General features: G+C 57.9%; 60 protein-coding genes and 5 pseudogenes (2 of these 65 only partly in view). 41 read left to right on the top strand and 24 right to left on the bottom strand.

Annotated elements, in window-relative coordinates:
- Positions 1-258, top strand: partial view of a hypothetical protein gene (locus ACYQ0Z_RS10010; RefSeq protein ID WP_459867478.1) — the 3' portion only. It extends 201 nt beyond the left edge of the window; the window shows 258 of its 459 coding nt (coding positions 202-459); its start codon lies beyond the left edge, outside the window; the stop codon is at positions 256-258.
- Positions 259-956: 698 nt separating this feature from the next.
- Entirely contained in the window at positions 957-1,595 is a 639-nt protein-coding gene (locus ACYQ0Z_RS10005; RefSeq protein ID WP_459867475.1) for a hypothetical protein, read from the top strand.
- On the opposite strand, the gene ACYQ0Z_RS10000 is transcribed toward ACYQ0Z_RS10005, so the two are convergent.
- Positions 1,592-3,043 carry an ISLre2 family transposase gene (locus ACYQ0Z_RS10000; protein ID WP_459867472.1) on the bottom strand — a complete coding sequence of 484 codons (1,452 nt, stop codon included), beginning with the start codon at positions 3,041-3,043 and terminating at the stop codon, positions 1,592-1,594. The two genes, ACYQ0Z_RS10005 and ACYQ0Z_RS10000, sit on opposite strands and share 4 nt — an antisense overlap.
- 141 nt (positions 3,044-3,184) lie before the next feature.
- On the opposite strand from ACYQ0Z_RS10000, the gene ACYQ0Z_RS09995 reads away from it, so the two are divergent.
- From ACYQ0Z_RS09995 to ACYQ0Z_RS09970, 6 genes and pseudogenes are all read left to right on the top strand, one after another.
- On the top strand, positions 3,185-3,775 hold the full coding sequence (locus ACYQ0Z_RS09995) for a hypothetical protein (protein WP_459867469.1): 591 nt from the start codon (positions 3,185-3,187) through the stop codon (positions 3,773-3,775).
- A gap of 265 nt (positions 3,776-4,040) precedes the next feature.
- A complete protein-coding gene (locus tag ACYQ0Z_RS09990; RefSeq protein ID WP_459867466.1) occupies positions 4,041-4,616 on the top strand; it encodes a hypothetical protein in 576 nt (191 codons plus the stop codon).
- 70 nt (positions 4,617-4,686) lie between these two features.
- Positions 4,687-5,040: pseudogene (locus ACYQ0Z_RS09985) on the top strand (tyrosine-type recombinase/integrase); the annotation flags it as partial.
- A 22-nt stretch (positions 5,041-5,062) separates the two neighbouring features.
- Entirely contained in the window at positions 5,063-5,317 is a 255-nt protein-coding gene (locus tag ACYQ0Z_RS09980; RefSeq protein ID WP_459868957.1) for a hypothetical protein, read from the top strand.
- Positions 5,318-5,391: 74 nt separating this feature from the next.
- Entirely contained in the window at positions 5,392-5,805 is a 414-nt protein-coding gene (locus ACYQ0Z_RS09975; RefSeq protein WP_459867463.1) for a helix-turn-helix domain-containing protein, read from the top strand.
- Positions 5,802-6,188: a gamma-glutamylcyclotransferase family protein gene (locus tag ACYQ0Z_RS09970; protein ID WP_459867460.1), complete on the top strand. Its 387-nt coding sequence runs from the start codon at positions 5,802-5,804 to the stop codon at positions 6,186-6,188. The genes ACYQ0Z_RS09975 and ACYQ0Z_RS09970 overlap by 4 nt, the downstream gene beginning before the upstream one ends.
- A 55-nt stretch (positions 6,189-6,243) precedes the next feature.
- On the opposite strand, the gene ACYQ0Z_RS09965 is transcribed toward ACYQ0Z_RS09970, so the two are convergent.
- Both ACYQ0Z_RS09965 and ACYQ0Z_RS09960 read right to left on the bottom strand, forming a co-directional pair.
- Positions 6,244-6,435 (bottom strand): type II toxin-antitoxin system HicA family toxin, encoded by a 192-nt coding sequence (locus tag ACYQ0Z_RS09965; protein ID WP_459868887.1) that lies wholly within the window; start codon positions 6,433-6,435, stop codon positions 6,244-6,246.
- 32 nt (positions 6,436-6,467) lie between these two features.
- Positions 6,468-6,689: a type II toxin-antitoxin system HicB family antitoxin gene (locus ACYQ0Z_RS09960; protein WP_459867457.1), complete on the bottom strand. Its 222-nt coding sequence runs from the start codon at positions 6,687-6,689 to the stop codon at positions 6,468-6,470.
- Between the two features lie 226 nt (positions 6,690-6,915).
- Here ACYQ0Z_RS09960 and ACYQ0Z_RS09955 point away from each other — a divergent pair, with 226 nt between their 5' ends.
- Positions 6,916-7,239, top strand: a complete 324-nt coding sequence (locus ACYQ0Z_RS09955; protein ID WP_459867454.1) for a hypothetical protein — start codon at positions 6,916-6,918, stop codon at positions 7,237-7,239.
- A gap of 13 nt (positions 7,240-7,252) precedes the next feature.
- Here the strand turns inward: ACYQ0Z_RS09955 and ACYQ0Z_RS09950 are convergent.
- The 3 genes and pseudogenes from ACYQ0Z_RS09950 to ACYQ0Z_RS09940 form a co-directional block, all read right to left on the bottom strand.
- Positions 7,253-8,847: pseudogene (locus ACYQ0Z_RS09950) on the bottom strand (IS1182 family transposase).
- A 186-nt stretch (positions 8,848-9,033) separates the two neighbouring features.
- Positions 9,034-9,180, bottom strand: coding sequence for a hypothetical protein (locus tag ACYQ0Z_RS09945; protein ID WP_459867451.1), 147 nt, complete (start codon positions 9,178-9,180; stop codon positions 9,034-9,036).
- Positions 9,177-9,392: a WYL domain-containing protein gene (locus ACYQ0Z_RS09940; protein WP_459867448.1), complete on the bottom strand. Its 216-nt coding sequence runs from the start codon at positions 9,390-9,392 to the stop codon at positions 9,177-9,179. Before ACYQ0Z_RS09940 ends, ACYQ0Z_RS09945 begins: the two co-directional genes overlap by 4 nt.
- A 346-nt stretch (positions 9,393-9,738) precedes the next feature.
- Between ACYQ0Z_RS09940 and ACYQ0Z_RS09935 the strand changes: the two genes are divergently transcribed.
- The 3 genes from ACYQ0Z_RS09935 to arsC are packed head-to-tail and all read left to right on the top strand — an operon-like array spanning position 9,739 to position 11,644.
- Positions 9,739-10,062, top strand: a complete 324-nt coding sequence (locus tag ACYQ0Z_RS09935; protein ID WP_459867445.1) for an ArsR/SmtB family transcription factor — start codon at positions 9,739-9,741, stop codon at positions 10,060-10,062.
- A 51-nt stretch (positions 10,063-10,113) separates the two neighbouring features.
- Complete coding sequence (arsB, locus tag ACYQ0Z_RS09930) at positions 10,114-11,166, top strand: ACR3 family arsenite efflux transporter (protein ID WP_459868884.1); 1,053 nt, start codon at positions 10,114-10,116, stop codon at positions 11,164-11,166.
- A gap of 43 nt (positions 11,167-11,209) precedes the next feature.
- Entirely contained in the window at positions 11,210-11,644 is a 435-nt protein-coding gene (gene arsC / locus ACYQ0Z_RS09925) for an arsenate reductase (thioredoxin) (RefSeq protein ID WP_459867442.1), read from the top strand.
- Positions 11,645-11,733: 89 nt separating this feature from the next.
- Here the strand turns inward: arsC and ACYQ0Z_RS09920 are convergent.
- From ACYQ0Z_RS09920 to ACYQ0Z_RS09910, 3 genes and pseudogenes are all read right to left on the bottom strand, one after another.
- Positions 11,734-11,889: pseudogene (locus ACYQ0Z_RS09920) on the bottom strand (N-acetyltransferase family protein); the annotation flags it as partial.
- A gap of 604 nt (positions 11,890-12,493) precedes the next feature.
- Positions 12,494-13,270 carry a replication-relaxation family protein gene (locus ACYQ0Z_RS09915; protein ID WP_459867439.1) on the bottom strand — a complete coding sequence of 259 codons (777 nt, stop codon included), beginning with the start codon at positions 13,268-13,270 and terminating at the stop codon, positions 12,494-12,496.
- 102 nt (positions 13,271-13,372) lie between these two features.
- Entirely contained in the window at positions 13,373-14,500 is a 1,128-nt protein-coding gene (locus ACYQ0Z_RS09910; RefSeq protein ID WP_459867436.1) for a type IV secretory system conjugative DNA transfer family protein, read from the bottom strand.
- Positions 14,501-15,532: 1,032 nt separating this feature from the next.
- Between ACYQ0Z_RS09910 and ACYQ0Z_RS09905 the strand changes: the two genes are divergently transcribed.
- Positions 15,533-17,038, top strand: a complete 1,506-nt coding sequence (locus tag ACYQ0Z_RS09905; protein WP_459867432.1) for an IS1182 family transposase — start codon at positions 15,533-15,535, stop codon at positions 17,036-17,038.
- Between the two features lie 493 nt (positions 17,039-17,531).
- A complete protein-coding gene (locus ACYQ0Z_RS09900; RefSeq protein ID WP_459864370.1) occupies positions 17,532-18,758 on the top strand; it encodes an IS256 family transposase in 1,227 nt (408 codons plus the stop codon).
- A 257-nt stretch (positions 18,759-19,015) separates the two neighbouring features.
- Here the strand turns inward: ACYQ0Z_RS09900 and ACYQ0Z_RS09895 are convergent, their stop codons facing one another.
- Entirely contained in the window at positions 19,016-20,227 is a 1,212-nt protein-coding gene (locus ACYQ0Z_RS09895; protein ID WP_459867429.1) for a F510_1955 family glycosylhydrolase, read from the bottom strand.
- Positions 20,228-20,549: 322 nt separating this feature from the next.
- Here ACYQ0Z_RS09895 and ACYQ0Z_RS09890 point away from each other — a divergent pair, with 322 nt between their 5' ends.
- From ACYQ0Z_RS09890 to lgt, 4 genes are all read left to right on the top strand, one after another.
- Positions 20,550-20,897: a four-helix bundle copper-binding protein gene (locus tag ACYQ0Z_RS09890; RefSeq protein WP_459867426.1), complete on the top strand. Its 348-nt coding sequence runs from the start codon at positions 20,550-20,552 to the stop codon at positions 20,895-20,897.
- Positions 20,898-21,064: 167 nt separating this feature from the next.
- Entirely contained in the window at positions 21,065-21,271 is a 207-nt protein-coding gene (gene copZ, locus ACYQ0Z_RS09885) for a copper chaperone CopZ (RefSeq protein WP_459867423.1), read from the top strand.
- Between the two features lie 23 nt (positions 21,272-21,294).
- Positions 21,295-23,721, top strand: a complete 2,427-nt coding sequence (locus ACYQ0Z_RS09880; RefSeq protein WP_459867420.1) for a heavy metal translocating P-type ATPase — start codon at positions 21,295-21,297, stop codon at positions 23,719-23,721.
- Between the two features lie 188 nt (positions 23,722-23,909).
- Positions 23,910-24,692, top strand: a complete 783-nt coding sequence (gene lgt / locus ACYQ0Z_RS09875; RefSeq protein ID WP_459867417.1) for a prolipoprotein diacylglyceryl transferase — start codon at positions 23,910-23,912, stop codon at positions 24,690-24,692.
- 373 nt (positions 24,693-25,065) lie between these two features.
- Here the strand turns inward: lgt and ACYQ0Z_RS09870 are convergent, their stop codons facing one another.
- A complete protein-coding gene (locus ACYQ0Z_RS09870) occupies positions 25,066-25,260 on the bottom strand; it encodes a hypothetical protein (RefSeq protein ID WP_459867414.1) in 195 nt (64 codons plus the stop codon).
- Between the two features lie 756 nt (positions 25,261-26,016).
- Positions 26,017-26,898, bottom strand: a complete 882-nt coding sequence (locus tag ACYQ0Z_RS09865; protein WP_459867411.1) for a plastocyanin/azurin family copper-binding protein — start codon at positions 26,896-26,898, stop codon at positions 26,017-26,019.
- A 236-nt stretch (positions 26,899-27,134) separates the two neighbouring features.
- On the opposite strand from ACYQ0Z_RS09865, the gene ACYQ0Z_RS09860 reads away from it, so the two are divergent.
- The 8 genes from ACYQ0Z_RS09860 to ACYQ0Z_RS09825 all read left to right on the top strand — a co-directional run bounded on the left by ACYQ0Z_RS09860 (position 27,135) and on the right by ACYQ0Z_RS09825 (position 33,569).
- A complete protein-coding gene (locus tag ACYQ0Z_RS09860) occupies positions 27,135-28,787 on the top strand; it encodes a multicopper oxidase family protein (RefSeq protein WP_459867408.1) in 1,653 nt (550 codons plus the stop codon).
- A gap of 178 nt (positions 28,788-28,965) precedes the next feature.
- Complete coding sequence (locus ACYQ0Z_RS09855) at positions 28,966-29,163, top strand: DUF2933 domain-containing protein (RefSeq protein ID WP_459867405.1); 198 nt, start codon at positions 28,966-28,968, stop codon at positions 29,161-29,163.
- Positions 29,164-29,549: 386 nt separating this feature from the next.
- Complete coding sequence (locus ACYQ0Z_RS09850) at positions 29,550-29,831, top strand: hypothetical protein (RefSeq protein ID WP_459868954.1); 282 nt, start codon at positions 29,550-29,552, stop codon at positions 29,829-29,831.
- Complete coding sequence (locus ACYQ0Z_RS09845) at positions 29,788-29,943, top strand: rhodanese-like domain-containing protein (RefSeq protein ID WP_459868881.1); 156 nt, start codon at positions 29,788-29,790, stop codon at positions 29,941-29,943. The genes ACYQ0Z_RS09850 and ACYQ0Z_RS09845 overlap by 44 nt, the downstream gene beginning before the upstream one ends.
- Positions 29,944-30,006: 63 nt before the next feature.
- Positions 30,007-30,696: a response regulator transcription factor gene (locus ACYQ0Z_RS09840; protein ID WP_459867402.1), complete on the top strand. Its 690-nt coding sequence runs from the start codon at positions 30,007-30,009 to the stop codon at positions 30,694-30,696.
- A gap of 2 nt (positions 30,697-30,698) precedes the next feature.
- The gene (locus ACYQ0Z_RS09835) at positions 30,699-32,087 is read left to right on the top strand and encodes a HAMP domain-containing sensor histidine kinase (RefSeq protein WP_459867399.1); all 1,389 of its coding nucleotides are present in this window, start codon (positions 30,699-30,701) and stop codon (positions 32,085-32,087) included.
- A 97-nt stretch (positions 32,088-32,184) separates the two neighbouring features.
- Complete coding sequence (locus tag ACYQ0Z_RS09830; RefSeq protein WP_459867396.1) at positions 32,185-32,931, top strand: urease accessory protein UreH domain-containing protein; 747 nt, start codon at positions 32,185-32,187, stop codon at positions 32,929-32,931.
- Positions 32,932-33,095: 164 nt separating this feature from the next.
- Positions 33,096-33,569: a putative iron-sulfur cluster-binding metallochaperone gene (locus ACYQ0Z_RS09825; protein ID WP_459867393.1), complete on the top strand. Its 474-nt coding sequence runs from the start codon at positions 33,096-33,098 to the stop codon at positions 33,567-33,569.
- A gap of 454 nt (positions 33,570-34,023) precedes the next feature.
- Here the strand turns inward: ACYQ0Z_RS09825 and ACYQ0Z_RS09820 are convergent, their stop codons facing one another.
- The gene (locus ACYQ0Z_RS09820) at positions 34,024-34,788 is read right to left on the bottom strand and encodes an arylamine N-acetyltransferase family protein (RefSeq protein WP_459867390.1); all 765 of its coding nucleotides are present in this window, start codon (positions 34,786-34,788) and stop codon (positions 34,024-34,026) included.
- Positions 34,766-35,596: a threonine synthase gene (locus tag ACYQ0Z_RS09815; protein WP_459867387.1), complete on the bottom strand. Its 831-nt coding sequence runs from the start codon at positions 35,594-35,596 to the stop codon at positions 34,766-34,768. The genes ACYQ0Z_RS09820 and ACYQ0Z_RS09815 overlap by 23 nt, the downstream gene beginning before the upstream one ends.
- A gap of 98 nt (positions 35,597-35,694) precedes the next feature.
- Between ACYQ0Z_RS09815 and ACYQ0Z_RS09810 the strand changes: the two genes are divergently transcribed.
- On the top strand, positions 35,695-35,883 hold the full coding sequence (locus tag ACYQ0Z_RS09810) for a hypothetical protein (RefSeq protein ID WP_459867384.1): 189 nt from the start codon (positions 35,695-35,697) through the stop codon (positions 35,881-35,883).
- 58 nt (positions 35,884-35,941) lie between these two features.
- Here ACYQ0Z_RS09810 and ACYQ0Z_RS09805 read toward each other — a convergent pair.
- From ACYQ0Z_RS09805 to ACYQ0Z_RS09785, 5 genes and pseudogenes are all read right to left on the bottom strand, one after another.
- A pseudogene (locus ACYQ0Z_RS09805) lies at positions 35,942-36,142 on the bottom strand (manganese catalase family protein); the annotation flags it as partial.
- A gap of 45 nt (positions 36,143-36,187) precedes the next feature.
- A complete protein-coding gene (locus ACYQ0Z_RS09800) occupies positions 36,188-36,472 on the bottom strand; it encodes a spore coat protein CotJB (protein ID WP_459867381.1) in 285 nt (94 codons plus the stop codon).
- Positions 36,453-36,707: a spore coat associated protein CotJA gene (locus ACYQ0Z_RS09795; RefSeq protein WP_459868878.1), complete on the bottom strand. Its 255-nt coding sequence runs from the start codon at positions 36,705-36,707 to the stop codon at positions 36,453-36,455. Before ACYQ0Z_RS09795 ends, ACYQ0Z_RS09800 begins: the two co-directional genes overlap by 20 nt.
- Before the next feature lie 148 nt (positions 36,708-36,855).
- Positions 36,856-38,076 (bottom strand): DNA polymerase IV, encoded by a 1,221-nt coding sequence (gene dinB / locus ACYQ0Z_RS09790; protein ID WP_459867378.1) that lies wholly within the window; start codon positions 38,074-38,076, stop codon positions 36,856-36,858.
- A gap of 191 nt (positions 38,077-38,267) precedes the next feature.
- Positions 38,268-38,942 carry a type 1 glutamine amidotransferase domain-containing protein gene (locus tag ACYQ0Z_RS09785; RefSeq protein ID WP_459867375.1) on the bottom strand — a complete coding sequence of 225 codons (675 nt, stop codon included), beginning with the start codon at positions 38,940-38,942 and terminating at the stop codon, positions 38,268-38,270.
- 222 nt (positions 38,943-39,164) lie between these two features.
- Here ACYQ0Z_RS09785 and ACYQ0Z_RS09780 point away from each other — a divergent pair, with 222 nt between their 5' ends.
- Positions 39,165-39,584, top strand: a complete 420-nt coding sequence (locus ACYQ0Z_RS09780; RefSeq protein WP_459867372.1) for an ArsR/SmtB family transcription factor — start codon at positions 39,165-39,167, stop codon at positions 39,582-39,584.
- Positions 39,541-41,676 (top strand): heavy metal translocating P-type ATPase, encoded by a 2,136-nt coding sequence (locus ACYQ0Z_RS09775; RefSeq protein WP_459867368.1) that lies wholly within the window; start codon positions 39,541-39,543, stop codon positions 41,674-41,676. Before ACYQ0Z_RS09780 ends, ACYQ0Z_RS09775 begins: the two co-directional genes overlap by 44 nt.
- Positions 41,677-41,807: 131 nt before the next feature.
- Here the strand turns inward: ACYQ0Z_RS09775 and trxA are convergent, their stop codons facing one another.
- Positions 41,808-42,131: a thioredoxin gene (trxA, locus tag ACYQ0Z_RS09770; protein WP_459867365.1), complete on the bottom strand. Its 324-nt coding sequence runs from the start codon at positions 42,129-42,131 to the stop codon at positions 41,808-41,810.
- Between the two features lie 227 nt (positions 42,132-42,358).
- On the opposite strand from trxA, the gene ACYQ0Z_RS09765 reads away from it, so the two are divergent.
- Both ACYQ0Z_RS09765 and ACYQ0Z_RS09760 read left to right on the top strand, forming a co-directional pair.
- Complete coding sequence (locus ACYQ0Z_RS09765; RefSeq protein ID WP_459867362.1) at positions 42,359-43,135, top strand: sulfite exporter TauE/SafE family protein; 777 nt, start codon at positions 42,359-42,361, stop codon at positions 43,133-43,135.
- A 24-nt stretch (positions 43,136-43,159) separates the two neighbouring features.
- Positions 43,160-43,768, top strand: a complete 609-nt coding sequence (locus ACYQ0Z_RS09760) for a class I SAM-dependent methyltransferase (protein WP_459867359.1) — start codon at positions 43,160-43,162, stop codon at positions 43,766-43,768.
- Between the two features lie 74 nt (positions 43,769-43,842).
- On the opposite strand, the gene ACYQ0Z_RS09755 is transcribed toward ACYQ0Z_RS09760, so the two are convergent.
- Both ACYQ0Z_RS09755 and ACYQ0Z_RS09750 read right to left on the bottom strand, forming a co-directional pair.
- Positions 43,843-44,457, bottom strand: a complete 615-nt coding sequence (locus ACYQ0Z_RS09755) for a glycosyl hydrolase family 18 protein (protein WP_459868875.1) — start codon at positions 44,455-44,457, stop codon at positions 43,843-43,845.
- Positions 44,458-44,492: 35 nt separating this feature from the next.
- A complete protein-coding gene (locus ACYQ0Z_RS09750) occupies positions 44,493-45,086 on the bottom strand; it encodes a LysM peptidoglycan-binding domain-containing protein (RefSeq protein WP_459867356.1) in 594 nt (197 codons plus the stop codon).
- 202 nt (positions 45,087-45,288) lie between these two features.
- Here ACYQ0Z_RS09750 and ACYQ0Z_RS09745 point away from each other — a divergent pair, with 202 nt between their 5' ends.
- From ACYQ0Z_RS09745 to ACYQ0Z_RS09710, 8 genes and pseudogenes are all read left to right on the top strand, one after another.
- Entirely contained in the window at positions 45,289-45,609 is a 321-nt protein-coding gene (locus tag ACYQ0Z_RS09745; RefSeq protein WP_459867353.1) for a rhodanese-like domain-containing protein, read from the top strand.
- 33 nt (positions 45,610-45,642) lie between these two features.
- Positions 45,643-46,215, top strand: coding sequence for a sulfurtransferase TusA family protein (locus ACYQ0Z_RS09740; RefSeq protein ID WP_459867350.1), 573 nt, complete (start codon positions 45,643-45,645; stop codon positions 46,213-46,215).
- A gap of 63 nt (positions 46,216-46,278) precedes the next feature.
- Entirely contained in the window at positions 46,279-46,683 is a 405-nt protein-coding gene (locus tag ACYQ0Z_RS09735; protein WP_459867347.1) for a DsrE/DsrF/DrsH-like family protein, read from the top strand.
- 30 nt (positions 46,684-46,713) lie between these two features.
- On the top strand, positions 46,714-47,865 hold the full coding sequence (locus ACYQ0Z_RS09730) for an MBL fold metallo-hydrolase (RefSeq protein WP_459867344.1): 1,152 nt from the start codon (positions 46,714-46,716) through the stop codon (positions 47,863-47,865).
- 57 nt (positions 47,866-47,922) lie between these two features.
- Complete coding sequence (locus ACYQ0Z_RS09725) at positions 47,923-48,147, top strand: sulfurtransferase TusA family protein (RefSeq protein ID WP_459867341.1); 225 nt, start codon at positions 47,923-47,925, stop codon at positions 48,145-48,147.
- Positions 48,148-48,350: 203 nt separating this feature from the next.
- On the top strand, positions 48,351-48,824 hold the full coding sequence (locus ACYQ0Z_RS09720) for a DsrE/DsrF/DrsH-like family protein (protein ID WP_459867338.1): 474 nt from the start codon (positions 48,351-48,353) through the stop codon (positions 48,822-48,824).
- Positions 48,825-48,940: 116 nt separating this feature from the next.
- Positions 48,941-49,177 (top strand): metal-sensitive transcriptional regulator, encoded by a 237-nt coding sequence (locus tag ACYQ0Z_RS09715; protein WP_459868872.1) that lies wholly within the window; start codon positions 48,941-48,943, stop codon positions 49,175-49,177.
- 120 nt (positions 49,178-49,297) lie between these two features.
- A pseudogene (locus ACYQ0Z_RS09710) lies at positions 49,298-50,638 on the top strand (IS1182 family transposase); the annotation flags it as partial.
- Between the two features lie 165 nt (positions 50,639-50,803).
- Here ACYQ0Z_RS09710 and ACYQ0Z_RS09705 read toward each other — a convergent pair.
- The gene (locus ACYQ0Z_RS09705) at positions 50,804-51,283 is read right to left on the bottom strand and encodes a DUF1885 family protein (protein WP_459868869.1); all 480 of its coding nucleotides are present in this window, start codon (positions 51,281-51,283) and stop codon (positions 50,804-50,806) included.
- Positions 51,284-51,685: 402 nt separating this feature from the next.
- Between ACYQ0Z_RS09705 and ACYQ0Z_RS09700 the strand changes: the two genes are divergently transcribed.
- Both ACYQ0Z_RS09700 and ACYQ0Z_RS09695 read left to right on the top strand, forming a co-directional pair.
- On the top strand, positions 51,686-51,982 hold the full coding sequence (locus tag ACYQ0Z_RS09700; protein ID WP_459867335.1) for a DUF3055 domain-containing protein: 297 nt from the start codon (positions 51,686-51,688) through the stop codon (positions 51,980-51,982).
- A 139-nt stretch (positions 51,983-52,121) separates the two neighbouring features.
- Positions 52,122-52,250: a GapA-binding peptide SR1P gene (locus tag ACYQ0Z_RS09695; protein ID WP_459867332.1), complete on the top strand. Its 129-nt coding sequence runs from the start codon at positions 52,122-52,124 to the stop codon at positions 52,248-52,250.
- Between the two features lie 152 nt (positions 52,251-52,402).
- On the opposite strand, the gene ACYQ0Z_RS09690 is transcribed toward ACYQ0Z_RS09695, so the two are convergent.
- Positions 52,403-53,836, bottom strand: partial view of an aminotransferase class I/II-fold pyridoxal phosphate-dependent enzyme gene (locus ACYQ0Z_RS09690; protein WP_459867329.1) — the 3' portion only. Its footprint extends 39 nt past the window's final position; the window shows 1,434 of its 1,473 coding nt (coding positions 40-1,473); its start codon lies beyond the right edge, outside the window — the gene reads right to left on this strand; its stop codon occupies positions 52,403-52,405.

Raw genomic sequence — 53,836 nt, 5'->3', positions numbered from 1 at the left:
TTGTGGCGGGTGCGGGTGGCGCTCGTGGAAGACGGTCGGGTAGGCAGCCTCCCGGCGAAGGGGCGGGTGACGCAGCTGGAGCTGCGGGTGCCCGCCCATATTAAAGTGCGGAAGGGCGTGGTCACGGTACAGCACCGGGGTCGCCGACTGGCGCCGGGCTGGTACGAGATCGCGGAGGAGGGCAAGGTGGTGCCGAAGCGGTTGCCGCCTAAGATTGGGAGAGCGAGGGGCGGGAACCCGGGCCGTGGTGTCGTATAAATCCGGCGTAAAATCGGGATTTAATGTTATTCTGGCATAAGCCACGGCAACCAACCCCTTGTGTTGTTGTCTCTCGTCAACTAAAAAATGGAATCCTAACGAGCAAAAAATGCGTTGTTAAAATCTCAGAGTGACCAATCAAAGAGGTTAGAACATGGTGGACCCTGGTCTGTAACTAACTCTTGAGGTCGTGCTGAAGTATCCGGACACATCCATCAATGCCATGGTGAGCCCAGACGTATAAACCCTCAGGAGAAGCCCTGGGGGTAAAAAGTTACCGTTTAGACGGCCGGAACCCAGTGTTTCTTGCAGTAACGGTACTCCGATTTGGTTTTGTTGTAAACTGTCCACCGGATACGTAGTAGATTTTTTTTACCCTTCGAGTGATCGGATAACCTTTCGTTAACTTCCGTTTCCTATTAACATACGAGGTTTGCCCTGATTAGCCGATTGGTATACCCCTTTTGTCAAGATATGCTGTCGGATTTTGTCCGAAAATTTTTATTGATTTTTCCAGTCTATGAGCTGTACTATATAATCGCAGGGAGAAGATGTATTAGATTGTAGTTGGCCCCTAGGGCATGAAGGAAAAGGAGGTGTGAAGTAAAAAGAAAAAATATTCTAAATGACGTGGTGCATGTTGTCTCAGAATCCACTATGGTTGATCCATTTCTTCGTACATCGAAGGAGGTATCAACGTGAGTGCACGTAAGTTAATGATTCGGGCGATCTTGCCACTTTCTATTTTCCTGCTTGCTTCCACCAATGTGTTTGCAGCATACTCCTACAGTCCAGCCTCAAATGACAGCTCAACGTCAAAAGCTTACTCTCCATATTACATTAGCGGCATTTTCGGATACGACGACGTTCACCGAGAATTAATGGCTAAGGCATACAACATGAAATGGAACCAGACCAAGAAGAATAATCTGCTCTCCTATAAGAACAATGGTCAATACTACACCATTGATATAGCCGTCAACAATGATAATGACGTGACCATGAGCGCTTGGGAGTCAACATACTATACGAATCTGCCGGGACCTGTATTCGATGTAGAAGATGATCCATGGCCTTTTGGGAATGACTATAACGATGAGGCCGAGGTGACAATGACCCGTCCCGATTTACTTTACGTGGATCAGGCATACGAATTCATTACCCACTGGACAGTGTACAAAACCAGTGGCACGACTTTTGAGTGGAACAGCCAGCTAAGTGAGCGTAGCTTAACAGGGGAGTATAACACAGTCGATTACGAATTTCACTTCAGCAAAACTTTCCCGTGCGTGTCAACTTTCAGTAGGTGCCCCGACACAAAAATTAGGTCAATTTAAACCATTCTTGGAATCGTCCGCACAAGCTCACGAAGCACATACTTTACCCAAGGCGCACCGGATCCAGGCCCGTTAAGGGCCGGAATCCTTGCGCGCAGCCATCCCTCTATGTCTTCTCTCCAACTCTTTTCCCTTTCCTCCGCCGCTCCTTTGCCAAACACATGGCTCAATCTTTCCGGTTGGGCTGTCCACTTGGTTTTCACCACTTCAGCCAGTTCCCCATTTGCCCGCGACGCCAAAAGCCGCGCCAACCGGCCGGCCCCCTCGACGCTCCAACGCGCTCCATGACGCTTCATCCGCCGTGCAATGTGATGAAACACTTGTCCCTCAATCGCCCCTAATCGCACGGGCACTCCCAACTCCCGAATGCCTTCCCAGTTGGTCCGCAGATAGCGCCGCAACTGAACCACCCGCTGCCGCTGTGCCCCGCGGCTGCGATGTTCGGCTGCTTTCAGAGCCTGCTCAACCCCTTCCCAATCGGACGTTGCCAGCGCAGCACAAACCTCCCGATACGCCTTCTCGTCATGTCGAAGACTCTCCACCAGGTTCCGACGAAGGTGAAACGGATCGAGCCGGTATTGCGCTCCCGGAAAATACGCACACCCTTCTTTTACAAACGCCGCTCCATCACCCCCCACATACCATCGCTCCACTGCGCCGAAATCCCAATGTTCACCAAACTTCGCCACGCACTCTTCCCAAAAGGTCGTCCCTTCTGCTACACCGGCATGCACACAACGTTCTTGCAAACGACGCCGCTGGGCCGAAACGTCCCCTTTTCCCTCGTAGGCCACCGCCACCTTAACGGGAATCGTTGCCCGCTTCCCTTCCGAACGCCGGGCTGGTACCCAAACCTCATCCGCTTCCACATACACTGCCGAGCTCTTTCGTTGCCCTTTGGGGCTTACGCCCCGTTCAAACACATCCCGCCGCCGCTGTTCGATCTGTTGCCCCAATTCCCTACCGGCCTTTTGTACCTCCTGCCAGATGCTCATGGCCCGGATGTCCACATTCCCAAGCGTCACGTGCTTGAGCACTTCCGCTGCCCGGTGATACGGCATCTCCACCGCCAGGGCTACGGCCAACTGTCTTGCCCACGGCGAAAGCCGCTGGCGTGGTGCCAAGCCCAGCGCCTCATCCAGAAGGTACCGGCCCTGACCGCTTTCCCGGTCCACGTAGTACCGCCGCTCAATACGCACCTCACCAAAGGGCGTCAGTACCGTGCGCTCCTTGCGATGCACGATCTTTAAATGCTTCCGATCCCGGTTTTTCATAAACTGTTGATCCAACTCCGCACAGGCCGCCTGCAAAAGCCGGAGGGTTGCCTGCTGCACCAGCCGGTAGATGCCCTTCTCCAATGCCTCAAAATCCGGGCTTTGCTTCAGGAGGTCAGCCATTTCCTGCACAAGAAGGAGGATTTCTTGCACGGTTTCGCGAATCCATTCCATGAGACCTCACCGCCTCCTCGACTTCGTGTCGGGGCAAGTTGCCTGGCCAGACAACTTGCGGTGAGGTCTCTTTTCGTTTTTTCCTCACCGTGTTCCTACTGAAACTTTACACGCTCAACTTTCCCTTGGTGGTGATAGCACATGCTTAAGATTAACCGTTATGCAGGTATTACGCTGTCTTTGCTTCTCTTTGGTTCTTTTGGGATGATATCTCTCAGTACCTCAGCCGAGGTAACAAGACCGCTCCCTGCGTACCATCAGATGGTCGAAAATGATACGATACGAAATTCTTACATTGATACAGCTTGGTCTAACCTAAGCAGACTGGCAGCACAGAAGGCACAAGATGTACGGGTTACGGTGACACTGCGCCGCAGTCTTTCCTGGGATGCTGCCGACCAACTGACTCGTGAGCTCGGGCTTGAGCTTGTTGCCTGGGATGCCATGGTCGGTAAGGGAACAGTTCACCGGAAGTCTACAGGAAGCATTGCGAATGATATTGACGACGTTGTGCGACTCCTTAAGAAAGAAGTTGACGCCAATATAACGGCAGAAGATCTGAAGGTAGTAGCCCTGTATGGTAGGATCAATCCCGCCGATGCCATTAAAGTCCGTAGCAACCCCAATGTTCTTGCGATTGATCCTACCGGAGATAGCCGGGTTTCTGGAGCAGAGAAACACCGATTTGCTCCTCACCTGTTTTGGACCCTTCCTGACTATCGAAACAAGTAAAGAACATCATGTAAAGTAAGAGAAGGATGAACTTTTTCAGTCCATCCTTCCGAATTGTGCTCAACACTCCCATAAAGCATAGCTGTGAACTTATGAAGAGAAGGTTTTCTCCATTAGAGAAAGGAGGAACATACATGAAGCGTTTTCTTTTTTTCTTGGTGTTTTTTTGTTTGGTTTTATGTTGTTAGGCACTATCAATTTTTTAACTTTTATATCCGTTGATTTCGATTGGTTTAGACAAACATTCAGACCATTTATAAGGTTTATGTATGAGCCTGTCCATCCTATCTTTAACTTCTTTAACATTCAAGACGGAGATGATGCAAGGATCATCTACCCTATTGGCCTATCGGCTGTGGTTTGGGGAGTACTTGGTGGAGCGGCAGGTGTGACATCCGTTTTCTTTGCAATACGACAAAATGATAAATTACAACCGTTAAAGTTCATGGGCATCGGAACGTTCCTTTTCATTGCGGGTACCTTACTCATCGGCAATATCGCCCAGGAAAGCGTGATCTATCGGTATTGGATTTGGGATGCGACGGCTATCTTCATGTTCATGACTGTTGTTGCTGCTACCTCCTGGATCCCTGTTGTTCGTTCCCCATGGAAGTCCATCGGCTTATCTGTCTTGACCCCACTCATCAATTTTAGCGTGCTGTTGTTGTTTACCCGGTGGTTTCCTGAGGTTTATGGACCAAACATCACTGAATGGGATCGCTATCCTGCATCTGATGCTGTCTGGCCCGGTGGTATTTTGGCTATGGTGCTTTCACCGATTTTCACTGTTATGGCTCTAATGTGGAAGCGTTTCTGGAAAACATTAACCATCACAAATTGATGGAGATTGCAATGGGAAGAGCTTCGACCCAGACAAGGTGACGGCGCTGGATCTTCAGGAATACCGGGCCATGCTGGATGCTACGCTGAAACAGCAGCCGCAGACCATCAACAAAAAGATCGCGGTGCTGAAGGCTTTCAGGCGATTCGCGGTTGAACGGGGTTATGCCAGCATCAACCCTACGGACGGCCTCCGGCGCAAGCAAACGACCACGGAGAGGCTGGAACCGAAATGGCTGGACCGCAAGGCGCAGAGCTGGCTGCTGCATGAGGTCAAAAACGAGTCCAATGAGAAGAAACGGGCTCGCAATTATGCCATCGTCCAGCTGATGCTCAGCTGTGGGCTACGCGTGGACGAGGTGGTGAACCTGCACGTTAACGACTTAGATCCGAACCGGCGGACCATTACAGTCCACGCCGGAAAACCAGCCGACCGGATACGAGTGGGTGTCCGGGGTGTGCGAAAACACACCCTTTCCCGTGGACGTGGCGCTGCATGTGCGGGTAGAGCCGGCCCACAAGGCCCTGGAACACCTCAAGAAGAAAAAGAAGACGGCCGAGGCGCAGTACCGGGAGTGGATCGAGAACGACGAGGATGTGCCGCTGGAGCTGGAGGAGGACCTGGCGAGTGTGGCGTCGCTCGAACGAAAGCTTCGCTCGCGCCAGCCGCTCGTTGCGGAGACAGGAGGACGGGAAAAATAGGCAAGCTGATGATTTTCGTCGGCTTGCCTTTTGTTTTTTGATGGTATATTCTATAGAAAAAGAGGTGATTTTCCATGGACAAAACCGAGCGAAAAGGCATAAAGCTCAGCGGGGCATACCTCCGCGAGCTTAGACAGAAAAAGGGATTGACTCTCCAGCAGGCAGCGTCCTTGCTGGGGATTTCCACCGGTCACCTGAGCAACATCGAACGGGACATAAAGGGAATCGGTGGGGCCCTGCTGCTCAAAATGGCCGAAGTGTATGGCTTGCCCATACAGGACCTTGTTGGGGAAATTAAGCCGCCCGCCCGAACTGTCGATCTCATCGCCGAGTTATGGAAGACCGATTACGTGTTGTACGAGGGCCAGATGATTGATGTGCGGGACGAAGCGGTGGCGACGCGGATTGAGATGGGGATAAGGATGGGGATCGCCTGGGCGAAGGAGTGGATCGAGCAGAGAAGGAAAGAGGAGGGAAGCCGGTCATGATCAGTGTATTCGTGTACGGAACCCTGCTGGTTGGTGAGTGGAACCACCGGGTGGCGGCTCCCCACCTGCTCAGTGTACGGCCGGGGCGGGTGCGCGGTCGGCTGTACGATGTAGGGGCGTTTCCAGCATTGGTGTTAGATCCGGACGGGCCTGAGATTGAGGGGGGATGGTTCGATGTTACCCCCGAGGGGCTGCGGGCGATGGATCGGCTGGAAGGATATCGGGGGCCTGGCCAGAAGAATTTCTATGAGAGGGTATGGGTACAGGATGCCCGGGACGACCGGGAAGGATGGGTGTATGTGTGGCCGGATTCCCGCGGATGTCCGGAGATTCCGGTCGGCTCATGGCGGGAGTGGTGGGCCGGTGATAAGAGCGTGGGGTAATGAGGGCAACCATCTGATTTTTCTCTCGTACTTCTTGTTTAGACGAAAGGACAGTTCATTTGGACAGCAGTTTACGAAATTCCTCGACGGATATGCCGGCTTGTTTGAGCACTGACCGGAGAGTACCGGGTGCCAGCTCGTCGTGTAAAGGGATAATGGCCTGCCTACCGTCCTTGTGTCGCACCTTGACGTGGCTTCCCTTTTGGCTCACCTTCACGAAGCCGGCATGGCTTAGTGCCGCGATCACTTCTTTTCCGGATACGATTGGCAGATGCGGGCTCAAGCTTTTTGCACCTCGATGTCAACGGGAGCGATGATTGGGCCGGCGTCCGGTAAGATGACGGATGGCGTATCTTCGAAGTACAATTCTAGGGCTTCGCGAAGGTTGGTGATAGCTTCTTCCACCGTTTCGCCCTGACTGGTGACTTCGACTTCAAGACAACGGGCTACGTACCATTTGCCTTCTTTGGTAATGGCGGCTGTGAGGCGTCGGCGAGGCATTTGGTTGTTCCTCCTTTCGCGCTACTTCTTAACGTTATTCTAACGGGACGATGAAAATACGGCCAGATTGTGTTGATGAATGGTTGGCGATTCTTTCTCCCGCTCCCCTTATTGGGTGGAAGGGGGATGCGGTATGGAAGGGAATGCTCGACCAAAGCAAATCTCAAAAAGGAGAAGATGATGAAGTAACCACTCTTGACGCTATTTTAAGGGGGCTTGGGCTAAAATGAAGGCTCTACGGCCTCTTTTTCTTTTGATGTTGGTTGTATCTTTGATTTTGACGAACACTGCATTTGCAGCAGCTGTTCCATCCTGGGGTGATCCTTCAATTCCGTATGGCCAACGTTTCGATCGTCTTGTTGGCGACCTGTCGCGGTCGGGGTTGGCAGGAATCGACGAGCGTCCGGCCATCCTCGACAGCTGGGAAGCGTATTTTGTTGATGTTGTGGCGAACAAGACCCTGGACTATCTCGACAAGTATGATGTCTTTGATATTCAAGAAGTATACGAAGGGGATGAATTCACTGATCGACGGGGTTACGGCTGCTGAAATATCCATACGATTACTGTGTATCGGCCCGGATTAAACCGGTTCCGCCTCCGCCGGACTCTGAAGAGCTGGGGATGCTTGAGAATTCCGACCCGAGCAATGACGGGTTCCAGTTCGTTGACAAGATCTCCGGTTTGCGTTTGGTGCAGTAGTTTTCTTCCCCCAGACTGCAGACAAACTCCCTCGGTGCCAACGCAGCCGAGGGAGTTTTCTTGTCGTCTGTGAACAATAAAGAGAAGAAATTAAGGGCATGGCGCCCTGTTTTTCCTAACCTCCATAACCAATTCGCCAGCTTTTTTAAATTCATGCAAGCAAAAACAAGCATCGCCTGCATTGTCACTTTTTCCAACCCACGTAAAGTGGTCCAACGCAAGCCATGCTTCTCCTTGAGATCCGCAAATACACGCTCAATCGTTTCCTTTCGGCGTGCATATAGGCGTTTATTCACTTCTGTATGGCGCAAGTGCTCCACTTCTTCCATGTAATGGGCCCAGATATGGCGGCTCACACGCTTAACCGCGTCGTGGCTTTCTGTGCACTGGGAGCGGAATGAACAAGATCGACAGGTCGTGGCATCGGAACGGTAGATTCTGTAACCCTCACGGGTCGTGGTTTCGTAGGTAAGCACTTGTCCGGCAGGACAAAGATAGCAATCGTAGTACTCATCGTACACGTAATCTTGCTTTCGATACCTTCCGTCTTTTGTGTGGGGACGGGTATACGGCATGACCGGACGGACCTGTTGGTCCAAGAGGTACTTGCTGATATAGGGTGTTTTATACCCTGCATCCACCGCGACAGCGCTGGGTTTTCCGACATGCTTGACGGCTTGCTCGAACACATCCGAAAAGACCTGACTGTCATGAACGTTGGCGGCCGTGACGACGGCACTGACGACAAAGCCGTTTTGGTCGCTGGCCGCATGGAAGGAGTAAGCGAACGTCTGTTCCTTTTCGTTTTTGACAAACCAGCCGCTGTCCGGATCAGTGGTGCTTTGCTTCACCTCCTTCCAGACGGCTTTAGACTTTTTTGGCAACGGCTTTTTCCCATGCGCTACGCGGTCCTGGTTGATTTCCTCTTCCAGAAGTTCTTGATATTTTTTCCTTCTTCCTGAACGAGCCGCTTGATGAATTTTCTCTTGTTGGCGTTGGCTTTGACATGGGTGGAATCAATATACAGAACGGAAGGGTCCACAAGCCCGTGATGGCAGGCTTCTTCGAGAATGCGCGTAAAGATCTTTTCAAACAGGTCGGTACCCTTGAATCGGCGGACATAGTTTTTTCCAAACGTCGTGAAATGGGGAATGGGCTGGGTGAGATCGTATCCCAAAAACCACCGATAGGCGAGATTGGTTTCGATTTCCTTGATGGTTTGACGCATGGAACGGATGCCGAACAGATACTGGATGAGCACCATTTTGATGAGGACAACGGGATCGATGCTGGGTCTTCCGTTGTCTGGGCAATAACGATCTTCCACCAGGTCATAGATAAACGAGAAATCGATGGCGTTTTCGATTTTGCGGACCAGGTGATCCTGAGGAACCAATTCGTCCAACGAAACAACGGTAAGCTGGTAACGGCCTTCGGCCGACTGTTTTCTCAGCATGTGGCCACCTCTGCATGGATGAGATAAGAACTCTATTCGACAAAAAAGCGTGTAGACCTTGTACCTCCCGGTACTTTGTCTACACGCTGAACGCACCGGTGATAAACCGGTGCGTTGATGTCTTTTTTTGTAGGAGTGCCCTCAATCTTCGACGGCCCACCACGGCTTTCCCGCTGCCGGGTCGGGCTACTTGGGCTTCCCGCACCGCAGGCAGCGAAGCTCGCCGTCGATCCACCGCCACTTTCCGCGGGCGAGACACCGACACACGTCGGCCTGACTCCAGTAGGCCAGGCGTATCGGGTCGTACTGCGGCGCACGGTCGTCCTGTTTCACGCGGCGCCGCCCTCCTTCGCCGGCATGGCCGCGAGGATGTTGGCCAAGCTGAACGTGCGCACGGCGCGCCGCTCATAGCAGTAGGCCCGGACGTGGTGGGCATCGACGCGCAGCAGCCGGACGCGGCGCTGGCTGAGCCGGCCGGCACGGTCCATGTAGACGATGTCCACCACCTGTCGACGAACGAGGTAGCGCTGGAGATCGCGGAGCATCGCACCTCACCATACATGCGTTCTTAGAACATCTGTTCGTATTTTACCCGAAACAAAGGCAACAGAAAACCCCGGCCATTGAGCCGGGCTGTTCTAACACGTCAGACGTCAAACAACATTATCAGATCGTCGCGGTTCAGCCTTTTCGGACTCCGTGTATCCTTTTTTATACAGACTCCGCAACTCCAGCCTGCTGATGGAGCTGGAGGCACGCAAGGCTGCTGCCACTCAGTGGGATTCGACCCTTATTTACCCCCCCGACTTCCTACCTCTGCTGGTTTGGAAGTGTGTGACGTCTATTGACAATTATATAAGCATATGCTTAATTATCGATGGAGGTGAAAACATGGAATGGGACTTGCTAGCGGATTGCTTCAAAGCGCTTGGCGATAAAACGCGGCTACGCATTCTGGCCTTGTTAAAGGTAGAAGAACTATGCGTTTGCGAGCTGGTGGACATTTTGGGGATGACGCAGCCGGCCGTGTCCCAACACATGAGGCGGTTGAAACAGGCGAAATTAGTCAAGGAGCGACGTCAAGGCCAATGGGTTTTCTATTCGCTGGACGGCTCGATATACCCGTTTTTTGATGACGTTGTACGGATGCTTCCGGATTTGCGGGAAGAGGTAGAAAAACTCAAACAGAGAGGGCGAAGAGTTGTATGCCGGTAACAGTTGAATTTGCGTGAGAACGTAACCAAAGGGAGTGGTAGCGTGAACGGAGTGGCGAGAAGGCTGTCATTTTTAGATCGCTACTTGACGTTGTGGATCTTTTTGGCCATGATTGCCGGCATCGGCGTGGGGTATCTCTTTCCGGATGTGGTCAACCTTCTCACCCGTTTTCAGGTGGGAACCACCTCCATTCCCATCGCCGTCGGCCTGATCTTGATGATGTATCCGCCCTTGGCCAAGGTGCGCTATGAGGCGTTGGGCGAGGTGTTTCGCAACGTTCGCGTGTTGGGGTTGTCGCTTCTCCAAAACTGGGTCATCGGCCCCGTGTTGATGTTTGTCCTGGCGATCCTCTTTTTGCGGGACCAACCCGAATACATGGTCGGGCTCATCCTGATCGGCCTGGCCCGATGCATCGCCATGGTGATCGTATGGAATGACTTGGCTGACGGAAACCGTGAATATGCGGCGGGGCTGGTGGCGTTCAATTCCGTGTTCCAGGTCCTCTTCTATTCCGTTTACACCTATCTTTTCGTCACCGTTTTGCCTGCGTGGCTCGGGCTGGAAGGCGCAGTAGTGGCGATCACCATGGGCGAGATTGCCCAAAGCGTGTTGATTTATCTCGGCATTCCCTTTTTTGCGGGTATGATCACGCGTTTTGTGTTGATCCGGTGGAAAGGCCGTGAGTGGTTCGAGACCCGTTTCGTTCCCGTGATCAGCCCGCTCACGCTGGTCGCCTTGTTGTTCACAATCGTGGTCATGTTTTCGTTGAAGGGCGAGTTGGTGCTGCGGCTCCCGCTGGACGTCCTTCGCATTGCGATTCCCCTGGTCCTTTACTTTGTCGTCATGTTTCTTGTATCGTTCTACATGGGCAAAAAGGTGGGGGCCGACTATTCCCAGACGGTGTCGATTTCGTTTACGGCCGCCAGCAACAATTTTGAGCTGGCCATTGCCGTTGCCATCGGCGTCTTTGGCATCAACTCCGGTGCCGCCTTTGCGGCCGTAATCGGTCCGCTCGTTGAAGTGCCGGTTCTCATTGGGTTGGTCAACGTGGCCTTCTGGCTGCGACGAAAATATTTCGCGAGCGCCGCCATGAAAGGGAGTTAACATGCGGTTGTTTGAAGAGAAGCCGTGCGAAGGGGGTGCGATCATGCAAAAGAAAATCCTGTATTTCCTGTGCACAGGCAACTCCTGCCGCAGCCAAATGGCGGAGGGGTTTGCGAAAAAATACCTTGGCGATCGGTTTGAGGTCTATAGCGCGGGGATTGAAGCGCACGGCCTCAATCCGATGGCGGTGAAGGTCATGGCGGAAAAGGGGATCGACATTTCCGCCCAGACGTCTGACGTGATCGATCCGGAGCTACTGGCCAAAGCCGATTATGTCATCACGCTGTGCGGCGATGCCAACGATCGCTGTCCGGCAACGCCGCCCAACGTCACGCGCGAGCACTGGGGGTTCGACGATCCGGCCAAAGCGACGGGCACCGAAGAAGAACGCCTGGCGGTCTTCCGGCGCGTGCGCGACGAAATCGAAGCGCGCATTAAGCGCTTCGCCGAGGAACTCGAAGTGAGGGGCTTCGCGTGACGCCCGAACCGGTCGCAGGCAAATGAAAGCCCTTGGCTTGCCAACACGGCAATGCCAAGGGCTTTTTGAATGTGGTCGCGTGCGTGCTTTCATTCTTCGACCAGCAGCTTTTCCATGGCCATGACGTCGACGAAGCAGCCGTCGAGTCGGCCCTGTTTCTGAAACACGCCGACCTCCCGGAACCCACACTTACGGTACAGGCGCTGTCCCGCCTCATTAAACGGGAAGGTGAACAGAACAAGCTTGTTGACGACGGGCAAGGTAACGCTGGAGATCGCGGAGCATGGCACCTCACCAAACACATGTTCTTAGAACATCTGTTCGTATTTTACCCCAAACCAGGGCAACAGAAAAGCCCGGCCAGTGAGCCGGGCTTTCTCGCTCGTCAGTGGACTAAAAGGTTGCAAACCCTTTTGAAAAGAAAAATGCCCCCGGTACAACGCCGGGGGCATCGTCGTTTCATCGAGACTGCACCGTGTTCTTGACGCCGCAATGCTAAACAACCCAAGTGCAGGTACACGAGCACGCCTCGTAGCGGATCGACTGGCGCCACGTGCACGAAGCCGACCTCCACGCAGAGGGCAACCCAGCAAGCAGCGCCCAGCGCTGCAAGAGACCAACTAGAAACAAAAAAAAAAGAAGCAAGCAGAAGGGGAACTGGAAACGGTCAGATGGAGAAAGGCGGATGAATTTGAAAACGAAAAGGGTGCTATAGAGCACCAAGTCAGTTCAGCGATTCGAGTGAGGAACAGGGATTGTGACAGGTGTGGGGAGGGGCGAAAGGAGGTATGAAAGGAGGTATATGAGGAGGTACGAATGGAGGTATAAACGGATGTAAGTAAAAGCAGGTCATGCCTGCAAATTCGACAGGAAAAACTGTGTATCTTCACCAGGAATAAAAAAGTACATTTGGGGTACAAATTCATCTTTGTAGAATAAATTTACAAACGCTTCCCAATTGGCTTTTAGGTAGTCCCGTCTATTCTCGGTGAATGCCACCCAGACAACCGGACTGGTATCCTTAATCGGCATCAACGTTTTCACATAAGCGTGAAATTTGCGTTCGAGTTGCCGCGGGCCTTCCGTGTTGTTGTCGTACTCGATCCAGTACCGGTGCTTGTTGTCGAGGATGAGCCGCGCGTCCGGGCGAATCAAGTCCCGACGGTCCAGCTTCTGTTTTTGTTTTCGATCCCATTGGCGCAGCAGAACATCGGTCGCCTCAGTAGATGACAGCCAAACAATCCTGTCCCTCGACACTCCCTGTTCCAGCAACCGGACCAGTATGTCATTGATCCCAATGTAATGGGCAACCTGGGCTTGGGGGGCTTCCCTCACGCGATGGAGCTGTAAGGCCATCTCCTGGGCATACTCCAAACCCAGCCGGCCGAGCGAATAGGCCACATCACGGCTCTGGCCGGGAATGGGGTACGCCTTGAGCCAGAGGTCTTTTTCCTCCTTGGTCCTTCCTCTTTTGCGAATCTGCCGTAATCTGTCTTTCAAGGTAAGAGGATGCCACCCCGTAATGACCTGCAACTGCCGCTTAGAGGCCATCCCCAGGTCGTAGAGAATGGCGATGAGTTGCTCGTCCCGGTGAAACGACGGATGGTCCAGCCAATTGAAGATCATACGTGTCTCCCCTTTCGTAGCTCTCTATCCCATACAGGGGGCGGGAGAAAAAAGGGCTCTGGGAGCGGACAGATCCTGTCCCATCCCAGAGCCCCATTTTCTTCAATACTCGAAGAAAGCGGGTCCGTCGTCGCTGGGCTCGTCGTCACGCGCACGGCCCAGTGTGGCTTCCTGAAGTAACGTCCTGCCGGCAAGGTATTCCTCAATCTCCCGGTCCACCACCGCAGCCGGCGTCCCGTCCCGGGCTTGCAGCTCCCTCCCCTTTGCAAGCGCCCACCGGATGGCCTCCTGAACCTCGCGCTCATTCCGGTGATTCGCGATTTTGCCGTTCGGCAAGTACATGTACGGCGGATCCGACTTCACGATGAACGTCGTGATCTCGCTGTGACCGCTTTCGTTCTTGGTGCGCGTGTAGACGGCCACCTTTCGTTCCGGCAGCTTCTGAAGGAACTCCTTGTCAAAGGCACCGGCGGTCATGGCACTGATGGTCGGGGCCGATTTCGGGCCCTGCGTACAGGTTAGGATCGTCCCGACGTTCTCCGTGATCGCGTCCACCAGCCAGGGCTCGAACTGGCCGATGTACTGGGTGATCAGTCCGAGGCACAGCCCGAACTTCCGGTCTTCCGCGATGATCTTGGTCATGACCGGGATCTGCACCAGGTGGGCCTCATCGACGGCAAGAATGTGCACTTTGGCCCCGCTGCTGCGGGTTTTGGCCGCCTGGTGGTACTGGGTGATGATGTGCCCCACGGCCAGCTTCACGTTTTCCTTCGAGACGTTCAGGAGGTCCCACAGGAAGATGTGCCCCTCGTCCATGTACCGGCGCAGATCCAGGCTCCACTTTTTCTGACCGAACATGCGGCGCATGGTGCGGTTCGTCAGCAGCGGCGACAGGCGGTTCAGGATTGGGTCAATGGCATGGCCCTCGATCTCGTGCTCCCAGAACTGCCGGACGATGGGGTCGCGGACGTTTGGCAGGATGCGGTTCCGCCAGTCTTCGTCCGTCAGCACCGGGACAATGCCGAGGATCGTGTGGGGCCTCCGGTCTTCGAGGAGGGTCAGCAGGGCGTTTTCGACGAGCCGGTCCATCCGCGGTGTGTCCCCGGCATAGGCGAATTTGAGCAGGTGCAGGACTTCCTTGGCCACCGCGTCAATGTTTTCGCCCTGCTCGTGGTGGAGCAGGTTCAAGCCCAGCGGGTAGTCGGTCGGCCCGAGATACGCTCCAAGCAAAAAATAAAAAGCAGCTTCTACTGCCTCAATTGCGATGCTTTAATATTTTTGTCAAAATATGTTAGAACTGTCGTGGAGGCACCAAAGGGAAGGAGTCTCGCCTGCCCGGAGTCTTTGACGAAGGGAGGTGAGACTCATGAGCGATCGCGATATTCGATCCTCATCGTAATGATCTTCCAGACGGTACTGGAGATCATTGCGCTTCTCGTCCGCTTGTCCCTCTCTTCCTCTGACTCGCTAGGCCCCAACTAGCGAGTCAGAATTCCGGGGGAGGCGGGCCCCTTTGGTTGCCTCCACTTTAGTTTTACGTTAGCGTGGGATTAATGATACTCCACGCTGATACCCTTTAGCCGCCCACTAACATGCCGCTTGCTAGGTAAACGAAATCCTTTGCCTGCTCCCATTATTACATCTTATTACGCCGAGTTTGTCAAATTTTAAGAAACACGGGGGCCCGGGTTTTCCTCCGGGCCCGTTCCAGTTAATTCTCCTCTACGTATGGCAACGCCTTCGCAACCCACCGCACCGGTACCTGGACCTTCACATCTGGGACCTCTCCAAGCAAACGGTTCACAACAGTCTGTGATATTTGCATGCGCACGGTCTGGGTTACAGTGCATTGGATCCCTTTGTTATCCCAGGTGCGCTGGAACTGCGGTACAGTACCAAACCCTGCCCACTCGGTGAAATTGGAGACGTTCTTGCTCCACGTCTCCCAGGCAGCCTGCTCGGGGCTCAAATCGTCGTTTAGCTCATAGCGGTATCTGATGATGGCCCCGTACTCATCCACTTCGTCGATCACTTTATGGTTTTGCCAGGCCCCGGCCAGGCTGACCTAGCCATCATCAGGGCCGGTAGGGTGATTTCAAAAGTACAAAAGCACAACCCACACAGCTCTTCACCTCCCGCTGAAAAAATCCCCTCCCCTAAACAAGGGGAGGGGCAGCGTGTAGACAAAGTACCGGGAGGTACAAGGTCTACACGCTTTTTTGTCGAATAGAGTTCTTATCTCATCCATGCAGAGGTGGCCACATGCTGAGAAAACAGTCGGCCGAAGGCCGTTACCAGCTTACCGTTGTTTCGTTGGACGAATTGGTTCCTCAGGATCACCTGGTCCGCAAAATCGAAAACGCCATCGATTTCTCGTTTATCTATGACCTGGTGGAAGATCGTTATTGCCCAGACAACGGAAGACCCAGCATCGATCCCGTTGTCCTCATCAAAATGGTGCTCATCCAGTATCTGTTCGGCATCCGTTCCATGCGTCAAACCATCAAGGAAATCGAAACCAATCTCGCCTATCGGTGGTTTTTGGGATACGATCTCACCCAGCCCATTCCCCATTTCACGACGTTTGGAAAAAACTATGTCCGCCGATTCAAGGGTACCGACCTGTTTGAAAAGATCTTTACGCGCATTCTCGAAGAAGCCTGCCATCACGGGCTTGTGGACCCTTCCGTTCTGTATATTGATTCCACCCATGTCAAAGCCAACGCCAACAAGAGAAAATTCATCAAGCGGCTCGTTCAGGAAGAAGGAAAAAAATATCAAGAACTTCTGGAAGAGGAAATCAACCAGGACCGCGTAGCGCATGGGAAAAAGCCGTTGCCAAAAAAGTCTAAAGCCGTCTGGAAGGAGGTGAAGCAAAGCACCACTGATCCGGACAGCGGCTGGTTTGTCAAAAACGAAAAGGAACAGACGTTCGCTTACTCCTTCCATGCGGCCAGCGACCAAAACGGCTTTGTCGTCAGTGCCGTCGTCACGGCCGCCAACGTTCATGACAGTCAGGTCTTTTCGGATGTGTTCGAGCAAGCCGTCAAGCATGTCGGAAAACCCAGCGCTGTCGCGGTGGATGCAGGGTATAAAACACCCTATATCAGCAAGTACCTCTTGGACCAACAGGTCCGTCCGGTCATGCCGTATACCCGTCCCCACACAAAAGACGGAAGGTATCGAAAGCAGGATTACGTGTACGATGAGTACTACGATTGCTATCTTTGTCCTGCCGGACAAGTGCTTACCTACGAAACCACGACCCGTGAGGGTTACCGAATCTACCGTTCCGATGCCACGACCTGTCGATCTTGTTCATTCCGCTCCCAGTGCACAGAAAGCCACGACGCGGTTAAGCGTGTGAGCCGCCATATCTGGGCCCATTACATGGAAGAAGTGGAGCACTTGCGCCATACAGAAGTGAATAAACGCCTATATGCACGCCGAAAGGAAACGATTGAGCGTGTATTTGCGGATCTCAAGGAGAAGCATGGCTTGCGTTGGACCACTTTACGTGGGTTGGAAAAAGTGACAATGCAGGCGATGCTTGTTTTTGCTTGCATGAATTTAAAAAAGCTGGCGAATTGGTTATGGAGGTTAGGAAAAACAGGGCGCCATGCCCTTAATTTCTTCTCTTTATTGTTCACAGACGACAAGAAAACTCCCTCGGCTGCGTTGGCACCGAGGGAGTTTGTCTGCAGTCTGATCAACGCACCGGTTTATCACCGGTGCGTTGATGCCATCCGTCTTGCCCTCGGATGCTAATCCACCAGCACACTAGCCCCAACTAGCGTACCGACGGGGCAGGCGAAACACGCCCCATATCATGGTAACACGTGCCGGAACAACAAATCAACATTTGTTCGCAGTGATGAGGAGTCGGGAGAATTGACAACATGGAGAGACCAATGTAGGATTTAGTGCAAGCCAAGAAGAACGAGAGTACCAGGCGAACGGAGCGAGACCGGCCTGCCTCTCTACCGAGGCGGGCCGGTTGCTTTATGTCCTCATCAGTGCCTCAGCGTCGCCGAAGAATGACGGTGACTGTTCGGGCAAAGGGGACTAATGGTTACGTAAAGAGCCACGGTGATCATTGGCTTCAACAAAGGTACGCTTGGGACTAAGAGGAAATAACCAGTTGAGTCCATATTCTTGTGTAAAAAGGACTCTCTGAAAAAAGTCAGAGAGCCATTTCCAATCCCCCTCGGTTAGAATGGAGCTTGAACCCACAAAAACCAAAAAGGGAGAGGGGATCGAAATGGCTCACTATCAGATTACCGTAGATGCACAGCTTTTGCATCAACTTTTTCTCCGCGACACGAAAGACGATGCGCTCGCCAAGCTCCTGGAGTCCGTCTTGAATCAAATTTTGCAAGCTCAGGCCACGGAGCAGCTGCGTGCAGAGCCCTATGAACGGACGGAAGAACGCCAGGGATACCGCAATGGGACGTATCCGCATCAGCTCACGACCCGGGTGGGTACCCTCACGCTTCGGGTTCCGCGGTTTCGAAACGGGAAGTTTTCGACGGAGCTGTTTGCCCGTTATCAACGGAGCGAACAGGCGCTGGTGTTGGCCTTAATGGAAATGGTGGTGAACGGGGTATCGACGCGCAAAATTGAACAGATCACGCAGGAGCTGTGCGGTACGGAGTTCTCGAAATCCACCATCTCGGAGCTGTGCAAGCGGCTGGATCCGGTGGTCAAGGCATGGAACAACCGGTCGCTTGAAGAGAAGGCCTATCCCTTTGTCCTCGTCGACGCGCTGGTGCTGAAGGTACGCGAAGAGGGGCGCGTCCGGTCACGCGGCGCGCTTATCGGAATTGGCATCAACACCGAGGGATATCGTGAGGTGTTGGGCCTGATGCTTGGCGACAGCGAGTCGGAAGCCAGCTGGGGCGAGTTTTTCAGCTGGTTGAAAAGCCGCGGGCTGCATGGTGTTGATGTGGTGGTGTCGGATGACCATCGCGGGCTCGTACGCGCCATTCGGCGGCACTTTCAGGGCGTAACCTGGCAGCGGTGCCAGACGCACTTTGTGCGAAACATTCTCGATGCTACACCAAAACCGCTGCAGGAGGAGGTCCATGGCCGGGTACGGGCCATCCTGGAGGCACCGGATATGGAGACGGCACGGCAACTCCTGAAGCAAACGCTGAAGGCGTACGAGGAGAAGGCACCGAAAGCGATGGCGATCCTGGAAGCCGGTTTTGAAGACGCGACGGCGGTCTTGGCGTTGCCAGAAAAGTACCGGAGGCGGCTGCGCACCACCAACGCCGTTGAACGGCTGAATGAGGAGATTCGGCGCCGTGAACGAGTGATTCGGATCTTCCCCAACCGCGAGTCCGCCTTGCGGCTTTTGGGTGCTTTGCTGATGGAGATTGACGAGAAGTGGGCCAGCGGCAAAAAGTATTTGGGCATGACCGAATACCTGGAATGGCGTGCCGCTCAGGAGGCCGAAGCGTCTGCGAAAGTGGTGCGGGTCAGCTAGGGGCCATTCCCTTACCGACCGTATGTAATTTCTTGGGATAAGCCCGTTCGAGCCGAGGGGCAATTTTACACAGAAATTTGGACTTGATCAAATAACCAGGATGGTGTTTTGGCAGAAATGACGCGACATATTGCCGAACCCGATAACGGGAGGTGGGATTATGGGTCCTTGGCCTAGTGATTGACCGACTGAGAAACAACCCGACCCGCCATTCTGATTTGGGAACTGGGTACTGTCCTTAGCAATCTTGTGGGTGATCAAGCTGTAGCGGCCGCACAACGACTGGAAAGCCCAACATGGCCTTGGTATTTATTCGCCGCCCTGGCTGCAATTACAGTAGTGGGCTTGATGGTTTTGCGGCGGTGGTCGGCCATGCGCGCGGCTTTAACATAAAAAATAAGGTAACTCCTATCTGTAACCGAGGAAAACAAAGCTTTAGAAGGTGCTGCATGTGCCCCTTCTGAAGCTGCAGCATCGTGTTTGGTTATTGATGAGGAAGACTTGCTTGTTCCTTCCCCTTGATCGGCGATTTGGATCCAATTCACACCCTTGTCCCGCGTAAGGTACACGTCCCGATTGAATGTGGCCACCGCCAGATCGCCTTCGTGAACCGGATTGGGGGCCAGATAGACGATCGTGTCGTCGTCTGCCACCGGAATGCGGATTTTCCGGGGCTGTTTGTTGGCGAGGTCCATCTCGTAAAGGAACGGACCGTTCCTGTATCCGGCCACGAGAAGCGTTCCCTTTTTGGTGAACGCCAAGGCGCTGATGGGCATCTGGGGAAGAACGTGTTGGAAGCGATGGCCATGATCCGTGGAGAGATAAAGCCCGCTGTCCACGCCCACGGCGACCACCGCGATGTCCGTAGGGTGAACGGCCAAAGCCACCCACGCGTTGTGGGCGGTGAGGGCCTCTTTCGGCAGCCCGTTCATCGCGCTTTTGACCCACGTTTTTCCTTCATCGGCAGTGTAATAGAGTCCCGGGGAATCCATTTTGCTGTTCGGCGCGGTGTTAATCGCATACAAGACGCGCGAGTAGTACCCGGCGGCCATGACGTGAAAGTCGGCTTCGCCACTCAATCCCAAGGTCTTGAGAGTGGCCCCTTCGTCGGTGCTTTTGACCAGTCCCAGCGGATCCGGCAGGTTGCTTCCCGGCGCGGGATGGCCGCTGGCGTAAAAGCCGTCTTTCACCGGCGCAAATCCCATGTAATCGTGCGCCGGCGTGTCCGGTCGGGTCCATTTGCCATTCGCGTACACCCGCAGCCCGTCATGGGCGGGTAAGAGCAAGCGCTGACCGTCGGGGGAGTACCCCAGGCCGTGAAGGTGTTCGAATTGGACTGCTTTCCCTGTTCCCCACCTGCCGGGCCACAGAAACGCCGCGCCGAGGAGAAGGACTACCAAGACGCCGACAGTTCCCCACAGTAAAAAGGGATGGGTTTTGCGTTTGGTTGCTCGATTCGCTTTCGCCACCGATCACCGCTCCCTTGTCCGTTTCCCGAAAAACGTTGTGCCGTTTCGTTCTCATCATGCACATTCCGTGTGAGAGTACGGTGAGGAAAATGCGGCGAAATGGTGACAGCCGTTTGAATGTACGTGAGTGTGTTCCGCCGCGGAGATTCCCCAGTCCGCGTGTATGATGGCATGTAGGGAAAGGAACCGGCAAAAATGGGCGTGATCGTGTTGTTTGTTGTTCCGTGACCGTGAAGGACCCGCGCATAACCGCCCGTGGCACGAGGAACATTACCCCGTAGGGCAATCCGTCCCACTAATCCAATTTTGGGAGGTTTCCAACATGCCCACCGTTGTCCAAACCCATGTGGAACATTTCCAGACATGCATTGACGCGTGCAACGCGTGCATGCAGGCGTGCGAACAGTGCCTGACGTCCTGCCTAAACGAACCGGATGTCCAGGCGCGCGTGGCGTGCATCCAGTTGCTGCGCGACTGCGCGGAGATCTGCGCAATGGCCTCCCGCTACATGGCGCGGAACAGCGCGTATGCCAAACAGGTGTGCGCCTTGTGCGCGAACCTGTGCGAGGCGTGCGCGGCCGAATGCGCCAAGTTCCAGGATGCGCACTGCCAAGCGTGCGCCGAGGTGTGCCGCAAATGCGCTGCGGAATGCCGGAAGATGGCGGCGTAATGTGCTTTCGAAGGAAAGGGCGCCCGGAGGGGCGCCCTTCGTTTTTTCTCGTGAGAATGTCATTGACAGGAAGCGGGACGGAGCGATATAATACCCCATGGGGGTAAAATACCCCCATGGGGTATTTACAACCTTTGCTCTCAAGAAGTCGTGAGGAGGTGAAACCCATGACCACCAAAATCTTCAACGTGCAGGGGATGTCCTGCAACCATTGCGTACAAGCCATCGAGCGGGCCTTGAAGAGCCTTTCCGGCGTTTCCGCCGTTCAGGTCGATCTCGCACAGGGAACCGTAACGGTGACGTATGACGAGGCATTGGTTGGGGAAGCGAAAATGAAGGAAGCAATTGAAGACGCGGGTTACGATATCGCATGACCGCGGAAAGCGGGGGAACGCCCATGACCACGGAAGCCGCATCCCGTTCAACACACGCGGAGCGGGGCGAGCACGTCACACTGGGCATCGTGGGCATGACGTGCGCCGCGTGCGCGCGGCGCATCGAAAAGGGTTTATTCAAGGTGGACGGCGTGAAGGCGGCAGCCGTCAACCTGGCGACGGAGAAGGCCACCGTTACCTACGACCCGGAGCGGACGTCGGTGGAAGACCTGATCGACGCCGTCCGGCGCATCGGGTACGACGTCCGCGGCGAGACGGTAACCCTCGCCGTGCACGGGATGACCTGCGCCGCCTGCGCCGCCCGCATCGAGCGGCAGCTCAAGAAGGTGGCGGGCGTGCTGGACGCCCGTGTTAACCTGGCCGCGGAAACGGCGACGGTCGACTACCTGTCCGGAAAGGCGGATGTTGACGTCCTCGTCGCCGCAGTCCGCAAGGCGGGGTACGACGCGGCCGTCTCTGCGGGGACGGACGCCGAGGAAGAGGCCCGACAGCGCGCCTACCGCGAGCAGAAACGGGCCCTGCTCACCAGCGCGCTGTTGTCCCTCCCCTTTGTGGTGCAGATGCTATCCGACTTTGCGGCGCAGGCTGCGCCGCAGTGGCCCTGGCGCTTCCACCTCCCTCCCTTCCTGCAGCTTGTCCTCGCCACCGTCGTCCAATTTACGGTGGGGATGCGCTTTTACCGGGGCGCGGTCAAGGCGTTGCGCGCGGGGAGCGCCAACATGGACGTGCTGGTGGCCCTCGGCACGTCGGCGGCGTACGGCTACAGCCTGTATGCCGTGGTGGCCGGTGCCCCTCACCAGCTGTACTTTGAAGCGTCGGTGATCATCCTCACCCTGATCTTGCTTGGGAAATTGCTCGAAGCGCGGGCTAAAGGGCAGACGTCGGCGGCGATCCAAAAGCTGATGCGCCTGCAGGCCAAGACGGCCCGCGTCATCCGCGACGGGCAAGAAGTAGACGTGCCGCTGGAGGATGTGCGGGTCGGCGACCTGGTCGTCGTCCGTCCGGGGGAGAAGATTCCCGTTGACGGCGTCATCGTCGAGGGGAGCACGACGGTCGACGAGTCGATGCTGACCGGCGAGAGTTTGCCCGTGCCCAAAGGCGTGGGCGACGAGGTGATCGGGGCCACCCTGAACAAGCACGGCGTGTTCACGTTCCGGGCGACCAAGGTGGGGAAGGACACCGCCCTGGCGCAAATCATCAAGCTCGTCGAGGAAGCGCAGGGTTCCAAGGCGCCGATCCAGCGGCTGGCCGACAAGATTTCCGGTGTCTTCGTGCCCATCGTCATCGGCATTGCCGGTCTCACCTTTGCCGTGACGGCCGCCGTGAGCGGTGTCGCCCCCGCGCTCGTCAGCGCCGTGGCCGTCCTCGTCATCGCGTGCCCCTGCGCACTGGGACTCGCCACGCCGACGGCGGTGATGGTGGGGACGGGGAAAGGGGCCGAAACGGGCATCCTGATCAAAGGGGCCGAGCACCTGGAGAACGCCCACCGCATCACCACCGTGATCCTCGACAAAACGGGCACGATCACCAAGGGCGAGCCGGAGGTGACCGACGTGGTCGCCGCCGGCGCGTACGCCGAAGACGAGCTCCTGCGCCTGGCGGCCAGCGCGGAAAGGGGTTCCGAGCACCCGCTGGGGGAGGCGGTTGTCAAGGCCGCCAGGGAAAAGGGACTGGCCCTGGCCGAACCGTCCCGCTTCCGCGCCATTCCCGGCCACGGGATCGAAGCGGAGGTGGACGGGCGCGCGGTGCTCATCGGAAACGCTAAGCTGATGGGCGCGCGCAACGTTGACATCGCCGCGTTGCGCGCGGCGCAGGAGGCGCTGGAGGCGCAGGGCAAGACGGCCATGCTGGTGGCCGTCGACGGCGTGGCGGTCGGCCTTCTCGCCGTGGCCGACACGGTGAAGCCGACGTCGGCGGAAGCGGTTCGCCACCTGCGGGCCATGGGCATTGACGTGATCATGATGACGGGCGACAACCGCCGCACGGCCGAGGCGATCGCCCGGCAGGTGGGGATTGACCGCGTCCTGGCCGAGGTGCTCCCCGAGGATAAGGCGGCCATGGTCGAGAAGCTGAAAGGCGAGGGCAAGGTGGTGGCCATGGTGGGCGACGGCATCAACGACGCGCCGGCGCTGGCGGCGGCCGACGTCGGCATCGCCATCGGGACGGGCACGGACGTGGCCATCGAGGCGGCGGACATCACCCTCATGCGCGGCGACCTCATGGGCATCGTCAACGCCATCCGGCTGTCGAAGGCGACGATGCGCAAGATCCGCCAGAACCTCTTCTGGGCCTTCGCCTACAACGTTGTGCTCATCCCCATCGCGGCCTTTGGTTTCTTGACGCCGATCCTCGCCGGCGCGGCGATGGCGGCCAGCTCCGTGTCGGTGGTCACCAACGCCCTGCTGCTCCGCCGGTGGAAACCGGTGTAACCATCCTTTCATCCGGCCCTTCTCCCGAGGGGCTTTCCCCTCGGGAGAAGGGCTTTTTGATTGCCTTTTGTGCATGACGGAATCGCTGTTGATGGGCGATGCACTGTCGTGTGCACACAAATTCCTCACATTCCGGCGGTAGGATGGAGGAGATTATCAAAGCGCCAATCAGGAGGGGAGGGTTTCGGATGAAGGTGATTCTGTTTACGATCGGAGATTTTCCGGTTCGGACATACGGCCTCGTGGTTGCGCTGGCGATTGTCTTGGCGATGGGCGTTGCCGGCTATTTGTCCCGCGGCACCGCATACCGGCCGCACATCCCCAACCTTGCCCTATATGCCGTGGTGGGCGGGCTGTTGGGGGCGCGGCTGTGGGAGGTGCTTTTTTTTCAGTGGGACTACTATTCGCGCCATCTCGGTGAGGTGTTGGCGATTTGGGAAGGTGGGCTGTCCATTCAAGGCGCGTTGGTTGGCGGGTTGGTTGCTGTGCTGTTGTATGCACGGCGTTACAAGCTCGATTTTTGGGAGCTGGGCGATCTCGTTGCCCCGGCGCTGGTGTTCGGACAGGGAATTGGCCGCGTCGCCTGCCTGTTGAACGGCGACGCCTACGGTTCGCCGACGGGTTCCGGTTTTGGCCTCGTGTATCCGCCGGGAACCGCCGCCTACGACGCGTACGGTTCGCAGCCGCTCTGGCCGGCGGAAGTGTGGGAAGGGCAATGGGACATGATCGTGTTCGGCCTGCTGCTCATGCTGAAAAATCGCGCGTGGCCGAAAGGTTTCATCTTTTTGGCGTACGCCATCCTGTATTCGGTGGGCCGGTTTTTCTTGGAGTTTTTGCGCGGCGATTCGCCGCGGTACCTGTTCGATTGGACAGCGGCGCAGTGGACCAGCGCGGTCATCATCCTCCTTGCCCTCGTGGCGCTGGCCGTCCTGCTGCGTATAGAGCAGAAGAAGCTGCACGTAACAGAATGAATGTTAAGGCCCGCGGTCGATGCCGCGGGCGTTTTTATGACGCTCTCGGAAAGATATTTTAAATACATGTTATAAAAATTACCATGAACTATTTTAATTTCGTGAAGTTTGGAATCGCAACAAGAAAAACACCCACATTAAAAAAGAAAAACAGCCACATTAAATGAGGGTGGCTGTAGGTATAACTTTATTGACACTTAGTGACCATGCATCAGTTAAACATGCAGGTGTTACGCGTTGAGAAACGACGTCCCTCATTTGCGCACATGGCCACGCATGTTCTTTGTCCATTTGTGCAAACAGGGCAACATCAGCGAGATTGGTCATTTGAAGAAATGTTGGAACTCTACTCGATTTTAGACCCGTCGAAATTTTAGCTGTAGGATTCCATAAACTTTGTGCAAGCCTTTACCATTTCCTGGACTTCCTTGGTGTTCATAGCGTGACACATTTTCTGAGTGAGATTGTTTGCTTTGTTGTCATCTGATCCCGCGCCAACTGCTATTCCTCCCGTAACCAAAGCAGTGGCAAGGGCTAACGATACGCCCAACATCATCTTTTTTTGCATCTCAATCACTCCTTTCGAACCAAGATGATTGCGCCCCACGTTTAAGAGGAAGACGTTTTGAGTGAGACACCTTTCACCAATTCCATCTTAGCACACCCTTAGAACACCAACTCTGTTCGAATCTTTGACGGTTTTTTGGAAGAAATATGAACAAGAATTAAATATAAAAATTTTGGTGTAAAATACCTTTGGCTTCAGGAGTGGTGTTATTTGGCATCTTGCTTGTCGATTTCCGTGAGGACATTCCCTAGCACCCGTTCCGCCGAAGCAAACTATCGGAAAAATACGGACCACCCGCTCACATCGCCGTATTTCTTCAATTAACTGCTCGAACATGTTTGTCATGTGCAGCCGACGATACAAACTCGTTCCCAATCACCTCGAGCAGTATCCGTGCCGTTGCCATGTCCGACGAGAAAACCTTACCAGCAAAGGAATTTGGTCCAATTTGCTTCCGATTCGCTGTTGCTCACACACGATAGAAATTTCGTGATAATCTTCTTTGTTTCCCCAACGGCAATCATCATGTCCGTGGCCGCACCATTCCCCTACCCCGTGCTTTCACCATGCGTGAACGATAGGGTCTAGCTACTTAAAAAATCTCCGAAATCGGTGACTTGAAGGTCTTGGCATCGAGGGGGTGCGGCAAAAGGTTGCCTTATCTTCAGCAAAAAATTGTGCCTCTGCTTTACTGGTTGCACCGTTGTTCGAAAGCGCACGAGCCCACGTTTGACGCCGTGAGCGTTTTTGTAACGCTCACTGCACGATGAGCGTGCCGGTCATGCCTTGTTCGGCGTGTCCGGGCAGCGTGCACGCAAAGGCGTGCGTGCCGCGCTCAAGCGGGATGAACGTCATCGTGGCCGTTTCACCCGGTTTGGCGTGCAGGTGCCATGCGGAGGTTTCAGCGCCGTGTTGCGCGTGCGAGCGAGGCGAACCATCGCCGTGGGGTTTTGCGCGGAAGCCTGCCAGGTGAAGATCGTGCTCCACCGCGCCCCGGTTCACGAGGGACAGGGTGACGGGTTGGCCGGATGGTACGGAGAGCGTCTTCGGTCGATAAGCGAAATCGACGGCGACAATTTCAAACCGAAGCGGACGCGGGTGGTCGTTTCTGGCGGCCAGGGAAAGGGGCGAGTCCAGGCGTACATAGGCCAGCAGCAACAAGAGCAGCACGCCGGAAAGCAGAAACGGCCGGCGAAACAGAGAGAAGAAACGCGGGCGGGCTTCCTCGGCCATAAAGGCCATAAGCAATACGGTGACGCACGCGAAAAGCGTGAACGCCAGCTTCAGGAAGGTGTCGGTTCGCTCGGGTGGCAACATGTCGTGGGTCATAGCCCCCATCATGCCGCCCATGAGGCCGGACAGGATTCCTTCCAGCGTGGCCATGGGGGAGGAAGCCACCGCGGGGAACGCTCCGAGAATCATACCGATGCCGCCTCCCATCCACAAGGCGGAGAAGAGGTTGCCGGTGAGCGCAGCTGCGTCGGCGCCGACGGTCAGGCCTCCCGCCATGCCCAGGGTCATGGCGGCCATGCGGGCCGACTCCATGGACAACTTCCGGCGCCACCGCCGGCAACAGGCCGTCACGCCTAGGCTGATGAGGGTGACGAGCAGCAGCGTGGTCCACATCAGGGCGGGCATGCCGCCACCTCCCGCATCAGGCGATGTGGTATCCATGTGTATGGCGCCGGGCCGACGGGTAGTCCCTTTTTTCCGGACACCGTTCCGCCACATTTTCTTCACGCGTTTCTCACACAGCCCCTTTACGATAGACGGCAAAAGCGGGTTCCGCTTCGAAAGGGGCGGTTTCGCCCCGTTTCCGGTGAACCGGCACAAGAGAGGCGAACGTTCACCATTTCCTTGAGGAGGGAGAGACCATGCGCGCATTCCACGGGAAGTGGAAGGTGGCGCTTCTGGTTTTGGCGTTGGCGGTGCTGGCCGGCTGTTCGAGCGCCGACAAGGGCGGCACAACGGAGCACGTTGGCGGCCACGGCGCGGCGCCGGTGCAGACCGTCTCGAGCGAGCCGGCCCAGCCGACGCGCGTGTTGCGTCCCGACCAAAACGGCGAAATCCAGCTGGTGGCGAAGGTAGCGAAGCAAGAAGTTGCCCCCGGTGTCGTGAAAGAGGTGTGGACATACAACGGCAGCGTGCCCGGCCCGGAAATCCGCGTCAAGCAGGGCGAGACCGTGCGCGTGCGCTTCAAAAACGAGCTCCCGGTTCCGACGACGATCCACTGGCACGGGCTGCCGGTGCCCAACGCGATGGACGGCGTTCCCGGCGTGACGCAAAACGCCGTCAAGCCGGGCGAAGAGTTCGTGTACGAATTCAAGGCGACCGTTTCCGGGACGTACATGTACCATTCCCACCAGGACAGCGCCAACCAGGTCGACCGCGGACTGTATGGCGCGATCGTGGTGGAAGAACCCCAGTCGGCTTACGATCGTGACTACACGCTGATGCTGGACGAGTGGATGAAAGACGACAACGCGGGCGGCATGGACCACGGGGCAATGGGCGGCATGATGCACGGATCGGGTGACGGCACGGCGGGGCAAAACATGGAGGGCATGCACGGAACACAGGGGACGCAAGGCATGCAGGGCATGCACGGAGGAAGCGGCGGTGCCGCGCAGGAGATGTCGATGACCGACATGATGCGGCAGCACATGAAGCTGTACGACATCTTCACCGTCAACGGCAAATCGGGCTCCCTCATCCCACCGCTTAAGGTGAAGGAAGGGGAGCGCGTGCGCCTTCGCCTGATCAACATCGGCACCCTGCCGCACGCCCTGCACCTTCACGGCCATGCCTTCACCGTCGTGGCGCGCGACGGCCAGAGCGTTGCCGAACCGCGGCCGATGAAAGACCAGCTCGTGACCGTCGCGCCGGGCGAGCGCGTCGACATCGCCTTCACGGCGGACAATCCCGGAACCTGGTACCTGGAATCCCACGATGAGGGAACGGCGGCCGCCCCGGGCATGAAGGTGGCGATCCAATACGAGGGCGCATCGAAGCAAACGGACCGGCCCAACGAAACAGCCAAGCTGCCGGGGGTCGATTTGCTCAACTACGGGAAAGCGGAGAAAGGCCCCTTCACGCTGGATCAGAAGTACGACGTCGAATACACGATGGAACTGGGCACGGCGATGGGCAAAACGGGGATGGTCTTCACGATCAACGGCAAAACGTTCCCCGACACGCCGCCCATCCGCGTCAAGAAAGGCGATCTGGTCAAGGTGCGCCTCATCAACCGGTCCCCGATGGACGAGCACCCGATGCACCTGCACGGCCACTTCTTCCAGGTGCTGAGCAAAAACGGCAAGCCGCTGACCGGCGCCCCGGTGATCAAGGACACGCTGAACGTCAAGCCTGGTGAAGAATACGTGGTCGCCTTCCGCGCCGACAACCCCGGCCACTGGATGTTCCACTGCCACGTGTTGCACCACGCCGCGGCGGGCATGGTGACGCAGGTGCGCTACGACGGGTATCAGTCGAAGGTGAAGCCGGATCCGAACGACAAACCCGAGTAATGTCTTTGTGTGCGGAATCGGGACGACCAGGGAGAGGAATGCTCTCCCTGGTCTTCTCCTCTTCGACGAAAAACGGCCATCGCCGCCTGCTGGATGAAAACGTCAATCCGCGGAGAAGCGGAGCGCAGGAACGGGGCGCAGGGAGAAGCGAAGACAAGCCAACGGGGAGGGAACCGGAATGAGGAAAACGGGGAAGGCGTGGATTTTGGCGGCCGCCTTGGTTGGCATACTGGCCATTGGCGCGATGGGAAAGAGGGATTTCGCCTTGCTCGGGATAGTCTTGCTTTGCCCGTTGTCCCACCTGTTGTTTCATGGTCGCCACACGGGGCATGGCGACCGCTCTGACCACAACCACCGTATCTCGTTTCATGATTGATGGGGTCGCTTGATCCGGAAACGCGTGCGTTTGTGGCGGAAAGGAGGATCGGCTTGTGGTGCCGTTGAAGGATCGCCTGGCGCGATTCTCCGCCGTGCTTACATCCGGCTTGGCCTGCCTGGCCTGAATCCTTCCGGTCTTGGTTATTTCGCTCGGTCTGAGCGGCGCGCTGTTTTCGACGATGGCGTTTTTGGCGAAATACCAATCGTGGTTTGTGGGCATCAGTGTTGGCTTGTTGGTCGTTGCCCACTATCTAACATGGAAACGTTGGCATGTGGTGCCGATGACGCATGTGGCGGTGTTGTGGGCTGCAACATTTCTTGCTTTCGGTAGCGTGATGTTTGTACTGTACCCGGGTTAATCTACAGGGAAGCGGGTTGAGATCGATGTCCATCCGAATCCTGTGGATCGCCTTATTGGGCTTGCTGTTGGTTGTCGTCATGGAAATGGTTGTCGTTGTGGCGCAACAAACCGGTTCTCTTTCGTCGACAGCATGGGATTCCCTTTCTCCATTAGCACTGGAAAACGAACTGGGGAAAAGCGAGATGGTCATTGTCGACTTGGGTGAACCGAAGCTGTATCGGAACGGGCACGATTCCCGGCGCGATCAACATTCCATTTTACATGTTCAAGTTCAAGGCACGCTATCGGGAGCTGGACCCCAATAAGCGGATCGTCTTCGTATGCCATACAGGGCCGCTGGGCGAAGCGGGTGCGCAGTTTTTGGTTGAAAAAGGATATGCGCGTGTGGTCAATCTGGAGGGAGGCATGGCGCGGTGACGCGGTCCGGTAACGCGTTGACAGATGCGTGACGATGCGTGGAAATCGTGGGGGGAGGATATCATGCGCATTTTGGTGGTGGACGATGAAGCGCCTATGCGCGCGTTGCTTCGGCTGTTTCTCGAACAAAACGGGTTTGCGGTGTCCGAGGCGGAAGACGGGCATGCGGCGTTGGCGCGCGCCCGTGCGGAGCAGCCGGATCTGATCCTCCTCGACATTATGATGCCAGGCCTCGACGGATGGCAGGTGTGCCGCATGCTCCGGGAGGAAAGCGATGTGCCGATCATCATGCTCACTGCCCGTGACGACATCCGCGATCGGGTGGCCGGCCTCGATGCGGGGGCGGACGATTATCTGGTGAAACCGTTTGCCGAGGAGGAGCTGATGGCCCGCATCCGTGCGGTGCTGCGCCGCGCCAAAAATGGCGGCGAACGGTTTGCGGCCGGGCCCCTGGTCGTCGACTTGCGCGCCAGGGAAGCCTATTGCCACGGGCGGCGTCTGGCCTTGACCCCAAAAGAGTTTGACCTTCTTGGGCTGCTCGCGCGCCATCCGGGCCAGGTTTTCGATCGCGAGCAGCTCATCGAACGGGTGTGGGGATGGGATTACGAGGGGGACATGCGCACGGTGGACACCCACGTCAAAGCGCTGCGGGCCAAATTGGCGGACGCTGGCTGTTCGCGCCACCTGATTGAGACCGTGCGCGGTGTGGGATACCGCTTTGTCCCTGTAACCGCGCGGTCCGGTGGGGAGTGACCATGATACGGCTCCGCCTGTCCACCAAGTTGGGACTGCTGTTGTTTGTGCTTATCAGCGCGCTCTTCCTGTTGCTGGTGGTGTTGCTTTACACCATTTTCAACCGTTCGCTGGTGACTCAAGTGGCGGAGGATTTACTCCACCGCGGACATGGCCATGCCGAGGTACTCGGCCGTCGGTGGGGGGAGGAGGCGTTGCACCACGTGGCCGAGATGGAGCGGCAAACGGCGCTCATTGCCGCGGTGGTGGATCGGACGGGAAGGGTGCTGGCCCAGTCGGACCCGCTGGTCCCCGATCAGGTTCGCTATTTGAAGGTGGACGCGCGCGCCGCTGCGCACCGGGATGGGGTTATCGTCACGCGTGATTGGCGGACAGAACCGTACATCGTCACGTGGTCGCCTGTGTATCGGAACGGTGAATGGGCGGCCACCGTGGTGCTGTTTGAACCGACGGAACCTCTCCGGCGCGCCCTGGCGGCCTTTAGGTGGGCCGGTTGTGTTGCGTTCGCATTTATGGTCGCGCTTTCCTTGGCGCTGACGGCCGTGTTGTCCAAACGGCTGACCCAGCCGCTTCGCCAAATGACGGCCGTGACGTCCGCTATCGCCGAAGGGGATTATTCCCAGCGCGTCGGCGTGCGCGGCAACGACGAAATCGCCTGCTTGGCCGCGTCCATCAACCGGATGGCCGACAGCCTGCAGGCGTACCGCGCGCAACAGTCGGCCTTTTTGGCCGATGTGTCCCACGAGTTGCGCACGCCGCTCACGTACATTCAAGGGTACAGCGAGGCGCTCAAGAAAGGCTACGGGGACGAGGCCCAGCGTCGAGCGATGGCGGAGACCATCCACCGGGAAGCGAGCCGGTTGACCCGTCTCTTGCAAGACTTGTTCGCGTTGGTGCGGATGCAAGAGCCGTCGTTTCGGATTCAACGGGCGCCGGTCAACCTTGCCCAAACGGTGGAAGCGGTGGTGGCGCGCATGGCGCCGGCCTTTCAGGAGAAGGGAATTGTGCTCACGGTGGAGGCGGCAGGTGAGCCGCTGTGGGTGGACGGCGACGCGGCGCGGCTGGAACAGGTGTGGATCAACCTTCTGGACAACGCGCGTCGGCACACCCCGGCGGGAGGACGGGTGACGGTGCGGCTACTTCGCGAAAAGGATGAAGCGGTGGTCGAGGTACGCGATACGGGGGAGGGCATTCCACCGGAGGAGTTGCCGCGCATTTGGGAGCGGCTGTACCGCGTGGAGAAATCGCGTTCGCGGACCCACGGCGGCTCCGGGCTCGGGCTCTCCATCGTCAAGCGCATCGTCGAACTGCACGGCGGACGGGTGGGCGTGGAAAGCGAACGCGGTAAAGGGGCGACGTTCATTGTCCGGCTGCCCCTCAGCCCGACGTGAGGCACGCGGGACACATTCAGTCCGAGGAATGGGCAGTGCTACCGAACGTCGTCCGGTGCGCGCGAAGAGGGGAACCGGAAAGGGGGGGAAGGGATCCGTGTGGTACGAATGGCTGAGCGCGGTCAGTCGCGTGTTGTCGGAGCCGTTTCTTCAAATGTCCCATGCGACCACGATTCCTGAGCTTTCCGCGTTGGTGTTGGGAATGGTGGGTGCCTTTGCACCGTGCCAGCTGACGGCCCATTTTGGCGCCTTGGCCTATTTTTCCGGGCGAGCGGCATGCAAGAAGTTCTCGGCGAGCGAGCTGGTGTGGTACCTCGTAGGGCGAATGACCGTATATACCGTTTTGGGGGTTGCGGCATACCTGTTGGGGAAGGAATTTGGCAACCAGCTGATCCCGCTTTTTTCTTGGTCGCGAAAAGCGTTGGGACCGTTGTTTTTGCTCACGGGACTGGTAATGCTCGGCTGGGTGCGCTGGACGAAGGGGATCGGCGGACGGTTAGAATCGTGGGGGGCGCGCCTGGCCCTCTTGCTTGCGCCGCGAAGACGGGCCTTTCTCCTGGGCATCGCCTTTTCCCTCGGCTTTTGTCCCACGATGTTTCTTCTCTTTTTTGGGATCCTCATCCCGCTCATGTTCTCCAGCGCTTCCGGTCCGGTGTTGCCGCCCCTCTTTGCCATTGGAACGGCGGTTCCGCTGTTGTTTGTGTTCGGCCTGTTGTATGGTACGGGCGCATCGCGCTCCTTCGTCCGCGCGTTGCGGCGGTTTGGACACGGCCTAACGCGCGCGGTGGGGGCGGTATTCGTGCTGATCGGGTTGTTGGACACGGTCACGTACTGGACGCTGTGAGCATTCCCCGGTCCGAGGTGGCCGCAGCTGGCGCTGCGTTCTGATGGTGTGTGACCTTCGTCACTCGCAACAGCAGTATTGCAATTACGTTCCGTTCGGGCCCTTCTCCCGTATGGAAAATGTGGTGAATGCCGCCGTACCAATCGATAAGGGGGGGGTAGCGAATGAGCGATTGCTGTGCCGTTGGAAACGGAAATCCTGTTGCGGCGGTGTTGCAGTGTCCCGAATGTGGTCAGGAAGGGAAGCCGATTGGCCTGGTGACACTCAAAAGCCTGCTTCGCCCGGAGGCCCTTGAGCGGTTGGATCCGCATGCGGCCTATGCGTTTTGTGCTTCGCCACAGTGTGACGTGGTGTATTTTGCGGCCGATAGCGCGCCCTTTCGCACTGCCGATGTGAAGGTTCCTGTTTACCAAAAGGACCTAGGCGAAGACGTGCCTGTGTGCTACTGTTTCGGGTGGACGCGCCGGCGCATTCGCGACGAGCTCGCCCAAATGGGTAAGAGCACCGCTTCCGCCACCATCGCCACCCATGTGAAGGCGGGCCGCTGCGGGTGCGAGGTGAACAATCCGCAGGGGGCGTGCTGCCTCGGCAACGTGCAGGCCGTGGTGCGCCAGGTGCAAGCCACGTTGCTGCCATAAAGCGTGGCCACCAACGGGGAGACCTTGCACTCTTTTGCGTTTCCCCTTTTTCCAGATACTTCCGTAACATTCCATAATGGTCGTGCGTATCGAAGCCGATTTTCGGCCATTTTCGTTTGTTTGGCCAATTTTGGTTTCGGAGAAAAAGCCCGGCCATTAAGCAGGGCTTTCGTATGTGATGAAATACAAACTTATGTTTGTATCCTGTGGGGTGGCATGGTGCGCCCGGATGCCGGAGGAGATCGAGAAAGTGCTCGATGAGATGTACGCCGCCGGGTGAGCGATCATTGAGAGTTTGCAGCGTAACGATGATGAAACCAAGCGGGTGAATTAATACCGGGTATCGACCGACTGGACGGCTGCTGCCGTTCAGAGATTGGAAGAGGAGGGGCCCTTATGGCCCCTCAGCTTGTAGGCAGAACAATGTACCGGGATATGGGGTGGGGGACAGGGGTTACAGGCGGATGCCAAAATGTTCTGCTAACAGCCGGCTCCATTCCTCTTCCGACTTGCCGGGAAATACCTCCTGTTTGCCGTTTTCCGTTACCTTCAGCTCCGTGCCGGCGAGCGTAATCCGACCGGTTAAGGTGGCAAGCGAACAGATCTTGTTGCGCGTAAAAGGGGATGCGGGCGACGTTTGGTGATAGCGGCACATCTCTTGAAATTCATCGATGGTGCGGGGCACAAGGGTGAACAGATATTCATCCGACCAGTTTCCCTCGACCCATCTTTGCATGCTGAATTCGCCGTTTTCAAGCTGCTTCACCCGGTAAGTGCCGCTGATGTCTTCACGGGGTTCCCCGCTGAGGGGAAGGGGGTGGCGGGACGAGTTGCCGAAGCCTACGTCAACCAAGTACGGCTCGGGAAGGCGCACAATCAGGGCGAGGTGGTCAAATTCAGGCCCGAATCCGCCTTGCGCTTTTTTCACCCGTGCCGAAATGAGCGTGGAATCGAAATCGAGTGCGGTCAGAAGCGCATGGAACAGATGGTTCAGTTCATAGCAGAACCCTCCCCGCTTCCGGCGTACGATCTTGTCGAACAGGGACGGGATGTCAAGACGGATCGGCCGACCCAGATGAATGTCCAGGTTTTCGAACGGGACGGTGAGAAGATGGCGTTCATGCAGTTTGTTGAGGAAAGAAAGGGTGGGTTTTTGCGAAGTAGGGATGCCTAAAAGGTTGAGATACGCCTGCACGTCAAACTCGTTGATCTCGTTCATGAGGGCTCCTCTCCTTAAAACCGTGGGAAGTTCCGATTGCGACCACGGACTCTTCTTTTTTCAGCCATCCGGAGTCAACCAGCCGAATAACAGCAGCCAGAACCGACGCCGAGGAAGATTCCAGTAGCAGGCCGGATCGCGCTGCTTCCTTCCAAGCCCACGCCACCTCCCGATCTGTCACGGATACGGCGGTCCCTCCCGATTCCGTTACCGCGGCCACTGCCTGATAGGTCACGGTGGACCCATCTATGGAAGCCAACGAGGTCCTTCCTTCGAACCGCCCGCGCCAATCCTCACCATGAAGCACGCGGGTCAGACGCGGGAAAGGTTCCACCGCCACCATGCGAGGAAGATGTGAAATTTCCCCCCGAGTCCGGCACTCTCTGAACCCTTCCCAGATTCCCCAGATTAAATCGCCCCGGGAGGTGGGGACGATCACAGCATCCGGCGCTTCACCCAGCTCTTCCACCAGCTCATAAGCAATGGTTTTCAATCCCTGTACCCCGAAGGGATTGCTGCCCACCGGCGGGACATGGAAATTGCCCGCTGGCCAAAACCCCCGCTCCCGCACCAGTTTGCCCATCAGCGGCCACCGCTCATCTGACCTGCTGACCATCCACACGTTGCCGCCGTAGCTCCGTATCCAGTCCTGAACCTGCGCTGGAACTCTGGGGGTCACGATGACATGGGGGGTCAGACCGGCAGCCGCTGCATACGCCGCTAGCGAAAGACCCGCATTTCCGCTGGATGCGATCACCACATCCGTTTTGCCGAGCAACCGGGCGGCTGCGACGATCAGCGGACTCATGCGGTCCTCCGTGCCTACTGCTACGAGCGACTCGCCGTGCGCACGTTCAGCCTGGCCAACATCCTCGCGGCCATGCCGGCCAAGGAGGGTGGTGCTGCGTGAAGCAGGACGACCGCGCGCCGCAGTACGACCCGATACGCCTGGCCTACTGGGGGCAGGCTGACGTGTGCCGGTGCCTCGCTCGTGGAAAATGGCGGTGGATCGACGGTGTGCTTCGCTGTGTCCGGTGCGGGAGGCCGAAGTACCCGGAGCAGCCATCAGAGCCGTGGTGGGCGGAAGACGAGTAAACCCTCAGGGTTGTGTCCCTAGGGGTTAATTGTGTGCACTTTATCATTGATAACTATAGTGAACCAATTCTTCCGTTCCAATGTCGTTCAATATGCCGATCACCTTGTTGGGCACCGTGTAGCGCTGGTTGAGGTAGCGGAGGGCGGCGGCCAGCTCGCCATCGGCTCCACCATATTGCTCCAGGAGGTATTTAGCCATCCGCGGGTCACATTTGCTGACCCGAACAGGGTACTGCAGCTTTTTCTCATAGATCCACATGGCGGTCCTCCTCTGGCCGTTGCTCGGGTATGGGGATGTCGGGTGTTAAACCTGCCAGGGCCACGGTGTATCGTCCCAGTTCCACGGGCAGCTGACGTAGTCGTGGCCGAAATGCGACAGGGGCCCAGCGATCGACACCAGCTGGCGTCTGACGGCCTTTCGCTTTTTGACGAGGTCGTTGTACTGGCGGACGGCGTTCAGGTCGTTGGGATGGGTATCGAGATACAGGTTCAGCTCCAGCAGGACGAAATCGAGGGCTTGCAGCTCCTCGAGGAGTTGATAATATTCCTCCGGCATTTTGCGGTGCTCGTTATCGCGATGACAATCCATCGCAGCCATCTCCTTCCCGTTCGACTGGACGGTTGTATCCTTCGTACGGGCTGAACAGGGCCGGCCATAGCGTGCCGCGCCGGAGGGCTTCCCGCGGAGGGAACTGGGGGAGATTGGGTGGCTGGAAGCCAAGATAGAGGTTCGGCGGCGTGTTGTACACCTTTATCCGTTCCGGAGGACAGGGATCAAAGGGACTGATGTACGGGCGCCAGGTCTTGAAGTTGGTGTGGCGCATCGGCGGAGCGACGGGGCTCATGTACGGCGGATACGGATGCTTTAGCATGGGTGCGTTCTCCTCCTTCTTTAAGGAATCGCGGAGCCATTACCCACGGTATTCGCCGTCTCGGGCGGGCGACACCAGGGCGGCGAGAAATGGGCGCCGGTTACTTGCGGTGCCCGCCGATTTTGCCGGCGCGGTCGAAGAAGACGCTGGGCGGGGTGAGGGAAACGGCGCGAAGGAGGCTCGTCTTGCCGTGCCGGGCGCGGATGTGGTCGATGGCGGCAGCTAAGCGTCGCTGGCGTTCCTCGCGGCCGAACAGATCCAGTTGAAAACCGGTGTCGGGCATGAGGTTGCCGAGGCTTACCCCCACCATCCGTACGGGCTGGCCGTTCCAGAAACGCTGGAGCAGGTGGAAGGCGGCGGCAAAAACGGGCGGGGTCACGTTGGTGGGGGCCTCCAGCTTCTTCTGGCGATGCAGGCCGGACAGGTCGGCAAAGCGCAGGGTAAGGGAGACTGTCTGACCCACATAGCCGCGGGTGCGGGCGCGATGGCAGACGTCGTCGACCAGCTCGAGGAGCACCACGCGCAGCTCGTCCAGGGTGCGGTAGTCGCGCGGCAAGGTAAACATGTGGCCGATGGACCGGCGGACAGCGAGGGAACCCGGGTCGACAGGGCTGTAGTCGATGCCGTTGGCCGACAGGTGCAGCACTCGCCCCATAAGGCCGAAGCGGCGCGCCAGCCGGTCGGGATCAGCTTGGGCGAGATGGCCGATGGTGCGGATGCCCATGCGATAGAAGTGGCGCTCCATGCGCGGGCCGACGCCGAACAGCTCCCGCACGGGGAGGGGCCATAGCCGGGTGGGCACATCGTCGAGGGTGAGCACGGTGAGGCCGTCAGGCTTCTCCAGGCCGGCAGCCATTTTGGCCAGCAATTTGTTCGGGCCCACGCCGATGGAGCAACTGACCCCGATTTCCCGGCGGATGCGGTCTTTCAGGCGACGGGCCGTTTCCACGCCGTCGCGCACGAGGTCGGTGGCGTCGGGCAGTTCGAGAAAGGCCTCGTCGATGGAAAACGGTTCAACAAGGGGCGTGATTTCCTTCATCATGGCCAGGATGGCGTTGGAAATTTGAACGTAGGTGGCCATCCGCGGGAGTACGAACACGGCTTCCGGGCACAGGCGCCGGGCTTCGCCGACCAGCATGGCCGTCTTGACCCCGCAGCGCTTGGCTTCGTAGGAGGCGGCGAGGACGATCCCGTGCCGTTTTTCCGGGTCGCCGCAGACGATTACCGGCTTGCCGCGCAGCGCGGGGTTGTGCGCCTGCTCGACGCTGGCGAAAAAGGCGTCCATGTCGGCGAGGAGGACGGTGCGCACAAAGCGCCGCATGTCCGTTCCCTCCATACGAACAGATGTTCGATTACAGTTCTAGTGTACGCCAGAGGACGCCGGTTGAAAAGGGGAAGAAGAATTTGGACAACCGACGGAACGCGCGGGGCAAACAAAAAAACGCCCGCGTCAACGGACGCGGACGGATACGCGTAAGGGACGACACGCGTCCCCTAGCGCATTGGCGGGGCTCAGGCGCCGGTTGTGCTTTCGAGGGTGCGGATGACGGCCTTGGCCGTGGAAATCCCGGACTGCGGGTTTTGCCCGGTAATGAGCAGGCCGTCTTGTTCTACGTGATCCGCCCATTTTTCGCCGGCGATGAAATTGGCCCCCAGCTCCCGCAGGCGCGTTTCGAGGAGGAATGGCACCAGCTTGTCCAGCTGGACGTCGCGCTCTTCTTCATCGGTGAAGGCGGTCACCCGCTTGCCGGCAACGAGGGGTTGCCCGTTCGACAGGGTAACACCGACGAGGGCCGCCGGGCCGTGGCAGACGGCGGCGATCACCTTGTTTGCCTCGGCAAAGTGGCGCACGAGCTGCTGCACATTCGGGTCAAAGGGGAAGTCGAACATCGTCCCATGGCCGCCGGGGACAAACAAGGCATCGTATTCGTCCGGGTTGACCGCGGTTACGGGAACGGTATCCTTCAGCCGTTCGATGGCCGCCGCCCAGCGCCGCTCGTTTTCCTCGTTCAGGCTGCGCGGGTCGATCGGTGCCGCTCCGCCTTTGGGGCTCGTCACCGTGATGTGGTAGCCGGCTTTTTGAAATTCCTCGTAAGGCTCGGCAAACTCCGACAGCCAGATGCCTGTGGGGTGCGCATCGTCCATCTTGTCGTGGCTGGTTACGAGCATGAGGACGCGTTTTGCCATGATGATCCTCCTTTCGCAGGCAAGGTCTCCCTTTCTATAATAATCCGCGGCCAAGGTACATGAAAAGGATTTGAATACCATGTAAGAAAAAAATATCTTGTAGTCGTCGGTTCACCCGTTGCGGCACGGGAAAGGGGGATTCCATTGACAGCGGCAAGAGCTCGTGACTACACTACCAATAGGAAAACAACTGTTTAAATGTTGTAGAGTAGGGGGGAGAGGATGGCGCGTGGGGATGAAGCCGCACGGCACGCGACGCCCGCTGCGGCGGACATGTGCGACGTGTTTGCCTACAACGCGGAAAAGGTGGCGCGGCTTCAGAAAGGGCTTGACCGCGCGGCGGACCTCGCGCCGCTGTTCAAGGCGCTTGCGGACGAAACGCGGCTCAGGGTGATTGTCGCCTTGTGCCAAGAGGAGGAGCTGTGCGTGTGCGACGTGGCCACGCTGATCGGCACCTCGCCGGCAACCGCCTCGCACCACCTGCGGTTGTTGCGCGCCATGGGTGTGGTTGCCTGCCGTCGGGACGGCAAAATGGTTTACTACCGGCTCGTTGACCCGATTGTGCGTCGGATCGTGCAGGAGGCGCTGGCGTTGTCCAATGGGGCAGAAGGGAGGGAATCCCGTGCAGGACACCGCCGTTAAGCGCGTGTATCGCCTCACAGGCTTGACGTGAGCGGATTGCGCCGCCAAGCTGGAGCGGCACGTCCGGGCGTTGCCCGGCGTTCAGGAGGCAGAGGTGAATTTTGCGGCCGGCAAATTGACGGTCGTGGGAACGATCGCGCCGGAGGTCTTGCAAAGGGAGGCGCGCAAGGTTGAAGCCGTGACGCTTCATCCCGAGGGAGCGGGAAGTGTTGATTCCTCCCCGTCGCCGTGGACGGCCGACCGGCACCTGTGGCGCACGCTGGTCGCGCTGGCGGCGTTGCTCCTTGCCCTGGTGTTTCCGTCGCAGACGGCGGTGAACCGGGCGTTTTTGTTCACCGCCGTCGCCGTGGGAGGGTACCCGCTCGTTCTTCGCGGCGTGCGCAACCTGGTGCGCCTGCGCGTCGATATGCACGTATTGATGACGGTGGCCGTTGCGGGCGCGCTGGCCATCGGCGAGTGGAACGAGGCGGCCGTCGTGGTCGTTCTCTTTGCCCTCAGCGAACGGCTGGAGGCGTACGCCATGGAGCGGGCGCGGCGGTCGATCCGCTCGCTGGTGGAGTGGATGCCCAAGGAGGCCACCGTGCTGCGCGACGGGCGGGAGACGGTCGTCCCCGTCGCGGAACTGGCGGTTGGTGATCTTGTTCTGATCAGGCCGGGGGAAAACATCGCCGTCGATGGCGAGGTGGTGGAGGGTACGTCGGCGGTCAACGAGGCACCCATTACCGGGGAAGCCATGCCTGTTGAGAAGGGGCCGGGCGACCCGGTGTACGCCGGCACGCTGAACGGGCCGGGCGCCCTGCGCGTGCGCGTCACCAAAGTGGTGGCGGAGAGTACGCTGGCCAAGATCCTTCACCTCGTCGAGGAGGCGCAGAACCGACGGGCCCCGGTGCAGGCCTTTGTCGACCGCTTCGCCCGGGTGTACACGCCGGTGGTCATCGCCTTGGCGCTGGGTGTGGCCCTCGTGCCGCCTCTTTTGTTCGGAGGCGGCTGGGAACGGTGGGTCTACGAGGGGTTGGCCCTGCTTGTCGTGGCGTGCCCCTGCGCCCTCGTCATCTCCACACCGGTGGCCGTCGTGACTGCCATTGGCGCGGCGGCGCGCCGCGGTGTGCTGATCAAGGGTGGGGTCCATCTCGAGGCCGCAGGTCGCATCCGCGCCGTGGCCTTTGATAAGACCGGCACCCTCACCCGGGGCCAACCGACGGTGACGGATGTGCTCCCTCTTGGCGGCCAAAGCGTGCGCGACGTGCTGGCGGTGGCCGCCGCGCTGGAGGCGCTGTCGGAGCACCCGGTGGCCCGCGCCATTCTCGATGCCGCTCGCGCGCGCGGGATCGCCGTCGAACCTGCCGAATCCTTCTCGGCCGTCCCCGGCAAGGGGGCCGTGGGACAGATCGGCGGGCGCACGTATCTGGTGGGAAGCCCGCGGCTGTTTACTGAGCGGGGTGTCGCCTGGGAGGCGGCCCAGGCGACGCTGGCCGCCTGGCAGGAACAGGGGAAAACAGCCATCCTGGTGGGCACAGAAGAGCGGCTGCTGGGGCTCATCGCCGTGGCCGACCTGCCGCGGGAGGAGAGCGCTGCGGTGATCCGCGCGCTGAAAGGGTCTGGGGTGGCGCATACGGTGATGTTGACGGGCGACCATCGCCGGACGGCGGAGGCGGTGGCGCGGCAGGTCGGCGTGGACGAGGTGCATGCCGAACTCTTGCCGGAGGACAAATTGCAGCGGATCCAGGCGCTACGCCGGCGCTACGGGACGGTGGCCATGGTTGGTGATGGCATCAACGACGCGCCTGCGCTGGCCGCGGCGACGGTAGGCGTTGCCATGGGCGGCGGGGGCACCGACGCGGCGCTGGAGACGGCCGACATCGTCCTGATGAACGACGACCTGACCAAGCTGCCCGAAACGGTGCGCCTGGGACGCTGGGCGTTGCGGGTCATCCAGCAGAACATCGCCTTCTCACTCGTGACTAAGCTGGTTGCCGTGGCCCTTGTCGTTCCCGGTTGGCTCACGCTGTGGCTGGCTATCCTGGCCGACATGGGGGCGACCTTGCTGGTGACGGCGAACAGCCTGCGCCTGTTACGAGTGAAGGGCGCGTGAGCAAGCGCCTGCTTGCTGTTAACCGGCGGGGAAAAAGGCCGGGACATGCTGCTTATCGCGGCGTGTCCCGGCCTTTTGGTTTCCCTGACCGGTACTCGTGGGCTTCCCGGGCGTCGACGCGGGATATGAATTTACGATTCCAGGTACGATTCCACCCACGATTTCAGCAGGTCCTTCGGCTTGTAGCCGACGCTGGTGCCCAGTTCAATCCCGCCCCGGAACAGCTTCAAGGTGGGCACGCTCATGACGCCAAAGCGGCTTGCCGTGTAGGGGTTCTCGTCGATGTTCAACTTGGCGATGGTGACACGGTCGCCCAGCTCCTGCGCCAGCTCGTCCAGCACGGGAGCCAGCATGCGGCACGGCCCGCACCACGGGGCCCAGAAATCGACGAGAACGGGCTTGGCTTGGCGGATCGTTTGGTCAAAGTTCCGATCGGTTACGGTGACCACGGACATGGAAGAAACCTCCTTTTGGTTTTATACCCCTAGGGGTATATTAACGCAGGTGTGGAGAAAAGGCAAGCATACAACGAGAAGGCCACCGCAAAAAATCAACGAGAAGGCCACCGCAAAAAATAACGACGGAGGCGAACAGGCGGCCAATCCGGGTTGAATGCGTTTGATCCGCGCGTTAAAGTACATATACGGGTATAGGTAAAATCCGAAGCGAAGAGGTGACGTTCATGTCGTGGGCGGAAGCGTTGACGCTGTTCGCCATCGGGTTCGTCGGTTCCTTTATCAGCGGGATGGTGGGAATCGGCGGTTCGATCATCAAATACCCCATGTTGCTGTATATTCCCCCGCTTCTCGGAGTCGCGTCCTACTCGGCGCAGGAGGTGGCCGCCGTCAGCGCCGTCCAGGTGCTCTTTGCCACGTTGGCCGGCGTATGGGCGTATCGCAAAGACCGGTACATTCACCCCAAGTTGGTTGCCTACATGGGGACGGCGATCATTTTCGGCAGCTTTCTCGGCGGCTTTGGTTCCAAGTTTTTGGACAATGCGACGATCAACTTCGTCTACGCCGTTCTGGCGGCGATTGCGGCGGTGATGATGTTCATTCCGCGTCCGGAACGTGAAGCACGTTACGAAGAGGTGACGTTTTCCAAGCCCATTGCCGCCCTGTCCGCCTTTGTCGTAGGACTGCTGTCGGGCATCGTCGGGGCGGCCGGCGCGTTCATCCTGATCCCGATCATGCTGGTGGTCCTCAACATTCCCACCCGCGTGGCGATCGCCTCGTCGATGGCCATCACGTTCATCTCCTCCATTGGCGCGACGGTGGGAAAGGTGCTGACAGGCCATCTGCTCTTCTGGCCCGCGGTGATCATGGTGATCGCCAGCATGCTGGCTTCGCCCCTTGGCGTGCGTGTGGCCAAGCGCGTGAAGGCGAAGATTCTCAAAGGCATTTTGGCCGCGTTGATCTTGGCCACCGCCCTCAAAATCTGGGTGGACATTCTCTTCTAAATCTAATGTTGAGGGGGAGAGAGGATGGCCAACCGCGCGTTTTGGGAAAGCCGGTTTGCACAGGAAGCCTACGTTTATGGAACGGAGCCCAACGCTTTTGTGCGGCAGGTGGCACCGCACCTGCCGAAGGGGCGTTCGCTGGCTGTGGCGGATGGAGAAGGGCGAAACGCCGTTTACTTGGCCCAGTTGGGGCATGAGGTGACCATGTGGGATTACGCACAGGCGGGCCTCGAGAAGTGCCGACGGCTTGCGGAGGCGCGCGGGGTGCGGGTGGTGACGGAGTGGGTCGACGTGACGAAGGCCACCTGGCCGAAGGCACGTTTTGATGTGGTGGTTTGCACCTATTTGCACCTCCCCGCGCCGCAGCGCCAAGCGGTCCTCAGCCACATAGCTTCCGCGGTCAAGCCGGGAGGTCACGTGGTGATGGAGGTCTTTTCGCTGCACCAGCTCCGGTACGGCACCGGGGGGCCGGAAGATCCGGCGCTGTTGTACCACCCGGCAGAGTTCTGGTTTGCCTTTTCGGCGTGGCGGGTTCGGCACTGGTTCTGGGGCGAGGTCGAGCGGAAGGAAGGGCAGCACCACAACGGCCTGTGCCATGTCATCCAATGCTGGCTACAGCGCCCGGAACATTGACCAAAACAGCGTCTCGCCCTGCGGGAAGAACAGGTTCATCTGCCAGCCTCCCACGCCCGCCCATTTGTGCCGTTTCACCAGGGCAAACTTGGAGGCCAGGCTGCGGGCGTCCTCAAACCACACTTCGTGCCGTTCCCCGTTTGTTGTGTAACGGTAATATGGGTGCGCGAATGGGGGTCGAACCGAATCGTCGCCCTGCGGTCAATGGCTTGTTCCAGGGCTTTTTGTTGGGAAAGCGCCCGTCCTTTGCCGGTCGACACGTTCCAGTCGTACCCGTACATGGGAATCCCCGGATACAGCTTTTTGGGCGAAATGACCGTTGACGCGTATGACATTGTGGCCTTGACCTGGGCGTGCGGCGCAACAGGTCCAGGGCCGGTAAAGGGCGGGATGTGCCAATCGTAGGCCATCACGAACACGCAGTCGGCGTACTTCCCAATTGCGGCGTAATCGTAGCCGCCGGCGTGGACGGGGGTATTGGGGCCTTGCTTGGGGGGCACCGAGACGGCGATCTCCATTCCCGAAGGGTGCAATTTCGCGTGGAGCTCGCGCAGGAACTGCGTGTACAACGCGCGGTCTTGTGGTTTGAGCCTCTCGATGTCCAGCATGACGCCGGGGAAGCGGTTGGCCTTGAGCAGATGCCAAATGCTTTCGACGAGGATGTGCCGTTTCGCCGGATCGGCGAGAATGCGTCACATGTGCGCGGCGTCAAACCCATTGGCCGTCAAATTGGTGATGACGGGGTAGGGCAGTTGCCCCTGCTTCCGCACGAGAGCAGTTGCGGGCCCAAAGGCGCGCACGGCAAGGGTGCCGTTTTCGTGATGCGCACGTCAAACAGCCCGACGCGGCGAACCGTTGATCGGTAGCGGGCCATTAGGGCGCGGTCTTTTGCCGCGTTTCCCGTAGGGACGTAAAACAGCCCGGCATCGATCGGGATTCGCGCATCTTGCGGGATGCGCAGACGTGTCCCAGGGGTAAGGATCGAGTCGCTGCACAAGCCATTGGCCCGGCGCAGCGCGCCTGTGGTGGTGCCGTGACGCACGGCCAGTTCCCAGAGCGTGTCGCCGGCGCGCACGGTAAGGGGCGAACGCGGCACGATTAGCGCTTGCCCCGGTACAATGTCGGGGCGGGTAAGGCCGTTAAGCTGCATGAGGCGTTGCCAGGTGGTGCCATGGCAGTTGGCGATGGCCGAAAGGGTGTCGCCCGGCTGCACCACGTCGATGGCCCAGCTGCCGGTTTTCGGGACGGCGGACGCGGGGGTGGCGAAGGCGACGAGCAGGGACACAACCAAAAGAACGCGCCATCGACGTCGAAGCATAGACGTTGAGCCCTCCTTTTTATCGTCGGGGCGTGGTTTTGTCAACCTGTTTCTAGTGTGGAATGAGGGTTCCCATCGCTTTCCCGGAATGTTTCGGCAGGTTCCGGCACAGACTACAGCGTGGAGATGTTTCGTTCTCCCCTCTTGACAAATTGCCGGCGTCTCCCCATACTGAAAGTAGAGTATATACCCATACGGGTATATGGATAAAGAAAGAGGGGTAAACCTCATAACCACTGCGGTTCGCGACATCACACCGCGCGAAGCCAGAACGTTGCTGGCGCGCGAGCAGGACCGCTTCGGCGTGCTCGATGTGCGCAAAGTGGAGGAATGGTCCAAAGGGCACATTCCGGGGGCGACGCACATCCCGCTGGAAGAGCTGCCGTTGCGGGTGAGCGAACTGGATCCCCAGCGCGAGTGGATCGTGGTCTGCCGCAGCGGCAACCGCAGCGCCAAAGCGTGCGCGTTTTTGGCCGAGCGCGGCTTTCGCGTCCGCAACCTGCAAGGCGGCATGTTGGCGTAGAAGGAAACCGAAGGGGAAAGGGGGAGCGGCGTGATGCCCATTCGGGTGGACAAAACCATCCATTGCGAGGGGCTTTCCTGCCCGATGCCGGTGGTGCGAACCAAGAAGGCCATCGAAGAGATCACTCCGGGACAGGTGCTGGAGGTGGTGGCCACTGACCGCGGATCCCTCGCCGACCTCAAAGGCTGGGCCCAACGGGTGGGCCATCACTACCTGGGAGTGAAGGAAGTAGACGGGAAGTACCACCATTACATCCGCCGGGCCTCGGCAGAGGAAGAAAAGCCGGAAACGCGCTTTCCGCACACCGCGTCCAACGAGGAGCTGGCGCAAAAACTGGCGGCGGGCGAGGCCGTGAAGGTCCTCGACGTTCGTGAGCCGGCCGAGTACGCCTTTGGCCACATTCCTGGCGCGATCAACATTCCGCTCGGCGAGCTGGAGAAGAGGCTGGCCGAACTGGATCCCAACGAGACCTACTACGTCATCTGCCGCACCGGGAACCGCAGCGACTTGGCCTGCCAACTCCTTGCCGAAAAGGGGTTTACCCGCGTGAAAAACGTGCTTCCGGGCATGTCCAAGTGGGAAGGCCCCGTGGAAACCCGCGTGTAAGGCAAGACCCACACCGATTCTCCATCATCACATCATCTCATCGTTTGAGGGAGGAGGATTCCTATGGCGGACAAGAAAAAGCGCGTGGCCATCATCGCGTCGACGGGCGGGCTCGAGACGGCCTACAAAGTGCTGAACATCGCCACGGCGGCGGCAGCCCTTGACGCGGAGGTGGGCGTGTTCTTCACCTTCGACGGGCTCTCCATCATCCACAAGGACGCCGCGTCCATGCTGCAACTGGGGCCCGGCAAGGAGCACTTGAAAGAAAACTTCGCCAAAGCCGGCGTGCCGACCATCCCCGAGCTCCTCAACATGGCCAAGGAGTCCGGCGTCAAGCTGATCGCCTGCCAGATGACGATGGACGTCATGGGGCTCGACCGTTCCCACTTCATCGACGGCGTCGACGTGGGCGGCGCGGCGACGTTCCTCGACTTCGCCTTTGACGCCGACGTGACGCTGAACTTTTAAATTCCGCATTCGGGAGCAGGAGGGATCGCCATGGGCAACGTGCCTTCGATTACGTCCAAGGAATTGCATGAGAAGATTGCTTCCGGTCAGCCCGTCTTCATCCTCGACGTGCGCAACGAGGACGAATACGCGAACTGGAAGATTGAGGGGAAACATGTGACCTCGATCAACGTCCCGTACTTCGCCTTCATCGAAGAAGATGCGTCCGTTTGGGAGGCCATTCCCAAAGACGTCAAGGACATCGTTGTCGTCTGCGCCAAGGGCGGCGCGTCGGAGTATGTCGCCGAGCAGCTCCGCGCGCGGGGGTACAACGCCGTGAACCTCGAGGGCGGCATGCTGGCGTGGAGTCAGTTCTATCACCCCGAGTTGGTCGTCGTTGACGAGAACTTGAAGTTGTATCAGGTCAATCGCCTGGCTAAAGGGTGTCTGTCCTACGTGCTGATCTCCGAGGGAGAGGCGCTGGTTGTCGATCCGAACCGCCATATTGACGTCTACATGGAGCTTGCCCGAAGGGATGGGGCGATGATCCGGCACATTGTCGACACCCACGTGCACGCCGACCACATCTCTGGCGGTCCCGAATTGGCCCGGCGCACCGGGGCGACCTACTACGTGCCCTCAAGCGACGTGCAGGATGGCACGATCACCTTTGAGCCGCTGGAAAATCATCCGCAGATTCGCATGGGCAAGGTGGTCGTGGAGGTGCTGGCCATCCCCACGCCGGGGCACACGCCGGGGTCGACGTCGCTCCTGGTGAACAAGAAGTACCTTCTGTCCGGCGACACCATCTTCGTCGGCGGCCTCGGGCGGCCCGATTTGGGCGGCAAGGCCAAGGAATGGGCGCAGATGCTCTACGACACGGTGTTCAAAACGATCGCCAACCTGCCGGATGACGTCTACGTGCTTCCGGCCCACTACGCCGACGTGCAAGAGATCAACGACCGCGGCATCGTTGGCGCACTGCTGGGCGACATTCGCCGCAGCAACGAGATCATGCGGACACAGGATCGCGAGACCTTCACCGAAACCGTAGCCGCCTCGGCCCAAGCCGAGAAGCCGCCGAACTTTGAGACGATCATCGAAATCAACCGCGGCCTCAAGGCGGTTACACCCGATGAAGCCAACGAGTTGGAACTCGGTCCCAACCGCTGCGCCGTTCATCACAGCACGCCAAACGCTTAAAAAACGGTGTAGCATATCTCGAAATGGCGCGAAGTGGCAAAAGGGAGGTGGTTCTTCATGGCCGATTTGGTGGTCGATGCCCGTGGGCTGTCATGTCCTATGCCGATTGTCAAGGCGAAAAAAGGAATTGATTCCCTGCAGCCCGGGCAAGTGATGGAGCTGATCACCACCGACAAGGGATCGGTGAACGACGTACAGGCCTGGGCGAAACAGGCCGGGCACGAAGTCCTGTCGGTGGAGGAGCGGAACGGCGAATACCGGTTCCGGATCCAAAAAGGTTGAAGAGAAGGCTAAGGGTTTCAAGCAACAGGGGGGGCGGGGGTATGCACTCGCCCCCTGTCTTTCGTTCCACGAGGAATCCAGATACCCGCATCGAACGCTCACAACGCGCGGGTCGGAGAAGCGGCAGGCGCGTATCCGGTTGCCGTCATGGCGAAGCCGAAACCTGTTCTTGTTCCAGAAATCCTGAAGCGGGAGGGAGAACCGTGGCCGACAAAACGACGATCATCGTGTTCAGCGGTGATCTCGACAAAGCGATGGCCAGCTTCATCATCGCCAACGGGGCGGCGGCCATGGGCAGCGAGGTGACGATGTTCTTTACCTTTTGGGGGCTGAACATCCTGCGCAAAGAGAACGCCGCTCCCGGAAAAAAGCCCTGGATGGAGCGGCTGTTCGGCGCCATGATGCCGAAGGGACCGGAACGCTTGGGGTTGTCCAAGCTAAACATGGGGGGACTGGGAGCCAAGATGATGAAATGGGCCATGCGTCGCAAAAACGTGTCCACGCTGCCCCAGCTGATTGAGATGGCGCGGGAGCAAGGGGTGAAATTGGTGGCCTGCACCATGTCGATGGACGTGCTCGGCATTCGACCCGAGGAGCTGATCGACGGCGTCGACTTTGGCGGCGTGGCGGCATACTTGGGCGAAGCCTACGACGCCAAGCTAAACCTGTTCATTTGAGGAGAAGGGCAGAGGATCCTTGAAGGGTTCGTTCGTGTTGCGGTAGGATAAGGGCAGCCGGATGGCGAAGGGGGTGATCCGCCGTGCCCACGATCCTTTACGACGACAAGTTGAAGATGCGGCTCAAACGAGTGGAGGGGCAAATCCGTGGTGTCCTGCGCATGATGGAGGAAGAGGCCACCTGCAAGGACGTCGTCACCCAGCTTACCGCTGCCCGCACGGCACTCGACAAGGCCATCGCCTACCTTGTGGCGACAAACATGGAGCGGTGCATCCTTGAGGAGTTCTCGCGGGGCGGCGATTCGCGCAAGGTGGTGCAGGAAGCGATCGAATTGCTCATCAAGAGCCGCTAAAACCAAAACAGCAAGTCACACGGACTTGCTGTCAGCGTGTAGACAAAGTACCGGGAGGTACAAGGTCTACACGCTTTTTTGTCGAATAGAGTTCTTATCCCATCATGCAGAGGTGGCCACATGCTGAGAAAACAATCGGCCGAAGGCCGTTACCAGCTTACCGTTGTTTCGTTGGACGAATTGGTTCCTCAGGATCACCTGGTCCGCAAAATCGAAAACGCCATCGACTTCTCGTTTATCTACGAGCTAGTGGAAGATCGTTACTGCCCAGACAACGGAAGACCCAGCATCGATCCCGTTGTCCTCATCAAAATGGTGCTCATCCAGTATCTGTTCGGCATCCGTTCCATGCGGCAAACCATCAAAGAAATCGAAACCAATCTCGCCTACCGGTGGTTTCTGGGATACGATCTCACCCAGCCCATCCCCCATTTCACGACGTTTGGAAAAAACTATGTCCGCCGATTCAAGGGTACCGACCTCTTTGAAAGGATCTTCACGCGCATTCTCGAAGAAGCCTGCCATCATGGGCTGGTCGACCCTTCCGTGTTGTATATCGATTCCACCCATGTCAAAGCCAACGCCAACAAGAGGAAATATCTCAAGCGGCTTGTCCAGGAAGAAGGCAAGAAATATCAAGAACTTCTCGAAGAGGAAATCAACCAGGACCGCGTAGCGCACGGGAAAAAGCCGTTGCCAAAAAAGTCTAAAGCCGTCTGGAAGGAGGTGAAGCAAAGCACCACCGATCCAGACAGCGGCTGGTTTGTCAAAAACGAAAAGGAACAGACGTTCGCTTACTCCTTCCATGCAGCCAGCGACCAAAACGGCTTTGTCGTCAGTGCCGTCGTCACGGCCGCCAACGTTCATGACAGTCAGGTCTTCACAGATGTGTTCGAGCAAGCCGTCAAGCACGTCGGAAAACCCGGCGCTGTCGCGGTGGATGCAGGGTATAAAACGCCTTATATCTGCAAGTACCTCTTGGACCAACAGGTCCGTCCGGTCATGCCGTATACTCGTCCCCACACAAAAGACGGAAGGTATCGAAAGCAGGATTACGTGTACGATGAGTACTACGATTGCTATCTTTGTCCTGCCGGACAAGTGCTCACCTACGAAACCACGACCCGTGAGGGTTACCGAATCTACCGTTCCGATGCCACGACCTGTCGATCTTGTCCATTCCGCTCCCAGTGCACAGAAAGTCACGATGCGGTTAAACGCGTGAGCCGCCATATCTGGGCCCATTACATGGAGGAAGTGGAGCACCTGCGCCATACAGAAGTGAATAAACGCCTATATGCACGCCGAAAGGAAACGATCGAGCGTGTATTTGCGGATCTCAAGGAGAAGCATGGCTTGCGTTGGACCACGTTGCGAGGATTGGAAAAAGTGACAATGCAGGCGATGCTTGTTTTTGCTTGTATGAATTTAAAAAAGCTGGCGAATTGGTTATGGAGGTTAGGAAAAACAGGGCGCCATGCCCTTCATTTCGGTATCCTTTTTGTTCTCAGACGACAAGAAAACTCCCTCGGCTGCGTTGGCACCGAGGGAGTTTGTCTGCAGTCTGACAGCAAGTCACACGGACTTGCTGTTTTTTTACGCCCTCTCTGTTTCCAACTTGCGCGGTTATCCTTTGCGCGGATTGTAGTACATGACGCGCCCGTTGAACAGGTGCAGTTCCGCCTGCAACGTCTTGGCCAAATATTTGCAAAACTCGTTGGCCTTGGCTTTGTCGCCGTGGGTGCTGACGTCGGGCAGGTGCACGGCAATGTAGGCGCGCTGGCGCGTTTCCGTGACGGTGTCCGTTTCCCCGTCTGCTCCTTCCTTTGGCTGTTCGATGGTCACCGTGTACGGTTCGGTCCCCACACCGATGACAATGGCGCGGTAACCCGGCTGTTTCCCGCGCAACAGAAACCATTTCCCTTCCGCTTCCGGTCGCGTTTCGATGGTATAGGGAAACGCGTGCTCCTGGTAGTTCCACCCGAGCTGCTGGCCCGTCTTGGTTGTCTGCTCGATGTACCGCTCGAGCAGCGCCTTCACCTCTTCGAGGGTGATCGCCTGCTGGGTCGAGCCTTCCACCAGTTTGATGGTTGCCGTTTCGCCCAACGGTGTTCACTCCTACTCCCGTAGTGGGGAATGTGTTCGCCCTCATCTTACCATTTTGCCGCCTCCTTTACAATGGACCGGGGGCGACTCGGGGAAGCAGGCGAAACCCGTGCGACCGGATGGGTTGGGGATAGACGGTAAAGGTGACGGACCGGCTCCGGCCGTTGGGCAAGATGGCGTCGACGGTTTCGGAAAAGGAAACGACCTGCCGGGTTTGCCCCTTTCCCTTGTATGGTGACCCTGGCTATGGTAAAATACTATCTACTTCTTCCGTTCTTTCTAGTCGTCACTCGTCCGTCCATTTTTTATACCGCGTGTGGGAAACGGTTGCAACGATCGCGGAACAACAGGTACACTGCCTTATTTACTAAAAATTAGAAATTGTTGAAGGAGGCGGGGCCGATGGAGCAGTTTGAACGGTTGTACGATGAAATGGAAAACGTGCATGTCCGGTTTATCGGGTTTACCACCGAACACACCCGCTACGATTTTGGCATCCTGTTTACGCGCAAGTTTTTTGGCAAGCCGCTGGTCATCTGCATGCAAACGGGACGCGCCACGACCCTCTGTGCGGACGAGGCGGCCAACGTCGATTACATCCAGCAGCATTTTGCCATCCAGCATCGCGAGGACGCCGAATTTCTCTCCCACTTCTTCCAAAAGATACTCCCCTCTGTTCCCCTGGAATCGGAGTACTGATCCGTTTCCTCGCCCGTGACCTGGCTCATGGGCGATTTTTTCTTGACAACATTAGCATAGCACGATTACGATAAAAATGTGACACAATTTGTTGATTATGCGCTTTGGTGTGAACGATACGGGCGAGGAGGTCCAATTGATGGGGACGATTGTGTGTCAATGTTGCGATCGGGTTATCGCGCATGTTGACGACGAAAAGGTGAACGTTCTCTTCGGCGTTTGTGCGGCCTGCGTGGAGGAAGAGCAGGAGGAGACGCCGAGCCTCTGACGTGTGCGAGCCTGCCATACTGTTTCCATACACTCCACATGGTTCCCTCTTCCACCGGAAGGGGGAACTTTTTTGTTGCCGGTTTGACCATCAAAAAAGACCCGGATCGATCCGGGTCGGATGCGTCGGCAGAACCCAAGGGCAACGGATGCCTACCGAATGGCGCGATGTGTTTTGATCACCTTGACGGTTTGGATGGTGGGGTCTTCGGGCCCCTTTACGGGCAGCCCCACGGCCAGGTTTTCGCGGATGTAGGCCAGGTTTTCTTCGGTGAGGATTTCGCCGGGCATGACAATGGGAATGCCCGGGGGGTAGACCATGATAAATTCGGCCATGATGCGGCCCACCGCTTCGTCGAGCGGTACCGTTTCCGTTTCGGCGTAAAAGGCGTCGCGCGGCGAGAGGGCGAGCACCGGGATCTTCGGCAGCACCACGCGAACCTCGCGGGCAGTCCTTTTTGAATAGAAGGTCTGCGACAGATCGCGGATCGCCGCCACCAGCGCGTTGACGGTCTCTTCACTATCGCCGGCGGTGATGAAACAGAGCACGTTGTACAGGTCGCTCAGCTCGACCTCGATGTTGTGCACCTCGCGAAGCCATTTTTCCGCCTCGTACCCCGTGATGCCCAGCTCACGCACGTGGATGGTCAGCTTGGTGGGATCGTAATCGTAGATGGCTTCCTCGCCGATCCGCTCGTCGCCGAAGCAGTAAATGCCGGGAATTTGGTTGAGGGCCTCGCGGGCCCGCCGCGCCAGGCGCAGCGCTTTCTCGTTCATTTCCCGGCCGTGGAGGGCCAGCTGCTTGCGGGCCGCGTCGAGGGAAGCGAGGAGAATGTACGAGGTGGAGGTCGTCGTCAGCATGCTCATGATCGTTTGCACGCGCTGCGGGTTGACCCGCCCTTCCCGCACGTTGAGAATGGAGCTTTGCGTCAGCGATCCGCCCAGCTTGTGCAGGCTGGTGGCCGCCATGTCGGCGCCCGCCTCCATGGCCGACATGGGAAGCTCCTCGTGGAAGTGGATATGGGCCCCGTGGGCTTCGTCCACCAGTACGGGAACGCCGTAACTGTGGGCGACCTTGACAATTTCGCGCAGGTTGGCCGCCACGCCGAAGTAGGTGGGGTTGATCACCAATACCGCCTTGGCATCGGGATGCTGCTCGAGGGCGCGCTGCACCGAGGCGGTGGTGATGCCATGGGCGATGCCCAGCGTCTCGTCCATTACCGGGTGAATGAACACCGGTGTGGCCCCGGCGAGGATTAGGGCGGTGATGACCGATTTGTGGACGTTGCGCGGGACAATGATCTTGTCTCCCGGCTCGACGACGGACATCACCATGGCCATGATGGCACCGCTTGTCCCCTGCACGGAGAAAAAGGTGTGGTCGGCCCCAAAGGCCTCGGCCGCCAGCTCCTGCGCTTCCTTGATGATGCCATGCGGGTTGTGCAGATCGTCGAGCGGAGCAATGTTGATGAGGTCAATCGACAGGGCGTTTTCCCCGATGAAGTCCCGAAATTCGGGGTTCATCCCTGCGCCGCGCTTGTGTCCTGGAATGTGAAACTGCAGCGGTTTGCGCTTGGCGTGCTCCAA

This window comes from Calditerricola yamamurae, assembly GCF_054654135.1.
This window is presented reverse-complemented; position numbering and strand designations above follow the sequence as displayed.

Bases quoted from the DNA above. Each gene is read 5' to 3' on its own strand.
- ACYQ0Z_RS10000 (WP_459867472.1), bottom strand. From the start codon at position 3,043: ATGGAATGGATTCGCGAAACCGTGCAAGAAATCCTCCTTCTTGTGCAG.
- ACYQ0Z_RS09995 (WP_459867469.1), top strand. From the start codon at position 3,185: ATGCTTAAGATTAACCGTTATGCAGGTATTACGCTGTCTTTGCTTCTC.
- ACYQ0Z_RS09990 (WP_459867466.1), top strand. From the start codon at position 4,041: ATGTATGAGCCTGTCCATCCTATCTTTAACTTCTTTAACATTCAAGAC.
- ACYQ0Z_RS09975 (WP_459867463.1), top strand. From the start codon at position 5,392: ATGGACAAAACCGAGCGAAAAGGCATAAAGCTCAGCGGGGCATACCTC.
- ACYQ0Z_RS09970 (WP_459867460.1), top strand. From the start codon at position 5,802: ATGATCAGTGTATTCGTGTACGGAACCCTGCTGGTTGGTGAGTGGAAC.
- ACYQ0Z_RS09960 (WP_459867457.1), bottom strand. From the start codon at position 6,689: ATGCCTCGCCGACGCCTCACAGCCGCCATTACCAAAGAAGGCAAATGG.
- ACYQ0Z_RS09955 (WP_459867454.1), top strand. From the start codon at position 6,916: ATGAAGGCTCTACGGCCTCTTTTTCTTTTGATGTTGGTTGTATCTTTG.
- ACYQ0Z_RS09940 (WP_459867448.1), bottom strand. From the start codon at position 9,392: ATGCTCCGCGATCTCCAGCGCTACCTCGTTCGTCGACAGGTGGTGGAC.
- ACYQ0Z_RS09935 (WP_459867445.1), top strand. From the start codon at position 9,739: ATGGAATGGGACTTGCTAGCGGATTGCTTCAAAGCGCTTGGCGATAAA.
- arsC (WP_459867442.1), top strand. From the start codon at position 11,210: ATGCAAAAGAAAATCCTGTATTTCCTGTGCACAGGCAACTCCTGCCGC.
- ACYQ0Z_RS09915 (WP_459867439.1), bottom strand. From the start codon at position 13,270: ATGATCTTCAATTGGCTGGACCATCCGTCGTTTCACCGGGACGAGCAA.
- ACYQ0Z_RS09905 (WP_459867432.1), top strand. From the start codon at position 15,533: ATGCTGAGAAAACAGTCGGCCGAAGGCCGTTACCAGCTTACCGTTGTT.
- ACYQ0Z_RS09900 (WP_459864370.1), top strand. From the start codon at position 17,532: ATGGCTCACTATCAGATTACCGTAGATGCACAGCTTTTGCATCAACTT.
- ACYQ0Z_RS09890 (WP_459867426.1), top strand. From the start codon at position 20,550: ATGCCCACCGTTGTCCAAACCCATGTGGAACATTTCCAGACATGCATT.
- copZ (WP_459867423.1), top strand. From the start codon at position 21,065: ATGACCACCAAAATCTTCAACGTGCAGGGGATGTCCTGCAACCATTGC.
- ACYQ0Z_RS09880 (WP_459867420.1), top strand. From the start codon at position 21,295: ATGACCACGGAAGCCGCATCCCGTTCAACACACGCGGAGCGGGGCGAG.
- lgt (WP_459867417.1), top strand. From the start codon at position 23,910: ATGAAGGTGATTCTGTTTACGATCGGAGATTTTCCGGTTCGGACATAC.
- ACYQ0Z_RS09870 (WP_459867414.1), bottom strand. From the start codon at position 25,260: ATGCAAAAAAAGATGATGTTGGGCGTATCGTTAGCCCTTGCCACTGCT.
- ACYQ0Z_RS09865 (WP_459867411.1), bottom strand. From the start codon at position 26,898: ATGCCCGCCCTGATGTGGACCACGCTGCTGCTCGTCACCCTCATCAGC.
- ACYQ0Z_RS09860 (WP_459867408.1), top strand. From the start codon at position 27,135: ATGCGCGCATTCCACGGGAAGTGGAAGGTGGCGCTTCTGGTTTTGGCG.
- ACYQ0Z_RS09855 (WP_459867405.1), top strand. From the start codon at position 28,966: ATGAGGAAAACGGGGAAGGCGTGGATTTTGGCGGCCGCCTTGGTTGGC.
- ACYQ0Z_RS09850 (WP_459868954.1), top strand. From the start codon at position 29,550: ATGTCCATCCGAATCCTGTGGATCGCCTTATTGGGCTTGCTGTTGGTT.
- ACYQ0Z_RS09845 (WP_459868881.1), top strand. From the start codon at position 29,788: ATGTTCAAGTTCAAGGCACGCTATCGGGAGCTGGACCCCAATAAGCGG.
- ACYQ0Z_RS09840 (WP_459867402.1), top strand. From the start codon at position 30,007: ATGCGCATTTTGGTGGTGGACGATGAAGCGCCTATGCGCGCGTTGCTT.
- ACYQ0Z_RS09835 (WP_459867399.1), top strand. From the start codon at position 30,699: ATGATACGGCTCCGCCTGTCCACCAAGTTGGGACTGCTGTTGTTTGTG.
- ACYQ0Z_RS09825 (WP_459867393.1), top strand. From the start codon at position 33,096: ATGAGCGATTGCTGTGCCGTTGGAAACGGAAATCCTGTTGCGGCGGTG.
- ACYQ0Z_RS09820 (WP_459867390.1), bottom strand. From the start codon at position 34,788: ATGAACGAGATCAACGAGTTTGACGTGCAGGCGTATCTCAACCTTTTA.
- ACYQ0Z_RS09815 (WP_459867387.1), bottom strand. From the start codon at position 35,596: ATGAGTCCGCTGATCGTCGCAGCCGCCCGGTTGCTCGGCAAAACGGAT.
- ACYQ0Z_RS09800 (WP_459867381.1), bottom strand. From the start codon at position 36,472: ATGGATTGTCATCGCGATAACGAGCACCGCAAAATGCCGGAGGAATAT.
- ACYQ0Z_RS09795 (WP_459868878.1), bottom strand. From the start codon at position 36,707: ATGCGCCACACCAACTTCAAGACCTGGCGCCCGTACATCAGTCCCTTT.
- dinB (WP_459867378.1), bottom strand. From the start codon at position 38,076: ATGCGGCGCTTTGTGCGCACCGTCCTCCTCGCCGACATGGACGCCTTT.
- ACYQ0Z_RS09785 (WP_459867375.1), bottom strand. From the start codon at position 38,942: ATGGCAAAACGCGTCCTCATGCTCGTAACCAGCCACGACAAGATGGAC.
- ACYQ0Z_RS09780 (WP_459867372.1), top strand. From the start codon at position 39,165: ATGGCGCGTGGGGATGAAGCCGCACGGCACGCGACGCCCGCTGCGGCG.
- trxA (WP_459867365.1), bottom strand. From the start codon at position 42,131: ATGTCCGTGGTCACCGTAACCGATCGGAACTTTGACCAAACGATCCGC.
- ACYQ0Z_RS09765 (WP_459867362.1), top strand. From the start codon at position 42,359: ATGTCGTGGGCGGAAGCGTTGACGCTGTTCGCCATCGGGTTCGTCGGT.
- ACYQ0Z_RS09760 (WP_459867359.1), top strand. From the start codon at position 43,160: ATGGCCAACCGCGCGTTTTGGGAAAGCCGGTTTGCACAGGAAGCCTAC.
- ACYQ0Z_RS09750 (WP_459867356.1), bottom strand. From the start codon at position 45,086: ATGCTTCGACGTCGATGGCGCGTTCTTTTGGTTGTGTCCCTGCTCGTC.
- ACYQ0Z_RS09745 (WP_459867353.1), top strand. From the start codon at position 45,289: ATGGATAAAGAAAGAGGGGTAAACCTCATAACCACTGCGGTTCGCGAC.
- ACYQ0Z_RS09740 (WP_459867350.1), top strand. From the start codon at position 45,643: ATGCCCATTCGGGTGGACAAAACCATCCATTGCGAGGGGCTTTCCTGC.
- ACYQ0Z_RS09735 (WP_459867347.1), top strand. From the start codon at position 46,279: ATGGCGGACAAGAAAAAGCGCGTGGCCATCATCGCGTCGACGGGCGGG.
- ACYQ0Z_RS09730 (WP_459867344.1), top strand. From the start codon at position 46,714: ATGGGCAACGTGCCTTCGATTACGTCCAAGGAATTGCATGAGAAGATT.
- ACYQ0Z_RS09725 (WP_459867341.1), top strand. From the start codon at position 47,923: ATGGCCGATTTGGTGGTCGATGCCCGTGGGCTGTCATGTCCTATGCCG.
- ACYQ0Z_RS09715 (WP_459868872.1), top strand. From the start codon at position 48,941: ATGCGGCTCAAACGAGTGGAGGGGCAAATCCGTGGTGTCCTGCGCATG.
- ACYQ0Z_RS09700 (WP_459867335.1), top strand. From the start codon at position 51,686: ATGGAGCAGTTTGAACGGTTGTACGATGAAATGGAAAACGTGCATGTC.
- ACYQ0Z_RS09695 (WP_459867332.1), top strand. From the start codon at position 52,122: ATGGGGACGATTGTGTGTCAATGTTGCGATCGGGTTATCGCGCATGTT.